At 46.8% G+C, this 56163-nt stretch carries 63 protein-coding genes, 3 tRNA genes and 1 riboswitch (2 of these 67 cut by a window edge); of the genes, 18 read left to right on the top strand and 48 right to left on the bottom strand.

What is annotated here, in order from left to right; translation table 11 throughout:
• The 11 genes from ACFO8Q_RS12330 to ACFO8Q_RS12280 form a co-directional block, all read right to left on the bottom strand.
• On the bottom strand, positions 1-299 hold the start of the coding sequence (locus ACFO8Q_RS12330) for an efflux RND transporter permease subunit (protein ID WP_380026081.1). The gene continues 2710 nt to the left of window position 1, outside the view; only the first 299 of its 3009 coding nucleotides appear in the window; the start codon lies at positions 297-299; the stop codon falls past the left edge of the window.
• Positions 300-483: 184 nt separating this feature from the next.
• Entirely contained in the window at positions 484-1065 is a 582-nt protein-coding gene (locus ACFO8Q_RS12325; protein ID WP_380026080.1) for a DUF1802 family protein, read from the bottom strand.
• Between the two features lie 607 nt (positions 1066-1672).
• On the bottom strand, positions 1673-1852 hold the full coding sequence (locus ACFO8Q_RS12320) for a sporulation protein Cse60 (RefSeq protein ID WP_380026079.1): 180 nt from the start codon (positions 1850-1852) through the stop codon (positions 1673-1675).
• A 556-nt stretch (positions 1853-2408) separates the two neighbouring features.
• A complete protein-coding gene (locus ACFO8Q_RS12315; protein ID WP_380026078.1) occupies positions 2409-4682 on the bottom strand; it encodes a molybdopterin-dependent oxidoreductase in 2274 nt (757 codons plus the stop codon).
• Between the two features lie 780 nt (positions 4683-5462).
• Positions 5463-5993, bottom strand: coding sequence for a 1,2-dihydroxy-3-keto-5-methylthiopentene dioxygenase (locus ACFO8Q_RS12310; RefSeq protein ID WP_380026077.1), 531 nt, complete (start codon positions 5991-5993; stop codon positions 5463-5465).
• 14 nt (positions 5994-6007) lie between these two features.
• A complete protein-coding gene (locus ACFO8Q_RS12305) occupies positions 6008-6688 on the bottom strand; it encodes a methylthioribulose 1-phosphate dehydratase (RefSeq protein ID WP_380026076.1) in 681 nt (226 codons plus the stop codon).
• Positions 6685-7356: a 2-hydroxy-3-keto-5-methylthiopentenyl-1-phosphate phosphatase gene (locus tag ACFO8Q_RS12300; RefSeq protein WP_380026075.1), complete on the bottom strand. Its 672-nt coding sequence runs from the start codon at positions 7354-7356 to the stop codon at positions 6685-6687. The genes ACFO8Q_RS12305 and ACFO8Q_RS12300 overlap by 4 nt, the downstream gene beginning before the upstream one ends.
• Positions 7357-7358: 2 nt before the next feature.
• Entirely contained in the window at positions 7359-8588 is a 1230-nt protein-coding gene (locus ACFO8Q_RS12295) for a 2,3-diketo-5-methylthiopentyl-1-phosphate enolase (RefSeq protein ID WP_380026074.1), read from the bottom strand.
• A gap of 76 nt (positions 8589-8664) precedes the next feature.
• A riboswitch (SAM riboswitch) is annotated at positions 8665-8810 on the bottom strand.
• Positions 8811-8878: 68 nt separating this feature from the next.
• Complete coding sequence (locus ACFO8Q_RS12290) at positions 8879-10048, bottom strand: pyridoxal phosphate-dependent aminotransferase (protein WP_380026073.1); 1170 nt, start codon at positions 10046-10048, stop codon at positions 8879-8881.
• A gap of 92 nt (positions 10049-10140) precedes the next feature.
• Entirely contained in the window at positions 10141-10323 is a 183-nt protein-coding gene (locus tag ACFO8Q_RS12285) for a hypothetical protein (RefSeq protein ID WP_380026072.1), read from the bottom strand.
• An 83-nt stretch (positions 10324-10406) separates the two neighbouring features.
• A complete protein-coding gene (locus tag ACFO8Q_RS12280) occupies positions 10407-11570 on the bottom strand; it encodes an FtsW/RodA/SpoVE family cell cycle protein (RefSeq protein WP_380026071.1) in 1164 nt (387 codons plus the stop codon).
• A 103-nt stretch (positions 11571-11673) separates the two neighbouring features.
• Here ACFO8Q_RS12280 and ACFO8Q_RS12275 point away from each other — a divergent pair, with 103 nt between their 5' ends.
• From ACFO8Q_RS12275 to ACFO8Q_RS12260, 4 genes are read left to right on the top strand one after another with little or no spacing between them, the layout of a single operon-like run.
• The gene (locus ACFO8Q_RS12275; RefSeq protein WP_380026070.1) at positions 11674-12906 is read left to right on the top strand and encodes an MDR family MFS transporter; all 1233 of its coding nucleotides are present in this window, start codon (positions 11674-11676) and stop codon (positions 12904-12906) included.
• Between the two features lie 41 nt (positions 12907-12947).
• The gene (gene ftsW / locus ACFO8Q_RS12270) at positions 12948-14105 is read left to right on the top strand and encodes a putative lipid II flippase FtsW (protein ID WP_380026069.1); all 1158 of its coding nucleotides are present in this window, start codon (positions 12948-12950) and stop codon (positions 14103-14105) included.
• A gap of 17 nt (positions 14106-14122) precedes the next feature.
• The gene (locus ACFO8Q_RS12265; RefSeq protein ID WP_380026068.1) at positions 14123-15082 is read left to right on the top strand and encodes an MBL fold metallo-hydrolase; all 960 of its coding nucleotides are present in this window, start codon (positions 14123-14125) and stop codon (positions 15080-15082) included.
• Positions 15083-15132: 50 nt separating this feature from the next.
• A complete protein-coding gene (locus ACFO8Q_RS12260) occupies positions 15133-15300 on the top strand; it encodes a hypothetical protein (RefSeq protein ID WP_380026067.1) in 168 nt (55 codons plus the stop codon).
• Positions 15301-15364: 64 nt separating this feature from the next.
• Here ACFO8Q_RS12260 and thpR read toward each other — a convergent pair whose 3' ends face one another.
• Both thpR and ACFO8Q_RS12250 read right to left on the bottom strand, forming a co-directional pair.
• Entirely contained in the window at positions 15365-15916 is a 552-nt protein-coding gene (gene thpR, locus ACFO8Q_RS12255) for an RNA 2',3'-cyclic phosphodiesterase (RefSeq protein WP_380026066.1), read from the bottom strand.
• Positions 15917-15923: 7 nt separating this feature from the next.
• On the bottom strand, positions 15924-16154 hold the full coding sequence (locus ACFO8Q_RS12250; protein ID WP_380026065.1) for a hypothetical protein: 231 nt from the start codon (positions 16152-16154) through the stop codon (positions 15924-15926).
• A gap of 321 nt (positions 16155-16475) precedes the next feature.
• Between ACFO8Q_RS12250 and ACFO8Q_RS12245 the strand changes: the two genes are divergently transcribed.
• Positions 16476-17231 carry a tRNA threonylcarbamoyladenosine dehydratase gene (locus ACFO8Q_RS12245; RefSeq protein ID WP_380026064.1) on the top strand — a complete coding sequence of 252 codons (756 nt, stop codon included), beginning with the start codon at positions 16476-16478 and terminating at the stop codon, positions 17229-17231.
• 74 nt (positions 17232-17305) lie between these two features.
• On the opposite strand, the gene ACFO8Q_RS12240 is transcribed toward ACFO8Q_RS12245, so the two are convergent.
• Complete coding sequence (locus ACFO8Q_RS12240) at positions 17306-17908, bottom strand: Alp7A family actin-like protein (RefSeq protein WP_380026063.1); 603 nt, start codon at positions 17906-17908, stop codon at positions 17306-17308.
• A gap of 188 nt (positions 17909-18096) precedes the next feature.
• Between ACFO8Q_RS12240 and ACFO8Q_RS12235 the strand changes: the two genes are divergently transcribed.
• From ACFO8Q_RS12235 to queC, 5 genes are all read left to right on the top strand, one after another.
• Positions 18097-19032, top strand: a complete 936-nt coding sequence (locus tag ACFO8Q_RS12235) for a peptidoglycan DD-metalloendopeptidase family protein (RefSeq protein ID WP_380026062.1) — start codon at positions 18097-18099, stop codon at positions 19030-19032.
• A gap of 24 nt (positions 19033-19056) precedes the next feature.
• Positions 19057-19515: a bactofilin family protein gene (locus tag ACFO8Q_RS12230; protein WP_380026061.1), complete on the top strand. Its 459-nt coding sequence runs from the start codon at positions 19057-19059 to the stop codon at positions 19513-19515.
• A gap of 139 nt (positions 19516-19654) precedes the next feature.
• Entirely contained in the window at positions 19655-20080 is a 426-nt protein-coding gene (gene queD, locus ACFO8Q_RS12225) for a 6-carboxytetrahydropterin synthase QueD (protein WP_380026060.1), read from the top strand.
• A complete protein-coding gene (locus tag ACFO8Q_RS12220; protein WP_380026059.1) occupies positions 20067-20723 on the top strand; it encodes a radical SAM protein in 657 nt (218 codons plus the stop codon). The genes queD and ACFO8Q_RS12220 overlap by 14 nt, the downstream gene beginning before the upstream one ends.
• Before the next feature lie 2 nt (positions 20724-20725).
• A complete protein-coding gene (gene queC, locus ACFO8Q_RS12215) occupies positions 20726-21430 on the top strand; it encodes a 7-cyano-7-deazaguanine synthase QueC (RefSeq protein WP_380026058.1) in 705 nt (234 codons plus the stop codon).
• A 160-nt stretch (positions 21431-21590) separates the two neighbouring features.
• Here queC and ACFO8Q_RS12210 read toward each other — a convergent pair whose 3' ends face one another.
• From ACFO8Q_RS12210 to ACFO8Q_RS12165, 10 genes are all read right to left on the bottom strand, one after another.
• Positions 21591-22073 (bottom strand): PCYCGC motif-containing (lipo)protein, encoded by a 483-nt coding sequence (locus ACFO8Q_RS12210; protein ID WP_380026057.1) that lies wholly within the window; start codon positions 22071-22073, stop codon positions 21591-21593.
• 21 nt (positions 22074-22094) lie between these two features.
• Positions 22095-22430, bottom strand: coding sequence for a hypothetical protein (locus tag ACFO8Q_RS12205; RefSeq protein ID WP_380026056.1), 336 nt, complete (start codon positions 22428-22430; stop codon positions 22095-22097).
• 71 nt (positions 22431-22501) lie between these two features.
• A complete protein-coding gene (locus tag ACFO8Q_RS12200; protein WP_380026055.1) occupies positions 22502-22873 on the bottom strand; it encodes a hypothetical protein in 372 nt (123 codons plus the stop codon).
• Between the two features lie 54 nt (positions 22874-22927).
• Positions 22928-23314, bottom strand: coding sequence for a hypothetical protein (locus ACFO8Q_RS12195; RefSeq protein WP_380026054.1), 387 nt, complete (start codon positions 23312-23314; stop codon positions 22928-22930).
• Positions 23315-23721: 407 nt separating this feature from the next.
• Positions 23722-24636, bottom strand: coding sequence for a glycerophosphodiester phosphodiesterase (locus ACFO8Q_RS12190; RefSeq protein ID WP_380026053.1), 915 nt, complete (start codon positions 24634-24636; stop codon positions 23722-23724).
• A gap of 70 nt (positions 24637-24706) precedes the next feature.
• Positions 24707-26050: a UDP-N-acetylmuramate--L-alanine ligase gene (murC, locus tag ACFO8Q_RS12185; RefSeq protein WP_380026052.1), complete on the bottom strand. Its 1344-nt coding sequence runs from the start codon at positions 26048-26050 to the stop codon at positions 24707-24709.
• 193 nt (positions 26051-26243) lie between these two features.
• Positions 26244-27530 carry an EF-P 5-aminopentanol modification-associated protein YfmH gene (gene yfmH / locus ACFO8Q_RS12180; protein WP_380026051.1) on the bottom strand — a complete coding sequence of 429 codons (1287 nt, stop codon included), beginning with the start codon at positions 27528-27530 and terminating at the stop codon, positions 26244-26246.
• On the bottom strand, positions 27523-28809 hold the full coding sequence (gene yfmF, locus ACFO8Q_RS12175) for an EF-P 5-aminopentanol modification-associated protein YfmF (RefSeq protein WP_380026050.1): 1287 nt from the start codon (positions 28807-28809) through the stop codon (positions 27523-27525). The genes yfmH and yfmF overlap by 8 nt, the downstream gene beginning before the upstream one ends.
• Positions 28810-28965: 156 nt before the next feature.
• Positions 28966-29199: a hypothetical protein gene (locus ACFO8Q_RS12170; protein WP_380026049.1), complete on the bottom strand. Its 234-nt coding sequence runs from the start codon at positions 29197-29199 to the stop codon at positions 28966-28968.
• Between the two features lie 351 nt (positions 29200-29550).
• A complete protein-coding gene (locus tag ACFO8Q_RS12165; RefSeq protein ID WP_380026048.1) occupies positions 29551-29838 on the bottom strand; it encodes a hypothetical protein in 288 nt (95 codons plus the stop codon).
• Between the two features lie 134 nt (positions 29839-29972).
• Here ACFO8Q_RS12165 and ACFO8Q_RS12160 point away from each other — a divergent pair, with 134 nt between their 5' ends.
• Positions 29973-31496 carry a LuxR C-terminal-related transcriptional regulator gene (locus ACFO8Q_RS12160; RefSeq protein ID WP_380026047.1) on the top strand — a complete coding sequence of 508 codons (1524 nt, stop codon included), beginning with the start codon at positions 29973-29975 and terminating at the stop codon, positions 31494-31496.
• Between the two features lie 40 nt (positions 31497-31536).
• Here the strand turns inward: ACFO8Q_RS12160 and ACFO8Q_RS12155 are convergent, their stop codons facing one another.
• Together ACFO8Q_RS12155 and ACFO8Q_RS12150 are read right to left on the bottom strand one after the other, a co-directional pair.
• Entirely contained in the window at positions 31537-32871 is a 1335-nt protein-coding gene (locus ACFO8Q_RS12155) for an S-layer homology domain-containing protein (protein WP_380026101.1), read from the bottom strand.
• 188 nt (positions 32872-33059) lie between these two features.
• The gene (locus ACFO8Q_RS12150; protein ID WP_380026046.1) at positions 33060-33680 is read right to left on the bottom strand and encodes a CAP domain-containing protein; all 621 of its coding nucleotides are present in this window, start codon (positions 33678-33680) and stop codon (positions 33060-33062) included.
• Between the two features lie 112 nt (positions 33681-33792).
• Here ACFO8Q_RS12150 and ACFO8Q_RS12145 point away from each other — a divergent pair, with 112 nt between their 5' ends.
• Positions 33793-34701, top strand: coding sequence for a selenium metabolism-associated LysR family transcriptional regulator (locus ACFO8Q_RS12145; RefSeq protein WP_380026045.1), 909 nt, complete (start codon positions 33793-33795; stop codon positions 34699-34701).
• Between the two features lie 126 nt (positions 34702-34827).
• Here the strand turns inward: ACFO8Q_RS12145 and ACFO8Q_RS12140 are convergent.
• The 3 genes from ACFO8Q_RS12140 to ACFO8Q_RS12130 all read right to left on the bottom strand — a co-directional run bounded on the left by ACFO8Q_RS12140 (position 34828) and on the right by ACFO8Q_RS12130 (position 35241).
• Positions 34828-34918: transfer RNA gene (locus tag ACFO8Q_RS12140), tRNA-Ser, on the bottom strand.
• Positions 34919-35002: 84 nt separating this feature from the next.
• Positions 35003-35077: transfer RNA gene (locus tag ACFO8Q_RS12135), tRNA-Val, on the bottom strand.
• Between the two features lie 77 nt (positions 35078-35154).
• A tRNA-Leu gene (locus ACFO8Q_RS12130) sits at positions 35155-35241 on the bottom strand.
• A gap of 329 nt (positions 35242-35570) precedes the next feature.
• On the opposite strand from ACFO8Q_RS12130, the gene ACFO8Q_RS12125 reads away from it, so the two are divergent.
• On the top strand, positions 35571-35765 hold the full coding sequence (locus ACFO8Q_RS12125; RefSeq protein WP_380026044.1) for a hypothetical protein: 195 nt from the start codon (positions 35571-35573) through the stop codon (positions 35763-35765).
• A 64-nt stretch (positions 35766-35829) separates the two neighbouring features.
• On the opposite strand, the gene ACFO8Q_RS12120 is transcribed toward ACFO8Q_RS12125, so the two are convergent.
• The 4 genes from ACFO8Q_RS12120 to ACFO8Q_RS12105 form a co-directional block, all read right to left on the bottom strand.
• Entirely contained in the window at positions 35830-37206 is a 1377-nt protein-coding gene (locus ACFO8Q_RS12120) for an amino acid permease (protein ID WP_380026043.1), read from the bottom strand.
• 107 nt (positions 37207-37313) lie between these two features.
• Positions 37314-38297, bottom strand: a complete 984-nt coding sequence (locus tag ACFO8Q_RS12115; protein ID WP_380026042.1) for a 2-hydroxyacid dehydrogenase — start codon at positions 38295-38297, stop codon at positions 37314-37316.
• Positions 38298-38385: 88 nt separating this feature from the next.
• Positions 38386-38553, bottom strand: coding sequence for a hypothetical protein (locus tag ACFO8Q_RS12110; RefSeq protein ID WP_380026041.1), 168 nt, complete (start codon positions 38551-38553; stop codon positions 38386-38388).
• 50 nt (positions 38554-38603) lie between these two features.
• Complete coding sequence (locus tag ACFO8Q_RS12105) at positions 38604-39689, bottom strand: HD-GYP domain-containing protein (RefSeq protein ID WP_380026040.1); 1086 nt, start codon at positions 39687-39689, stop codon at positions 38604-38606.
• 148 nt (positions 39690-39837) lie between these two features.
• Between ACFO8Q_RS12105 and ACFO8Q_RS12100 the strand changes: the two genes are divergently transcribed.
• Together ACFO8Q_RS12100 and ACFO8Q_RS12095 are read left to right on the top strand one after the other, a co-directional pair.
• The gene (locus tag ACFO8Q_RS12100; protein ID WP_380026039.1) at positions 39838-40056 is read left to right on the top strand and encodes a hypothetical protein; all 219 of its coding nucleotides are present in this window, start codon (positions 39838-39840) and stop codon (positions 40054-40056) included.
• 39 nt (positions 40057-40095) lie between these two features.
• On the top strand, positions 40096-40746 hold the full coding sequence (locus ACFO8Q_RS12095; protein WP_380026038.1) for a hypothetical protein: 651 nt from the start codon (positions 40096-40098) through the stop codon (positions 40744-40746).
• 2 nt (positions 40747-40748) lie between these two features.
• Here the strand turns inward: ACFO8Q_RS12095 and nfsA are convergent, their stop codons facing one another.
• From nfsA to ACFO8Q_RS12060, 7 genes are all read right to left on the bottom strand, one after another.
• Entirely contained in the window at positions 40749-41486 is a 738-nt protein-coding gene (gene nfsA / locus ACFO8Q_RS12090) for an oxygen-insensitive NADPH nitroreductase (RefSeq protein WP_380026037.1), read from the bottom strand.
• On the bottom strand, positions 41470-41823 hold the full coding sequence (locus tag ACFO8Q_RS12085; RefSeq protein WP_380026036.1) for a hypothetical protein: 354 nt from the start codon (positions 41821-41823) through the stop codon (positions 41470-41472). The genes nfsA and ACFO8Q_RS12085 overlap by 17 nt, the downstream gene beginning before the upstream one ends.
• The gene (locus ACFO8Q_RS12080) at positions 41820-42065 is read right to left on the bottom strand and encodes a TetR family transcriptional regulator (RefSeq protein ID WP_380026035.1); all 246 of its coding nucleotides are present in this window, start codon (positions 42063-42065) and stop codon (positions 41820-41822) included. Before ACFO8Q_RS12080 ends, ACFO8Q_RS12085 begins: the two co-directional genes overlap by 4 nt.
• A 23-nt stretch (positions 42066-42088) precedes the next feature.
• Positions 42089-42241 carry a hypothetical protein gene (locus ACFO8Q_RS12075; RefSeq protein ID WP_380026034.1) on the bottom strand — a complete coding sequence of 51 codons (153 nt, stop codon included), beginning with the start codon at positions 42239-42241 and terminating at the stop codon, positions 42089-42091.
• 38 nt (positions 42242-42279) lie between these two features.
• Complete coding sequence (locus ACFO8Q_RS12070) at positions 42280-42726, bottom strand: YhgE/Pip domain-containing protein (protein WP_380026033.1); 447 nt, start codon at positions 42724-42726, stop codon at positions 42280-42282.
• Between the two features lie 71 nt (positions 42727-42797).
• On the bottom strand, positions 42798-46097 hold the full coding sequence (gene icmF, locus ACFO8Q_RS12065) for a fused isobutyryl-CoA mutase/GTPase IcmF (RefSeq protein ID WP_380026031.1): 3300 nt from the start codon (positions 46095-46097) through the stop codon (positions 42798-42800).
• A gap of 86 nt (positions 46098-46183) precedes the next feature.
• Entirely contained in the window at positions 46184-46831 is a 648-nt protein-coding gene (locus ACFO8Q_RS12060) for a TetR/AcrR family transcriptional regulator (protein ID WP_380026029.1), read from the bottom strand.
• A gap of 192 nt (positions 46832-47023) precedes the next feature.
• Between ACFO8Q_RS12060 and ACFO8Q_RS12055 the strand changes: the two genes are divergently transcribed.
• Complete coding sequence (locus tag ACFO8Q_RS12055; protein WP_380026028.1) at positions 47024-47230, top strand: CDGSH iron-sulfur domain-containing protein; 207 nt, start codon at positions 47024-47026, stop codon at positions 47228-47230.
• Positions 47231-47511: 281 nt separating this feature from the next.
• Complete coding sequence (locus tag ACFO8Q_RS12050; RefSeq protein WP_380026027.1) at positions 47512-48174, top strand: FMN-dependent NADH-azoreductase; 663 nt, start codon at positions 47512-47514, stop codon at positions 48172-48174.
• Between the two features lie 137 nt (positions 48175-48311).
• On the opposite strand, the gene ACFO8Q_RS12045 is transcribed toward ACFO8Q_RS12050, so the two are convergent.
• The 8 genes from ACFO8Q_RS12045 to ACFO8Q_RS12010 form a co-directional block, all read right to left on the bottom strand.
• A complete protein-coding gene (locus ACFO8Q_RS12045) occupies positions 48312-48503 on the bottom strand; it encodes a YqgQ family protein (RefSeq protein ID WP_380026026.1) in 192 nt (63 codons plus the stop codon).
• Between the two features lie 124 nt (positions 48504-48627).
• Positions 48628-49827 (bottom strand): ABC transporter substrate-binding protein, encoded by a 1200-nt coding sequence (locus tag ACFO8Q_RS12040; protein ID WP_380026025.1) that lies wholly within the window; start codon positions 49825-49827, stop codon positions 48628-48630.
• Between the two features lie 291 nt (positions 49828-50118).
• Positions 50119-50820, bottom strand: a complete 702-nt coding sequence (locus ACFO8Q_RS12035) for an ABC transporter ATP-binding protein (RefSeq protein ID WP_380026024.1) — start codon at positions 50818-50820, stop codon at positions 50119-50121.
• A gap of 5 nt (positions 50821-50825) precedes the next feature.
• Positions 50826-51602 carry an ABC transporter ATP-binding protein gene (locus tag ACFO8Q_RS12030; RefSeq protein ID WP_380026023.1) on the bottom strand — a complete coding sequence of 259 codons (777 nt, stop codon included), beginning with the start codon at positions 51600-51602 and terminating at the stop codon, positions 50826-50828.
• Positions 51577-52536 carry a branched-chain amino acid ABC transporter permease gene (locus ACFO8Q_RS12025; protein ID WP_380026022.1) on the bottom strand — a complete coding sequence of 320 codons (960 nt, stop codon included), beginning with the start codon at positions 52534-52536 and terminating at the stop codon, positions 51577-51579. The genes ACFO8Q_RS12030 and ACFO8Q_RS12025 overlap by 26 nt, the downstream gene beginning before the upstream one ends.
• 10 nt (positions 52537-52546) lie before the next feature.
• The gene (locus tag ACFO8Q_RS12020; RefSeq protein WP_380026021.1) at positions 52547-53449 is read right to left on the bottom strand and encodes a branched-chain amino acid ABC transporter permease; all 903 of its coding nucleotides are present in this window, start codon (positions 53447-53449) and stop codon (positions 52547-52549) included.
• Positions 53450-53508: 59 nt separating this feature from the next.
• The gene (locus ACFO8Q_RS12015) at positions 53509-54699 is read right to left on the bottom strand and encodes an ABC transporter substrate-binding protein (RefSeq protein WP_380026020.1); all 1191 of its coding nucleotides are present in this window, start codon (positions 54697-54699) and stop codon (positions 53509-53511) included.
• 231 nt (positions 54700-54930) lie between these two features.
• A complete protein-coding gene (locus ACFO8Q_RS12010; RefSeq protein ID WP_380026018.1) occupies positions 54931-55356 on the bottom strand; it encodes an EamA family transporter in 426 nt (141 codons plus the stop codon).
• A gap of 197 nt (positions 55357-55553) precedes the next feature.
• On the opposite strand from ACFO8Q_RS12010, the gene menA reads away from it, so the two are divergent.
• A protein-coding gene (menA, locus tag ACFO8Q_RS12005) for a 1,4-dihydroxy-2-naphthoate octaprenyltransferase (RefSeq protein ID WP_380026016.1) crosses the window boundary here: on the top strand, positions 55554-56163 show its 5' portion. It continues 305 nt past the right edge of the window; the window shows 610 of its 915 coding nt (coding positions 1-610); the start codon lies at positions 55554-55556; its stop codon lies beyond the right edge, outside the window.

Raw genomic sequence — 56163 nt, 5'->3', positions numbered from 1 at the left:
ACGTTTGAGTCAAACCCGATATCGATCTTTGAATACCCGTCACCTGTGACCGAAAACACGTTTTTCTTACCTTTTGCGGAATTGACCGCTTTTTCGATAGGTTCCGTTACCTGCTGCAGCATCGAATCAGCATCAAACCCTGGACCTGTCACTGTTACGGTCACCATTGGATTGTCAGCAGCCGGCAGGAACTCCTTGGGAAGAATAAAGTAACTCATCAACCCAAGCCCCAACGTCAGTATCACCATCAGAATAACAGAAGCTTTGTTTTTAAATGCCCATTTTGTAAACCAAGTCATGGATTTTTCACTCCAATCGGTTTATGTATTGGAACTTCCTTGTATCCAGATATTACATACGAATCATATGGCAGAAGGTTTCAGTTTTTCACAATTTGAAATGAAAATTTTTCCTGTACACGACAAAAAGAAATCCCCTCACAACTGGTGTAAAATTGTGAGGGGAATTTCCGAACCAGTTTTTTCAAACCTCCTTCAAGATCAATTTTACCTGTTGCAGCTTCTGCCCGAATTCATCATCAGACAGAACAGGTACAGCATCGACATCCGGGAGCATGTCCTCAAGGGGAATCCAAGAAAAGCAGCCCAGATATTGCTCTTTAACCGGAATCGACACTGGGTTGGTAAGCCGATAGGCCCGAACCGGCAGCACATGAAGCGGTTTGGTTTTCTTCCAGTGCAGCCGTTCTGCCGCATAGCTGGTGGTATAAATATAGTGGGGTGCCAATTCTGACAAGGTCTCTTCGTCGTAAAGTTCGATATCCTCGACAACTTTGGCGTAATGAGTGATTGTGACCGTCTCCTGTTTTGTTGGATCGAAGTCCGTTAAGGTCTCCTCCAAATCGCTCTGAAATTCCTGTTTGATCAGATTCGCCTTCTGATGCTCGTAGGTGGGGTAGAGGAAAAAAGTGTTTTCCTGCAACCGGAAATCCCTGGTCTCTTCCCGAATGCCACCTTTGCGGATCAATAAAATCTGTTTCCCTTCGTCCAGAGCTTTGATTGCTACCGCCCACTCTTTAAGGGCAACAGGTGGTATGTGTGACATAAACTGCCTCCTTTCCTTCGCGTAGGCATCCGGTGCATGAACGAAACTGTTTACACCAGAATCCTGTAATAAAAGTAGTATAGACAGATCAGATCTGTAAACATGTTACCATTTGGGGGCTATCCGGGACACCATTATGTTTGAAATCCTATCAAATTTGTTATCGTCATCAGCACCGGATAAGCGTGTACACTAATCTTTCCTGACTGCAACACCAAACGGTCCCGCCAGCACACCAGCGCCAATTAGCCAGAAATCTTTGGTCCTTTCGATTCAAATGGGAAAATTAAAAAAGTCGCCGAAGGCGGAATTCTATACGACACCAGTTACTGGGTTTGACCCAGTTCTGGAGTCTCGGTCTGTTGTGATGATGGGTTCGGTGTGCAGTGATTGACTCCTCCTTGGGAAAATGACTCGCCCGTGGGAAATAGCGGACTTTCAGGTACTTATTTTGATATTTTGGGTAGCGTTTTTTGAAATAACGGATTGAAAATCCGTTATTCTTCAAAAGGGGAGGCAGCACCACAACGTCGAATGAAATCAAAGTTTTAGGCCCCCAAAAAAGATGTCATGAAGTCATGACATCTCACTGTGTCGCAAGCCTTGTTCATTCCGTCTTATAAATCACCAAGATCCCCGTTTTATCAAGATGATTGTCTCCCCTGTTGATCAAAGCATATTTTACTTCGACGATCTGTTCATCCCTTAAAGTGGCGAGAAACTGGTTTGCTTGTTTTTCTGCGGATCCGGTATAACTGCCATCAACAAATTCTTTCACTTGCACCACTTGCGGATCACCCTCTCCTTTTTGGTCTTACTTCTTTATATGGTCAAAAGCCCGGATCTAGTACGCTTAGGCCCTCGTCTGTTCGGGATGTATAGTCATATATTTTTTGGAAACTCCTTTGGAAAAACTAACGCAAAAGGAGTGTAGGGAAGATGCCGACATTGATCACAATCATATTGACCATCGTTTTACTTGCTGTTCTGATTTTCAGTTTAAGATTGGTAGTAAACTACCGTCGCAGAAGACTGTAAAGTAATATGAGACAAAAAGACCGCCGTGATCGTCCGGGACGAATACGGCGGTTTTGTATTTCCGATGTGCAAAAGGGAAATATTGCCTGATGAAATTCTTGTCGAATCAGCAGGAAAATTCAATTTTATTTCGTATATAGTAATGGTTGGAGAGGTGGTGAGGAACCATGATGTTAAGCACAAATACAAAGATTTTGATCGGAGTCGGAATCGCAGCTGTTTATGCAGCGGCCATCCTTTATAAAATGTTTGTTGTGTGACCGCTCGGAATTGAGCGGTTATTTTTTCATGAAAGGTACTCCCCCTCATTTTATTAAGGGGGATACGCTCTCTACCATTTCTGGTTGATATTTCTCGACTTTGACAGGAATACCATTCAACACCGCATTCCCGGATATTTCGTCTACGGCCAGTTCATCCGATATTATGTTTGAGTTGACGCCGGCATATTGTTTAGCAGTTTCAAGACGGATACCGGGAAGATTATGGCCCCAGCCATGTGGAATGCTTATGACGCCTGGCATGATCTCATTGGTGATCTGAACGGGAACCTCGATCTTCCCTGTTCGCGAAGCAACTGTCGCGTGTTCTCCGTTTGAGAGTCCGAAACGGGCTGCATCGTCGGGATGAATCCAAAGTGTGCATCGATTGTCTCCCTTCACCAATGGCTCTAGGTTATGAAGCCATGAGTTGTTGGAACGCAGATTGCGTCTCCCAACCAAAACCATATGATTTTGAGGTGAATTCTGAAGCATTGCCCGAAGCCTCTCTACATCCTCCACCAGCGGATCAGGGGCTAATTCAATTTTGCCTGAGGGAGTACCCAAAATTTCCGGAATTCGAGGTTCCAATGGCCCAAGGTCAATGCCGTGCGGATTTGCTTTCAGGACATCCAGATTCAGGCCATCCGGCTTGGATCCGAAGTGGTCACCATACGGCCCCACCCGAAGTAAAAAGTCAAGCATCCTTTCAGGGCCCCGTTCAGCCTTCAGTTGAGCCAAAATTCCCATTGGTTCCCGACCCTCTATCGGTGAGTTTGGATTTTTGACCTCTTTTTCGATCATCTGCATAACAGCGAAATCGTCAAGAGCCTTTACCGGATCACTGCCAAGATCTTTTTCATTCAAAGCAGTCGCCAGATTCAGGAGGATCTCCCACTCATCAAGTTGATCGGACGCTAATTCAAAAACAGGTTGGGAATAGTGACCAATATTTCGTACAGATAGATGGTAAAATGCTAGATCGTAATGAGAGTGTTCTAACGGTGAAGGTGCGGGAAGGAACACGTTCGCATGTCTGGTTGTTTCATTCAGGTAACAATCCACACTGACCATGAACTCCAGCTTCTCTAAAGCTTTCTGCAGCCGATTCCCGTTCGGAGTAGAAAGAGCCGGATTTCCCGCAATTGTAAGGAACGCTTTGATTTGTCCGGGGCCGGGCACTTCCATCTCTTCGGCCATACATACAACTGGCAACTCCCCTAAAACTTCCGGCATCTTGCGAACCCGACTGCGAAACCTTCCGTAGCGGATTCTGCGTTTGCTGCCTGGCTGGCCACTCGAATTTCCTCCTGCAGCAGGCTTTGTAAACATAACTCCACCTGCGCGATCCAAGTTTCCGGTTAAAATATTCACTACATCGACCAGCCAGCTGTTCATTGTTCCAAAAGCCTGTGTACATGTCCCCATTCTGCCATACACAGCGGCTGTCGGCGCAGAAGCAATCTCACGAGCCATTCGCCGGATGGTTTCGGCAGGGATTCCACAGGAAGCAGACACTGCTTCGGGAGAGAAGTCTTGGGCTAATGCTCGAACTTCATCTAAACCGACCACGTGTTCTTCCAACCTTCCCGGATTCACCCATCCATGTTCGAAAAGGGAGTGAATGAGCGCAAAGAGAAATAAAGCATCAGTTCCAGGACGGATAAAGTGGTGTTCATTCGCCTCTTTTGCAGTCAGAGTGCGCACAGGATCGATTACCACCAACCTGCCGCCCCGATTTTTTAACGCCTTGATTCTCGATCTCATATTCGGTGCGGTCATGAGCGAGCCGTTGGATACCAACGGATTTGCACCGATCATCAGCAGATAATCCGTACGATCCACATCAGGTATCGGGATACTGAAATCTCCTCCAAACATCATCTCGGCTGCCAATTGTTTAGGAATTTGATCCACAGTACTTGCGGAAAATCTGTTTCGGGTCCCTATTGCACGTATGAGCATAGGATTGTAAAGTTGGCCGGACAAGTTATGAACGTTGGGATTCCCAAGATAGATCCCTACAGAATCGGCTCCGTACTTTTCTATAATAGGTCTCATTTGGTTGCGAATCTCTGCAAATGCCTCTTTCCATGTTGCCACGTGCCATTCCGTTCCCCGACGGATCATCGGTTGTTTAACACGGTCAGGATCTGCATGGAACTCTTTTAAACTATATCCCTTTGGACACAAATAGCCCCGACTGAATGGATCTTCAGAGTCTCCGCGAATTGTCAGCACTTCTTCATTCTGAGTATGAATTTCCAAGCCGCAAGTAGCTTCACAAAGAGGACAGGTTCTGTAATGGACTTTCTTCATAACTTCCCTCCTGCCTTTTAACAAGGTACACCGAAAATGAGATCGACCGACTGTACTAACCGGTCGGTATTTCTTCCTTCTACTATACTCCTTTTAGAATATTCTTTCAACTAAGAAATTGACTGCTATTTCGATGAATTCGTCCCAAGTTTATTCACCTGTCGTTCTATGATTCTTCTCTGCGACTTTCAATGGGTTGTCTATTCGTCCACTCCTTCCATCTCATCTCCTCATACATTATAAGTAAAAACAACCGATGAATAATAGGAAGTGATGCAATGTCAGATCCAAAAATGAAAGATTTATTAAAGGAACTTTGGAAGGTACTAACAACTCCCCCTTCCATACTTACTCCCCCCCAACAGCAAAATCAAAACACGAACCAAAATCAAAACCCCAAAAAGTAATTACCCTCCATTTGACAATATCCTCACCTTTAAGTGAGGTTTTCTTTTGACTCCAAAAATAAAAAAACGCCGGATTGGCGTCTTACAATGTATACATAAATTCGAGGCATTGAATTTCTGTCTCAAATATGGCTATCACAATTTCCCCACTTTTTACAACCCATTCGTTAGTGTTTTTGTCATGGGAATAATACATGTTTCAACATAACCTCCCTGGTCAAGTTTCATATTCAGCCTTTCCAAAGACTAGTATAAAGAGGGATTGTTACAACCACGTAACAACAAGGTAAACGTTATTTGAAGAATTGGAAGAATTGGAAGAATTTTGTCGAAACTTATGTTCCTCCATAAAGACTCGGGTGGTGTCCGCCTATCAATACCCCGGCTGATCGTAAATGGCAGCCCAGCCTTCAGTAGATTCAAATATACGGATCGCTTTCACCTTGCGGTCTTCCATTAATGTAAACCAGTGGCGTGTGCCGTTCGGAACGGAGATCAGGTCGCCCGCTTCCAGTTCCACGTCGAAGTACACGCCGTCCTTCGGACCTTTGAGGGCGAAGATTCCGTGTCCGTCTACGATGAAGCGGACTTCGTCCTCACTGTGATGATGCTCCTTTTTGAACATATCAAGCAGTTGGTCCAAATTCGGGGTCTTATCCGAGAGCACCACGATGTCGGCTGACTTATAGCCCCTTTTTGCGGAAAGAGCATCGATTTCCGGCTTGAACAGGTTGAGAATCTCCTGCTTTTGCTCATCGCTTAATGCATACTCTTCCTTTAAGTTTCCTTGCAGACGGGAAATATCCCACCGCTCGTAAATTACACCTTGAGTTTCCAGATATTTCGCCACTTCTTCCGGATTTTCAATTCGCTCATTGGTCACATGAAAACGGATTTGTGCCATTTGCTTCTCCTCCTCTAAATTGCCGCCGATGCTGCAGGCGTACTCTGCGGCAAAACACCGCTTTTTTGAATCGACAGCCACATGAATTGATAATGGAACATAAACTCAAGCGCTTCAACATGCCGCTTGGCTTCAAAAGGTGTTCTCCCCCAAGCGTAGATTCCGTGTTTTCGGATCAGCACACCTGGCACCCGAGGATCCAGCCGTCCGCCGATCTCCTCCGCCAATTTTGGGATGTCCGCATAGTTTTCGATTACCGGTACTTCGATACTGGCGCCTTCCTCCCAGATATCCAGCCCTTTAATCAATTCCATATGCGACAGCGTAACTTTCCCCTCGCGGAAATACAGTTCAGATAACAAGTTGTTATACACCGTGTGAACGTGCAGGACAGAACCCGCATCCGTCTCTTGGTAGATTCTCGAATGAATAATCGTTTCAGCGGATGGACGCAAACGGGTCGGTTCAATCGGTTTGCAGTCTTTATCAACCGCCAGAATATCCTCCAGCTGCAGATTCTCTTTATCCTTGCCGCTTGCAGTCACTCCAAACACCAACGGTTCATCGCTCAACTTGATCGACAGGTTCCCCGCCGTTGCAGGCAGCCACCCCTTCTGAGTGAAGTTGTCTGCAATCTCCTTTAATTCCTGTGCGATGCGAATCCGGTCTTCCTGAAAAAAAGTGTATTGGCTCATACGGACACCCCCTTTGTTTGCAATCGTTTGATAGAATCCATCACATCATAAAAATCTTGAAACGCTTCGTGCGGCAGCCCTTCTTCCCTGCATTTCTCAAGCAGCAGGGATCTTGCCAACACCACGTCGGCCAGTCGCGATGCTTTGAGATCGGTGATGCTGTCACCGATTACAACTCTTGTATATTGATCCGCCGGATAGTGCCTGAGAATCGACGGCTTGCACATTCCACAGCCCCCGTCGCATCGCTCATCACAACCATGCGGCCATAGAATTCGGATCGTCTCGCCTGAGAAGTCAGAACCGTTGCAGTAAATCTTGTTGATGTCCCCATAAGGAGCCAGGATCGGCCCGACAAAAAAGTCGATTCCCCCGCTCGTAACAAGAAACTGAATCCCATTCTCCCTGCAATAAGTTACAAATTCGGAAAAGCCTGCGCGAATTTTGACTGCGTCTTCCGCATACTTCACAAGCTCTTCGCGCTTGGCCGACGGAATCAGAGAGAACAGTTTCCCGACTCCTTCCTGCACAGGAATTCGCTGCGACAGAATGTCATCCTTAATCGTTTCCCATCCTTCAGGTGCAAACTTCTCCATCAGAGTCATGATCATGTCGCGCTCGGTAATGGTCCCGTCAAAATCGCAGAAAATCACAATCGGCTTCGCCACGATCATTTGCCTCCCCAAAGTTCAAGTGCTTTCGCCAATTCTGCACTGTCTTTGGCTGCATCCTCGAGAGTTCGTCCCTGAATCACCGCATCGATCGCCGCGACAAAAGCCCGACCGCCAGCAGCAGATCCTCCCGGATGGCCATGAATGCCGCCGCCCGCATTGATCACCTGGTCATTCCCCAGATCATTGTAAAGTTGTGGAACCAATCCCGGATGAATACCGGCAGACGGAACCGGGAACGCCGGTTTGAGTACTTCCTTCGGCTTTCTGAGTTCCTCTGCGATCGCAAGAGTTTCCGCACGTTCCATGGCTACCGATCCATACGGGGACGGATACAGGACCAAATCGGCACCGGCAAGCCGCATCAATTTTCCCAATACAACCGGTGCACTGATCCCATATTGAGGAGACGGATAGAGAGCTCCCGCCAACGCCGGATGGGCCATGATCGGAACATTTACTTCCGGATCTGCCGCCAGTCGGTGCAGGACATCGTAACCGTATGCCAGAACGTTCAACAGGAGAGCATTTGCGCCCGCTTGAACCGCCCGCTTCGCCTTATCGACAATTTCCGTTACCGGTGCCGTCAGGTTCGCCGCATAGAGCACCTTTTTTCCTGTTTCTGCCGAGGCACGATCAGCCGCTTTCAAGCACGCTTCAATCCGCTTTTCAAACGGAGCATACGTATCATCAAAGAAAATTTCATCATCCTTCACCAGATCGACTCCGCCCAGTGCCTGCTGGTAAAACAGTTCGGCCAATGTGTCCGTGTCGTATCCGATGCACGATTTGAAAATCGACATCAGGAGCGGACGGTTCTGTACTCCCAACCGATTCCGAACCCCTTCAATGCCAAACTTCGGCCCCGGGAAGTTCTTCGTGAACTCTGCCGGAAAATCCAAATCGATTAATTTGATCGCCCCGTCCATCGACAGCTTTCCGAAAACGGAAGTAAGAACCGCAGGAAGATCCGGTGTGAAATTGATTGTCGGATAGGCAATTTTAAGCAGCGCTTTGACAGTCCCCTGTTCATCGGAACCCAATTCTTGTACTGAAACTACATGCCCCAGGTGCTTCTTCATCCGCTCCTGCCGTTCTGCGGGCAAATCGGTCCAGGAGCCAACCGTCAGTCCCACTGCTATACCTTGGGCTTTTTTATGAAAATCGCCCCCGCGTCCATGAACCAGATACGTGGCAACAATATAATCTTCTAGTTGCAGGTTACTCAAAATTGCTACCCCCTTTAAAACACAAACGCCTCTTTTCCTTTAAGAAAAAGAGGCGTACTCGAGAACAATTCCTCGCCTCTCATCTCTCAGAATCCATGATTCTGCAGGAGTTAGCACCATTGATACATCAAGTTGCGAATAGAACAGGAAAGCGTTCCATCACGGATGTATCCGGTTGCCGGGCATCATCGGGCCAGTCCCTCAGCCTGCTCTGGATAAGAGTCACATTTGTTGTGAAAATTTCAGTTAATTTTAAACTAGAGAAATCATACGACAGGTAATTCAAGATGTCAATAGACTTTTATTTGTTTCAGCCGTTCGACCGCTTCCCGCAATCGTTCTTCCGGTGCTAAAAGACCAACTCGCACGTACCCTTCTCCGCTTTTTCCAAATCCAATTCCGGGAGCCATTACAACATGGGCTTGATCCAGTACATAGTCTGCGAATTCAACAGCCCCCATGCCGTTCGGAATCGGTACCCATGTGAAGAAGGAGCCCTTTGGCGCCGGGCAATCCCAGCCAAGTTGCCGTAAGCCTCCCACAAACACATCGCGGCGGCTTTCATAGGTCGACACAAGTTGTCTAACGCAATCCTGCGAAGATCTCAAGGCGGTGATCGACGCCCGCTGGATCGCCGGGAAGAGGCTTACATAATAATGGTCTTGAATTAAATTAATCAATGATATCACATCTTTGTTTCCGAGCGCGAATCCAACCCGCCAGCCCGCCATATTATAGGTTTTGGACATGGTATAGAACTCTACCCCGACCTCTTTGGCACCGGGCACTTGCAGGAATGATACCGGCTTTTGTCCGTCAAAACCGATCGCACCATATGCAAAATCATGCGCTGCCACAATCCCGTTTTTTGCAGCAAATTCGACCGTATCCCGGAAAAATGATTCGCTTGCCGTAGCGGCAGTCGGGTTGTTCGGGTAATTTAGGAACATCAGCTTTGCCCGCTGCAGCGTTTCCTGGGACAACAAAGAATAATCCGGCAGAAACCCGTTTTCCCGCAAAAGCGGCATCATCACCATTTCGGCCCCGCTCATGGCAACACCCGACCAGTAGTCGGGATATCCCGGGTCGGGCACCAGGCACACATCGCCTTTATTTAAGAGACATTGGCTGATTTCGACCAGTCCGACTTTTCCTCCGAACAGAATGGCCACTTCCGAAGCCGGATCCAGATCCACATTATACTCCGCCTTATACCAGTCTGCGATTGCTTCCTTCAGTTCCGGGAGGCCCGAGAACGGAGAATAGCGATGAGTGAGCGGATCAAGAACCGCTTCCCGCATCGACTCGACAATATGTTGAGGTGTCGGTAAATCCGGGTTGCCCTGTCCCAAATTGATAACATCGTACCCTTTTGCTATATAGGAATTCGCTTTTCGCACAAGCGCCGAGAAAAATTGTTCCGGAAGCCGCCGCATCCGATCTGCCGGTTGCAAAATCATGAGGAGACCACCCTTCCTTAAAAACCCTTGCAAATAAAAAAATCATAAATCGATTCGACAAAAAAAACAAGCGGATATTTAACCCCGCTTGTTCAAGGTGCAAATCCAATTTTTGATATTTTTCTTTCCGCAGCCTCGGAAGACTCGGTGAAGGTGACAGCTTGTGGATCCGGTGTTTGCGGATGAGGGGTAGTTTCCCCTATCTCCGGCATATCGACCTGGGTAACTTCATCCGGCAGGTCGACCTGCGGTATTTCGGGAGTCTGCCTGTCCAATGCTTTTCCTCCTCCTGTCTGAATCTCCAACATGAGGATAGGATTCCCAAATGGCTGTGAATCTATAAACGGCCCCCAAAACTTTAGAACCGCAGCTTCCGCCGTCGAATCGCAACCGACTGTACAATCCCCATAATAATAAAGTTGGTCAACAAGGACGTACCTCCATAGGAAACGAATGGGAGCGTAATGCCTGTGGCGGGCATCACCGCAAGGTTCATCCCAATGTTTTCAAAGATCTGGAATCCAAACATCCCAATCGCGCCAGTTATAAAAAACGTACCAAACGCGTCAGGCGTGGAGGTTGCAATCTTGACCATCCGCTGCAGCATTATAAAGAAAAGGATAATCAACAGGGAGGTTCCAATAAACCCAAAGTCCTCTCCGATTGCGGAGAATATCATATCGGTTTGCTGTTCGGGAACGAATGCCCCCTGTGTTTGGGATCCACCGGTTAAACCTCGTCCCGGCAGACCTCCGTTTCCGATCGCTATGATCGCCTGATGCACCTGGTATCCCCATTCACCGGCTTTTTCCGGATCAATTACAACTTGAAAGCGAGCCTTTTGGTATTCCTTAAGCGGCAGCAAATCCACCACTTTTAGATACGTTTGCGGAAAAGCGTAGATCGCCACGAAATACAGAACAACAAATATACCGGCCAAGCTCCCGAACCAAATGAGCAGCTTCCGTTTCAAGAACAGTACCATCATTGCACTGAACAATCCGACCATGACCATTCCCTGGCCCAGATCGGGCTCCAGCATGATAAGAAACAGCGGGGCGAACCAGATGGCCGACACTCTCCAAAAATGCTTCAGCCGGAACTCTTCTTCCTTATCTTTCACCTTTGCCATATAAGCAGACATCCCCAAAATGGAAAACAGTTTTCCCAATTCGGAGGGCTGCAATTGGAATCCCGGAAACGGAATCCAACTTTTCTGTCCGTTAATTTCCGGCATAAACAGCACGATCACAAGCAGCAGCATGGTAATTCCATAACCGATCATCAACAGCCTGGTATTGGTAAACATGCGAAAATCAGTCAGTACCAGACCGAAAAAAACGGCAAAACCCAAGGTCTGCCAGATGATTTGCTTCTGGTAGTAGTCTCCCAACCCCGGACGTGTGATGGTTGAAGAGTATACCGCAAGGAAACTTATAACGGAAATGGCAACCAAAACAAAAAGCAGCACAAAATCAAAATCTCTGGCATGGCGCTTGAGCCAGTCGAGACTGACCAACATCTCCACCCGCTTTCTTTATCTTTAACGACATTATTATATACGATACGACATGTAAATTGTTGATTTTCTTGCTAGAATAGTAGTAACAGGATGGTGGAACGATATGAGACTTTCTTTGCCCGACTGGTCTGCCGGACTCTGGTGTCTGCAATTGAGTGCCTTTTTGACGAATTTCGGTTTTTTTATGCTGATTCCTCTGCTGGCTGTCCATTTCACAGATCGCCTGGGGTTGTCTCTTGCGATGGCAGGGACGTTGTATGCGGTTCGCTTATTCTCTCAACAAGGGTTGATGCTTTTTGGCGGAGTGATGGCGGATCGGATCGGCTACAGAGAATCCATGCTGATCGGATCTGTGATTCGCTCCGCTGGTTTCGCGATGTTCGGTTTTATTCAAACCCTTCCGCTGCTCTTCCTGGCGTGCGTACTGGCGGGAGCAGGCGGGGCTTTATTCTCTCCGGCATGGCAAGCTGCCACCACGGAATTGTCCACTCCCGACAACCGGGAACAAATTTTTTCCTGGCGCAATGTTTTCGGAAATGCCGGCCTTACATTGGGACCGGTGGCTGGCGCCTGGATGTCCGGCATGAATATATTTGAATGGATCTGTTATGTTTCTGCCTCCATCTACATAGTGTTTGGAATTCTCGTTTGGATTTTGCTGCCGAAGATACAAGTTGTCAAACGTGATCACCCAAGTTTGATAAACGACATTAAACATATCGCCGAGAATCGTCGTTTTGTTTGGTTAACCGTTTGGTTAATGGGATTTTATATTCTGTATCAACAAATGTACATGGTGATTCCCGTGCTGGCCAAGGAACAGGCAGGACAAGATATTTCCGGTTATCTGTTTACCGGTATGTCAATCCTCATTATCTTCTTTCAACAGCCGATTACACGTCTGATTGAACGTTTTCATCTCCAGCAATTTCCTGTGATGACGATCGGAATGTTTTTATTGGGCATCTCCTTCCTGCCTGCTGCCTTTGACCTTTCCCTGATCACCGTCACCCTGCCTGTGATGGGAATCGCGTTCGCTTCGATGTTGATTCAGCCAACCTCCCAAGCTTGGATTGCCGAAATTGCCGAAAAAGAACTCGTTGCCTCCTACTTCGGTTTTGCCTCACTGTCGGTAGCAATCGGGGGAACGATTGGAAGTTCAGGCGGCGGCTGGATTGTGGACCAGGCTTTTGCAGCTGGCTATACTCGACTTCCGTTCCTCCTTTTTGCCTTGATCCCAATCGGTTGCGGAATCGGGATTTGGCTGTTATGTCGGAGAAAACTTGCCTCTGATCTGAAGATGGAGAAAAGGGGTTCTGCCCTTCGCGTCGAATAAATTTTAGCATGGTTATGATTCGAAAAAGGAGGAACTATGGAATGAAACTCACACGTCATCGCCCCGATTTCATCATGCTCATCGTTATCCTCCTGCTCGTGAGCATAGGACTCCTTACCATTTACAGCGCAAGTATTATATGGGCGTATCAACAACTCAAATTTTCACCTCATCACTTCTTCGTCAGACAATGTATCTTTACTGTACTGGGACTGATTGTGCTGTTTGTGACAATGAACCTGAATTTTTTGAATTGGCGGAAGTTGCTGCTCTTGCTGCTGCCTGCATCATTGATTACGTTGATACTCGTGTTCGCGTTTCCACCGGTAAATAATGTGCATAGATGGATCCCGCTGGGCAGCTTTTCTTTTCAGCCATCTGAATTGGCAACCTTTACCATAACCATCTACGTCGCTCACCTTCTGGCCAAGAAACATGACAAGATTCACGATTTTAAAAAAGGGACGGTTCCCCCTCTGGTCGTTACAGGTCTATTCGCCGGCCTTGTTATGATGCAGCCGGATATGGACGCAGCAGCGTTGATTGTGGCGATCACGCTGGCGATTATGTTTGGTGCAGGTATTCCTGTTGCCCATATCCTAAAAGTAGTTTTGCCTGCTGCCGTATTCGCAATCATAGCCGTGTTTGCATCGGAGTGGCGGAGAGAAAGAATCTTCGCTTTCCTTGACCCGTTTTCCCAGGAAAATCTGCAAAATTTCGGGTTTCAGCAAGCTCACTCTCTCTACGCAATTGCTTCTGGCGGTTGGTGGGGAAAAGGATTAGGGCGCAGTATTGAAAAGTTCCTTTATCTGCCGGAACCCCATACCGATTTTGTATTTGCCATTTTTATTGAAGAATGGGGAATTATAGGCGGAATCGTTCTGATTGGTTTATTCGGAGTTTTCATTTGGCGGTCCATCCGTGTGGCTTATCTGATCCCCGACCGTTTTGGAGCTCTGCTTGCAATCGGCATTACTTCCATGATTGGAATTGCAGTGGTAGTGAATATAGGAATGGTCACAGGAACGCTGCCGGTTATGGGGATTCCTCTGCCGTTTATTACTTACGGCGGCAGCGCCCTCGTACTGAAAATGGCCGCTATGGGTATACTTCTAAACCTTTCGCGATATACAGTAGAGAAAGAAAACCTTCATTCGCCTGGTCTTCGTCGGCAGGTGAATGCCCAGTACAATGCCTAATATAAGGAGATGAGAAAATGCAAACGGTTGAACCAATTTTGCACCCGCTGGGTCACGAAGTTACGATTATTGATCTGATGGAAGGCGGCATGCAGGGACGAACCGGCTGTTATGTCATCAAGGGAGAAAAAATTGCGATCATCGAAACCGGTTCTTCCCATGCAGCCCCCTACATACTGGCAGGACTCAAAGAGCTGGAAATCGCTCCCGAACAGGTGGACTACATTATCGTCACCCACATTCATCTGGATCATTCCGGCGGAGTCGGCTACATCCTGCCGAATTTCCCAAACGCAACAGTGATAGTTCATCCGCGCGGGGCAAAACATCTGATTGATCCGAGCCGCCTGATCGTCGGAGCACGTGCGGTTTACGGCGACATGTTGGAGCAGGCATTCGGTCAGATTCTGCCTGTTCCGGAGGATCGGGTTCTAATCCGGGAGGACGGCGAGACAATCGACTTGGGTGCGGGACGGGTTCTCACGTTTTATGATACACCCGGACATGCACGACATCATTTTTCCATTCACGACCCGGTTTCGGAGGGGATTTTTTCCGGAGATACGGTTGGCATCCGGTACGTGAAGCAATATACGGGCTGGGATTTTGAACCGATTTACCCGTCGACTTCCCCGTCTGAATTTGACCGGGAAGCCGCTTTTGCATCGATTGACAAATTGGAAAAACTGGGAGCCAAACGCATCTATCATGGTCATTTCGGCATGACCGAACCCGCTTCGCTTGCGTTTGAAAGAACAAGAAAAACGGTTGCCGCATTTGACGATATCGCCCGCAGCTGCTATGCCCCGGGGATTGACTTGTCCGTGATTGCCGAAAAACTGGGAGAATATATGAAACAAGACTTGGCGGATCAAGGACATCCAATAACAGACCTCACCTGTTTTGAATTGGATTTGGCAGTCAACTCAATGGGACTCTTATTCACACTGGAGAAAGAATCTCAAAACAAGAAATAATGTGTAGAATTCCACTGTCTGGATATCGTAAGTTCAGGAGGGATCCGTTTATGGACATTCACAAAGAGACTACAGAAGACCTGAAAAATAAACTTCCCAGTGGAGACGCCATTGACAGCATCGATCGCAAGGAGTTTGACAAGTTCCAGAACAACCGGAACCAGCAAGCAACTGTTCCATTACCCCATCTGCCCATGGAAAAAACAATAAAGGAATGAGAAAAAACCACTCGAACCAGGAACACCGCATGATGCAGTTGTTCCACCAGCTTCGAGTGGTTTTTTAGTCTTTGAGCGGTACCTGGTGAACAATAGGATAGCGAGCTCCGGCCGGGTCCATTACGGATTCAAACAAGCAAACCTGTTCCACCCGCCACGTGGAATCATCCAAAATTGATCCCACGGGAATGCTTTCGGCATCAAACGTGGAAATATCCCCTGTACGGGCAAGCGTAATATGCGGAGTAAACTTCGCATAGGCAAACTTCTCAGCGCCTAAAGGACGAAATGCTTGTCGAAGTTCATACTGCAAAGCGAACAATTTTTCTGTCTCTCCACCTGCCCCAATCCAAATCACCCGAGCTCGCGGAAACGATCCCGCACCTTGTAACGACAATTGAAAGCACTGATGGCGAGGGACCACTTCTTCCAAAGAACCGATCGCCTGAGTCAGCCCTCCCTCATCCAATTCACCCAAGAAATTCGTTGTAATATGAAAATGTTCGACTCCATACCAGCGCTTCGCGGGAACCTGCGGGGCAAGAAGAGTTCCAACCTCCATCAATTTTTCTCCCAAATGTTCCGGTATCTTGATCCCGGCAAAAAATCGTCTCACCCTAAGATCACTCCGTTTTTTCCGTACCAGCTTTCCCGAATTCTCCAGACAGCTCGGTGGCCGACTCTCCTTCAAGAATCTCATCCGAGTTTTCACTTGCTTGATACTCTCCATCCCCTTGATATTGTTCTGCAATCGCCTCACGCAGCTTTTCAAGCTCCCGTCCTTCCTCACGATCAAACTGTTCCTGCAGTTCATAAGTATTGATTCCTGCTATTTCAATCCGTTTCTTATCCACCTTTACACCCCATTGATCTTTGATTGTCCGGTCCCTACGAATACAGTATACATTCAAATTGATGATTCTATAGGCATTCATCGGAGGATTTGGAAAAGGACGGTTTTTGGGCATATAGCGCGGTTCACCTCAGCTTTTCCATGAATAGAGTATACATAAACATTAAGAATCATTGGGATACAGTCACCTTAGCCCTCCCGCCCTAACCACAGGGTGAGGAGGGCACTTTTTTGTCCGCATGCCAAATTTTCTACCTTGTACCTGTTTTGTGTTATTATGAAACTTGCAAAGAAATACTGGACAATAAAGGAGTACGGCGAGATGTTGCATAGGTTTTCTCGAACTGAGCTTGTGATTGGTCCGGAAGGGCTCGAAAAAATGAAAAATTCTACCGTCTGCATACTCGGAATGGGCGGTGTCGGTTCCTACGCCGTGGAAGCATTGGCTCGCACGGGTATTGGGAAGTTGGTTCTCGTTGATAAAGACGTGGTGGATATCACAAATATAAACCGGCAAATCCCGGCTCTTACACATACGATCGGACTTTCCAAAACCCAGGTCATGGCGGAAAGGGTAAAGCAAATTAACCCGGAGTGTGAAGTCGTGGCACTTGACATGTTTTTTAACGAGGAAACGAAAGAAGAGATTTTCGGTCTGAACCCGGACTACGTGGTAGATGCAATCGATACCATAACCGCAAAAATTTTGCTCATCGTGGAATGTAAACGGCGGGGCATCCCGATTGTTTCTTCAATGGGAGCCGCCAACAAGATTGATCCTACCCGTTTCCGGGTCGTTGATATATCCAAAACCCAAGTGGATCCGATCGCCAAAGTGATCCGCCGCAAATTGAAAGACTATGGGATTAAAAAAGGGGTCAACGTCGTCTGTTCGACCGAACAGCCAACCAAACCCCGCGAGGATGTCCGGCAGCAGATAGTAAAACCGGAAGTGGAAGCAGGGCCCGGACCTCGCAAAGCAAAACAACCTCCTGCCTCCATCGCGTTTGTACCTCCAGTTGCCGGGATGATTCTCGCTTCCGTTGTGGTGCGGGATATGCTAGGGTTTAAATTGTAAATATGCCATCGTTAAAAGACCACCGGGCCCTCGGCCTGGTGGTTGTCATTTCGCCTGCAGTTTTGCTGATTTTTTTACCATGAACCTCCACTGTTTGGTTGGTTGAGATCCTGTGTCACTCCTTGATTCTTCAGCATCTTTAAATAGCCTGCTGCATTTTGCCACTCACTGTCATTTACAAAACGAAGCGGTAGTTTGCCGTGAGTGATTTCCTCTATGTAAGGACGCAAAGCACTGGCCCCGCCCCCTAACACGTAAAACGCCTGTGCATCCGGGTATTTGGCCCAGCGTTTGTGGATCAGGTCCACCACTCGGACTGCCGCCCGCCAAAAATGTTCATCCACGATCGGCTTAATGTCACTGCGGCGTTCCCCGACCAGGTTAATAAGGTAACTCGATTCGCGAATTCTCTTCACGAGTTTCGCCCGGCTTTGAAAGTTATAGCCGAATTTTTCGTACACGTCTTGACGGATTGCATCCAAATAGGAAGCGATACCGAAATATTCACCATGGCTGAATCGATTATCCGGCTGCAGCTTCTTCATGATCGGGAAGTCGGTAGTCAACGAGCCGATCTCGCATACTCCGACCGTTCCGTAATAAGCCATCTCATCCTTCACGCTCAGGTCATCGTTTGTGGCGATATTAAGAATGGCTACGGCCCCTTCAATACCCACCGTTACTTTTTTGACATGCCATTCTTCAACAATATTCGACCGTAAAATCTGAAATCCTACCGAATTCGACAGAAAGATTGTAGAACTTAGGTACTGATTTTTAAAATTTCCGGCAGGAAAAAGTCATTACTTGTCGAATCAAACTTTTGTGGCTTTTTAGCAAATTTTTCTTCATTAAGGGGGCAGACATGCGCAAAAAACAAATATGGAAGCCGTTTACCATCATGCTTGTTCCCCATTCCGGAGAACAAGTGCGTTCGATGTCCGTTTCGAAAGCTGTCATCGCTTCCTTTGCAGCAGTCATTTTCGCATTGGGTGCCGGTGGCGGTTATTTCCTCTATAAGTTTTCTGAATACAGACAGTCCACAAATGAATTCAATTCCTATAAACAACAAACGGAGCAAATCCGTAACGAATACAATTCTTTGGCCGGCACAGCAGAAGCAGTCAAGCAAAAACTGGATACGCTGCAGCAACTGGAAAATGATCTGCGGTCGAAGAACGGACTTCCTCCTGTCAACCCCGCCCAAAACAACACGGACGGACAGGGCGGCGTCTTACAAAGCCGCGGCGGTCTCATCCGTCAACACATGATTTTGAATAAGGATGCCGTTTTCACCCTGGAACAGGAAGCGGATCAACGGATTCATAGCGCCCAGGAAACGATTGCGACCGTCAATGAAAAAGATGCGCAAAAACAAGCGGAAGAACGCCGAAAGCAGGAACAGGCAGCCCATACGCCGAGTATTTGGCCGACAGGCTCCCGCAATATCACGTCTGATTTTGGCTACAGAAAGGATCCGTTCGGAGGGTTTTACACCCTCCATACCGGCCTCGATATTTCCGGAAGTCATGGCTCGACGATTGTATCTACGGCAGACGGCATTGTTACCGTTGCAGGGTGGGACGGAGGATATGGAATCAGCGTGGTGATCGACCACCGAAACGGTATTCTCACCCGTTACGGCCATTTGTCTGCTGTTAGTGTGAAAGCAGGACAAGCTGTAAAAAAAGGCGACTCGATTGGACAAATGGGCAGTACCGGCCGCAGCACAGGAACCCATCTGCATTATGAAGTGTTGGAGAACGGCGTACCGGTCAGCCCGCTCAAATATCTCCCATGAGCACTCAAAGATGGAGGAGTCTAAATGTTTAAAAAGGAAGCACCTTTAAACAGCGGAAAAGTGGATACTCTAATCGGGGCAGGTACGACAATCGAAGGCAAAGTCCAAGCAAGCGGAATCCTCCGGGTAGAGGGCCGCATTGGCGGAGAAGTGATATCCGAAGGTGATGTCATCGTTGGGGAAAAAGGGGAAATTCGCGCCAACATCAAAGCCCGTCACGTGACCATTGCCGGAAAAGTTGCAGGCAACATTACAGCATCGGGTCGCATGCATCTTGTGAGCTCCGGTTCGCTGGAAGGGGACATCGATGCAGCGACCATTGCGATTGAAGAAGGGGCCCATTTTAAAGGCGCTTGTCGCATGAGTGCGCCTTCAAATGGGAAAGGACGCTCTTCGGTATCAGGTAAGCCCGCAGACCCCCAACCAGTCGAACCGGCTACCTCAGGCACAAACGCCTATTTTCAAAACTCCAATCCTGCTTAGAAAAACTTAAATTCCTTGACTTTGGATGAACATGCGCCACAATGCAAAAGCTCTCCGAAAGAGAGCTTTTTCTGTTCCAGTCGACAGAACATCCGTTTTTGTTTATGATGAACTATGGACCATGAAAGGAGGTTCCGGAATGAATCAAGTACAACCATTTCACACCAGGAAGGTTGCTGTAACCAAGATCTTCACGTTTGATTCCGCCCACCGGCTGGATGACTATATCGGAAAATGTGCCAATCTGCACGGGCACACTTATAAATTGGAAGTGGAGGTAAAAGGTCGGACTGATCATCGCGGGATCGTGGTTGATTTCACGGATCTCAAGAAGATCGTAAACGAACAGATCATCTCGAAATATGATCACCAGTTTCTGAATGATCATATGCCTTTTAACACGACCGCCGAGAATATGGTCGTCTTTTTCTTTGAAATCGTGGATGCGTATTTGAAAAAGCTGGACTCTGCCCAAGACATTCACCTTCAGCGCGTACGGCTTTGGGAAACTCCCACTTGTTATGCAGAAATCACACGGGAGGACTTTGACCGTGAAGGTGAATGAGATCTTTTTCTCGATTCAGGGGGAATCCAGCTCCATTGGTCTCCCGACCATTTTTGTCAGGTTTACGGGCTGCAACTTGCGCTGCACTTACTGTGACACCAAATACTCCTACTATGAAGGTGAACCTGACACACCGGAAGGCATAATGGACAAAATCCGTTCCTACGGTATCAAAAGAGTCTGTCTGACAGGCGGCGAGCCGTTGATTCAGCCGCGGGGGGAAATGCAGCAATTGCTTGATCTTCTTGCAAAAGAAGACTACGAAGTTTCAATCGAAACAGACGGTTCCATAGATATCTCGAAGTTCCACATGCACGATCGTCAGCGCTTCATTCTCGATATGAAAGTCCCATCCTCTTCCATGTCGGACAAAATGGATTTCGAGAATCTCAGAAGGATTGTGCCGGGACGCGATGAAGTGAAGTTCGTGATGGGAAACCGGGAAGACTACGAGTGGTCAAAGAGTTTGATCCGGAATTATGATCTGGATCCTGCCAAGGGATATCAGCTCATCTTCTCTCCGATCTTCGGTGATCTTACCTATGAACAACTCGTCAACTGGCTGCTGGAAGACCGGATCGATGCCCGTTTCCAGGTACAGCTTCACAAAATCGTCTGGGATCCTAATTTGCGGGGTGTGTAATTATGTCGGACACGAAAAAGGCGGTTGTCATTCTTTCCGGCGGGCTTGATTCCACAACCTGTATGGCGGTTGCACGGGATGCAGGATATGATGTTTGGCCGTTGACCTTTTTTTACGGACAGAAACATTCGATTGAACTGGAATCTGCAAAGCGTGTGGCTGCTCATTACGGATATGAAACCCGTCATTTCATTGCGGACTTAAACGGAATCATCCGTGGATCTGCTTTAACGGATGCAGATAAAGAGATTCCTACAGGCAGAAGCGAGGAGGAAATGACTTCTGAGATTCCGGTGACCTACGTACCGGCCCGAAATATCGTCTTCCTTTCAATCGCGCTTTCCTATGCGGAATCCATCGGGGCTGAAGCGCTCTACATCGGGGTGAATGCCCTGGATTACTCAGGCTATCCTGATTGCCGCCCGGAATTCATCCAAGCGTTTCAAGAAGTGATCAATAAAGGCACAGTAGCAGGAGCACACGGAAACGGAATTCAAATTGAGGCGCCGCTCCAAAACCTGACGAAAGCTGAAATCGTCAAGCTTGGAACCCGTGTTGGTGCCCCTTTGGAATTCACTCATTCCTGCTATCTGGGAACCGATCCGTCCTGTGGAGTGTGCGATTCGTGTCAGCTTCGGATAAAAGGCTTCAAGGAAGCGGGTGTGGAAGATCCGATTCGTTACGCAATCGACATTGATTGGAGATAATTTTTCAATCTTAAATAAACTGACGCCTGTTGAATACAGAACCCAGCTCGCCGCTTGGGTTTTTTCTTAATATCTACAAATTCGAGGCTTTTCTATTTGACAGCTTCAACAGTCCCAATTAAAAAGACTAGGAATAAGCTGCCGGTCAAATCATCGTTCTCTAATTCGGTATTGGAGTATGTGTTGGTTTTTTACCGTGCTCTTTATACCTTTCATCTATTTTCGTTCTTATTTCTTTAATTGACTTTCCTTCCTTTTGTAGTTCGACAGAGTATGCAACAATGTTTAAACAAACGCCGCAATTTGAACCGTGGGAATCCCAGGTAACAACACTGTTTTGCCTGACGTCTTTAACAAAGCAATCGGATACGCTTTTATGACCATCCAATTGTCCGCATCCGCAGTAACAAGGAATATGATGTAATAGATCATAATTTTTAGCAGCTAGGGAATATACTTCCCTAATCTTTTGAGAACTGTTGGATAGAAAACTTGGGAGGGTATCCACTCCATTGGTTGCCTCTGTTTTTTTATCTTTTGAAACTTTAATTTCATGACTGTGCACATCTGTGCTTTTCGAGCTAGAGGAGCAACCAGAAAGTACTAAAACCAAACCCAGGATCGTTATTCGAAATGATTTCATTGTAACTCTCCTATACTTTTTTTATTGTAAAGGGCCTGTATAATCTGAAGGAAAAACAGAAATGAGATTCGGCGTCCCGTCTTTTCCGATTTCATAGGTTATGGTATATCTTTCATTTACCTTTAAAAGGCTCCATATTGAGATATTGTTTACTAAAACCTTTTTCCGACCATTATTTTGGTCCTCAGTTTCTATCCAATACTCAACTTGATTATTATTGACCTCAAGTTTTTGTTTTTGAATTAATTTTACATTTTCAGTGACCGTGACCATATTCGACTTATAGTTAAACATGTAAAAGAGGAAAGAGCCTAATATTATGATGACGAAAAGTACATACAATTTATATTTTTTCATATCCATTGCTCCTTTTTGTAAAAAACAGACATTAGGATGTTCCTAATGTCTGTTTACACAATTTGAAAAGATCAATAGTTAGTCCATGATGTTTGTGTAGCAGCATCATCAAATGTACCAGAATAACTGATTGAAACGTACCCAATAGAAACCCCAAGACCATAACCACCCGAAGACTTGTCATGGCCATATTTACCAAGAGCGATTGCAGTTTTGCCCCATGTGTCTGCATCCTTTTGCTTGGTCTTTACCTTAAGTTGAGCCCATCCTTTGTCAAATTCACCATGATGTTTATCAATATACCATGCAGCACCGCCGAACGATATATCCGAGGTACGCCCATAACAATTGTTACCAGTATCCGTCCAAGGACCATTGAGACTTCCACTAGTATATTCTTTGCAAGCATAACCACCATTGGTATAAGTATCCGACTCAAACAAATCATTATAAGAAATTGCTACCTTATCTTGCCAATTAAAAAATGGGAATGTTTTCTATTTCCAGTTTAATTGTATAAGGTAACGGTCATAACCATCTTGGTTTGAAAGACTAGCTGTGGTGATAGAGATATCTAAATCACTAGTACTGATTGTACCTTCTGGGGTTATTTCGCCCGGTTTCACTTCTTCAAGCTCACCAGTAGATTCGTTGTAACGAAAAGACTTTTTCTCTACTGAGTTACACGTTGCTCCCGCATCTACAATCGCTTGTTTTTGCTCCTTAGGAAACTCAGCCAGTAGCTCTTGGCTATACCCTCTTTTAGATAATATACGGTCGAGTGTTTTTTCATCTTGTTGTTTGGCTGCTATTGAAGAGTTACCCATGGTTGTCAAAACTACGGCGGTTGCCAGACAAACGGTAAATAATTGTTTTAACTTCACTTCAAACAGCCTCCTTTTTCATACAACTGAAAAAACCCAAATTAGACCTTACTTTCACCCTATTTCCAACTATTCAAAGTTCTTACATTATTTAATATACCACATCATATGCACAACTTCCGCCTTCATGAATAAAAATTTCCCTCCACTATTTTAACCATAATTTAAACACTAAATTTGTTTAATATTCGTCTTAAAATTCAGTACAATTCATATAATGGGCCGTACCAGCTTCAGGCAGCTAAGACCGTGTCTCGTGAAGAAATGAAGTTTGTCATTGGACTCTTCCTACCGATAGTACTGTTTTATCCGCTTAGTAAACACATCGGGCGATGAAAAAGATATACTTTCTATTACAAAAAAGCCGCCCGGCCCAAAAATTGCCGGCGGCTATTGCGTCTATTGCCCTATTTTTTGTAATTCTTCAATACTTCACGGAATACATCCGGGTAATCGGTAAACAGACCGGTAACTCCCCAATCCAGGAGCATTTTCATATCTTCCGGCTTATTCACCGTATAAGGGTGGATCAACAATCCGGATTCCCGTACTTTTTGCACGTACGCTTGGTCAATTTTTTTGTAATTCGGACCCACAGCAATCGCATATTGTTTCATGTCATTCAATTCTGCATCCGTAATTTCTCCATGGCCTGGGGTATTCGGGTCATACCATAAGAGTTGGACAAGCGGAATGTTCGGATTTAATGCATGCGTTTTCTTCAAGCTTTCCGGGCTGAATGATTGGATGATCACTTTGGAGGAACGGCCATTTTGTCCGAAAAGGTTGTACTTGTCCAATACGAGCAGCAATTCTTCTTCCATTCCCGGATAAATTGAAGGTTCTTTCGTCTCGATGTAGTAGTTGGTATCCGTACCGAATTTCTGAAGCACTTCTTCTAACGTGGGAACCGTAAGTCCTACGTAAGAAGGGTTTGCCTTTTCGGGATATTTCTCATTAAACCAAGATCCGGCATCCAGTTTTTTGATTTCCGCCAGAGTGTGGTCTTTGACAAGACCCGTCCCATTCGTCGTACGGTCCAAAGTTTCATCATGGAGTGCGACTAGGATTCCGTCTTTCGTCATTTGCAAGTCGATTTCGATATAGTCGGCTTTCATCTTTTGTGCCATCTCATATGAGACGAGAGTGTGTTCAGGAGCATGTCCGGAAGCGCCTCGGTGTCCTATATTCAGGATTTTCTCAGGCGGTGCAGGAAGTAATGGATTAATTTGTGGGGCCGCCAGTGAAGCAGGCATAGAGATTGCCAAACCAAGTCCGAGTGCTGTAAATGAAAGCGACATCCGTTTCCGTAAATGCTTCATGTTCTCATCCCCTTGTCTGATGATTGAAAAAAGGAAAACCCCGATCCAGAGGATCGAGGTTGGTTACATTTTAGGAAGACAACTTTAACTTCTGCAACGCCTTTTCGCCTTCTTTGTAAATATCACCGGCTCCCATCGTCAGGAACACATGATCGTCGTTGACTCGGCTCATCTCCTCAAGCCAAGCAATCAAGTCCGCTTTCGGGATGTAGGTGACCCGGGGATGGTGTTTTTTCGTTTCCTCCACCAGGTCCAATATGTCAACCAGCTTTTCTTTTTCCCGTTCAGAAGCAAAAATGTCGGTTAATACAACCCAATCGGCCGCTTGAAAAGATTGTGCAAATTCACTTAACAACCTTTTGGTTCTCGAGTAGGTATGCGGTTGGAAAATGGACACCACATTGGCGTTCGGATAGTTTTCCTTCACCGCATGGAGAGTCACCCGAATTTCTGTCGGGTGATGGGCGTAATCATCATAAACAAGATGTTGATTTAAGTGCCCCTTCAATTCCAGACGTCGTTTTACCCCGACATACCCGCACAATGTTTCCTGCATGACTGAAAACGGGATATTGTAATATAAACCAACCGATACCATCGCCAGGGCGTTTTGAATGTTGTGCTCGCCTAAAAGCGGGGTTGTCATGTCACCCAAGTACTCTCCCTGAACGAACACTTTAAACTGACCAGGCCCCTTCTTTTGAGCATATACGTCGTTGTCCTCAGACAGTCCGTAAGTAATTACCCGGCAGGTCCCTTGCAGATTTCTGGCCAGATTGTCACCGCAGACAATCAGGACCCCGTCTTCAGGAAGTCGGGAAGCGCATTCCTGGAATGCGTCGAACGTGTCCTGAATGTCTTGAAAATAATCCGGGTGGTCAAAATCGATGTTCGTAACAACCATGACCTTTCCCTCATAATGCAGGAAATGCCGTTTGTATTCACATGCTTCAACCACCAAATGACGTCCGCTTCCAAAGCGGGCATTGTTCTTTATTGTTTCAATGTAAGAGCCGACCACAATGGTAGGGTCGAAGTCGGCATTCATTAAAAGAGAGCCGATCAAACCGGTTGTAGTCGTCTTTCCGTGAGTCCCGGCAACAAGGATGGATTCGTGCTCTTTTGTCAATTGTCCCAACAGCATCGGATAAGTAAGTATCGGCAGTCCCCGCTCGGCAGCTTCTTTTAATTCCACGTGGTTACTCCCATATGCGGCCGATGCACAAACAATGTCAACGTCTTTTACATTATCTGCATGAAAGGGTAACGCTTCGATTCCCGCTTGGGCCAACAGCTTATCCGTGAAAAAAGATTCCTCCACATCACTGCCCGTAACCGTATGGCCCTTCAGTTTAAAAATTTGAGCAAGGGAGCTCATGCCCGAACCTTTCACACCTGTAAAATGGATCCGCATTCCGTAGTCCTCCACCAATAGTTAATCGTCTGTACTTAGTTTGCCCTGCTTAAACTTAATTTACAAGGGTCTTTTTTCCCGGCAATTTTTACCCGTTTTTAACCCGACTCTATACTGTTCGCTCGCCACTTTCGCTTTTCGTAGGTCGGATGGGCGGCTGTACTATACTATACGCAAAATTCGCCCAGTGCTCCTATGAATTCGGCAGAACCAGAGAAACTGTCTGTGCTTTTGGTTCGAAATGCTCTGCCATTCTCTGATTTACTTGTTCATGTGTTAACTCCTCCAACACCTTTATGGAGTCGAAGAAATCGGCATCTTTAAATCGGTAAGAAGTGAAGTTTCGGGCAATATACCGTGGAGAATCCATGCCCTCAAGAAACTTTCCGATCAGCTTCTTGCGGCTCGTCTCGAAAGATTCTTTCGCTACCCCATTTTGGCGGACTTTTGCCAGTTCCTCATTAATAATCGTCATAAGCCGATCCGGGTCTTTTGTGTTTCCGCCAATCACAGAAAAGCCATAGGCTTCCGACACTTCATATTCCCATGAAAATCCTTTGTCAATTAACCCTTCATTAAACAAACGGTTAAACAGATCGGCGCTTCTTGAGAACAACGTATCAAAACCAACGGCTGTCGCTAACTCCCGTAAAAGCAAATCCCTGCCCGATACACCAGGATTGACTTCTTTAAACCCGAATAAACAGCGAGGAATGGAAACTGACAGCTTTACTTCCATTCGCGGATGAGCAGCTTCCGTTGGTTCCTCCGGGAATATGCGCTTGATCTCTCCTTGTGGAGAGATCTTCTTCCGGGCTTGATTGTCGGCAACCAATTTGACTGTCTCTTCCGGTTCGAACGGTCCGACCAGGAACAACAGCATGTTGCTCGGGTGATAGAAAGTTTTGTAACAATCCATCAATGTTTCTTTTGTAATCTTCGCGATGCTTTCGATAGTGCCCGCGATATCGATTCGAATCGGATGGTTCTTGAACAGCCCCTGCAGTACCCCGAAATAAGAACGCCAATCCGGATTGTCATCGTACATTTGAATCTCCTGACCGATGATTCCCTTCTCTTTTTCCACATTTTCATCAGTCAAATAAGGACGCTGAACAAAATCCAGCAGTGTTTCCAAATTCTCTTTTAAATGATCGGTGGCCGAAAAAAGGTAGGTGGTCATGTCAAAGGATGTGAAAGCATTAGCCGACGCACCGTATTTTGCAAAATCCTGAAACACATCCCCTTCTTCTTCTTCAAACATCTTGTGTTCGAGAAAATGGGCGATCCCGTCCGGCACAATAACAGGTTCATTCTGACCCGGCACTACAAACTCCCTGTCAATCGACCCGTATTTTGTCGAGAAGGTGGCAAACGCTTGGTTAAACTCCGGCTTCGGCATGATATAAATCTGAAGCCCGTTCTCCAGCTTCTCATAATATAACTTCTCCTGCAGCTGATCGTATTGAGTCTCACGCACCTGCGGCCACTCCTTTCCTATCCCGCAAAAAGTAGACCGTATCCAGACAAATCTGATTGGCAATTTGGATAACTTCCTCTTTTGTCACTTTCAGAACCGCTTCAATTAATTCTTCCATCGTACGCTGACGCCCCGATACGAGACCGCCGGTGTGGAGATCCGCCAGACCTTCCGGTGAATCCTGTACGGTTCGGAATGAATTGATGAGCCCATTTTTCGTGAAAGAGAGTTCGTCATCGGAGAGATTCCCCTGTTTCATCTCTTCCAGCTGCTGCTTGATGATCTGCAGAGCTTTGTCGTATTGTTCAATCTGAATTCCGGATTGGATATAAAGTATGCCTTTGTATGACTCCAGACGGCTCGAGGCATAGTAAGCAAGCGATGCTTTTTCACGCACATTCACGAATAATTTTGAGTGGGGGAAGCCGCCAAGAATCCCGTTATAAACAACCAAAGCGGGGTAACTCTCATCCGAATGGGTAACCTTTGTCCGCAATCCGATATTGAGTTTGCCCTGATTGACATCAAGCTGATCGACAACTTCCTTCACCTGCCGGGGCACAACGTCCGTTTGAGCCGGGAGAAGATTGGTCTTTGGAGTACGATCCTGCGGAAAATATTTTTGCACCAGAGACATCACCCGCTCAGGTTCAACATTCCCCACAACATAGACATGCATTGGCGCAGTTTTCATCAATTCTTGGTATGTATCGAACAAATTGCGTGCGTCAATCGTATCAAGATCCGATTTCCGGCCCAATTTCGGGATCGAAAAACGCTCCCCTTTTGTCATTTCCTCCAAGCAGCGTTCAGCCGCATAGACGATTTTGTCGTCAAGCAGCGAGTCAATTCGTTTGGCATGCTGTTCTTTCTCTTTTTCCACAAAGTCCGCCTTAAATCCGCCCGCTTCCTGAACCGGATGGAACAGCACTTCAGATAATAGCTGAATCCCTTTTTCCAATAATTGTTCCGAATTGTTCAGATACTTTTCATTCACCACTTTACAGAGAAATTCAACCAGCTGACGTTCTCCCTTTTTGGAGACCCCACCAGTCAATGTTGCCCCGTACATATCGGACAAGGCCAGTTGAATCGATTCGGAGGTGGGATGATTCTCCGTTCCCCGCATCAATACATGCGGAATCATGGCATGCATGGCAGCCTTCCCTTCTTCCAAATCGGTATGAAACGTCACTACAATTGTGTTCAACTTGTATTTGGTTGTCGGCAGAACGTGGAAATTAACCCCATTCTTATATGTCGAAAGAAAAGTTTGCAACTGCTTCGCACCTGCCCCTTCAAAATGATGACTTGCTGCGCAATACTACTAGTATCGTGTCTAATGTTAACACTAATACACTGTATATGCACGCAGTCCCAAAAATAAGCGAAAAACCCTGTCGTTTACGGTTCGACAGGGTTACAATCAGGTATTTTATCCGCGGCGCATCTGGCTTCTTGCAGCTGCTTGGGCAATATCGAAATCCACTCTGGTAATGATCGTTGATTCACGGATCCAATTCTGCACTTCACGACTCATCGTTGGAGATACGTATTTGGGAGCCCCATACTGTTCCACAAGCTGTTTCTTCGTCATAGCATGCTTTTGCGAGCAATGATAGTTTGTAAGGATCTCCATAAGTTCGCCACATATTGGACACTGAAACATTGTCATTCCTCCTAAATGGCCTCAGTTAAAATCAACCGGCCGAATCAAGGTAGTGATGATCCCGGTGTTGCAAGTGGTACGTTCTCGACGATGAGAAAAAATTCAGTATTTAATTGTTATTTCACAGTGTACTTTAAAACAACCGGGTGCACAAGGGACTCTAGGCTAAAACTTACAGCATATACAAGTTTCACCTCTCCTGGAATTAGGTCTTCCGACACACACCCTAAGTCCCGAACCCTGTTGTTAGTACGCTATGAAGCTAATGCCCGTCTCATTCCCAAAACTCCGTACAAGCTGGAGAAGAAAAACAAAAAAAGACGGACAAGGAGTCCGTCCTGCTTTAAGGAATCACTTCTTGATCTTGCCGAACGCATCCATAATGTAATTGATAAATACTCCGGCCGCTCCGGCATAGTAGGCAATTTGCAAGAGCCAGCCAGTCGGATCCATGGGCATCACATGAGCAACCACCAACAATGGTAAAACACCAAACATAATACCGGTTTTAAGGAACATTGTGAACTTGCCGACACTGAAGCTGGAAGACATTACTGCTCGGATGACGCCCAAAAGAACATTCAGACCGATTGCACCGAGCACCAACCAGAGTGCATACAGCATGTACCCAGAAATCATCTTTTGTTCCTCCCTTTTTCTGCAAACATCTCTTTTAGTAACAAGTTATGTAGTTAGGGCGGAATGTTCGATAGGCAGATGCGGATTTTTTAAAATCGTGTAATATAGAAATATAGGCAAGGGAGTGTGAAGGAATGATGAACACCCAAACTTCATTGCAACAGTTTCATGAATTCGGCAATGAACTCATTCTTCTTCAGGACTCGATACTTGCAAAATGGGGGCAGCGAACCGAAGCGGAAGAATCAGAAGCGCAATGGGTGTTTGCTTATTTTTTTCAATCCCTCCCCCTGATTCAACAGGGCAAATTGGAAACCTTTTTTGAGCGCTTCTATATGGAATGGGTCAGGCAGTTTCTGACTCCGCCAGATCCGGCATTTCTTGCCAAATGCTTAACCGTGATCGAACAGATTTGCTTTTCCGTTTTGCAAAATGTCAAAGAAAACGGCACGGATTTGACAGCTACCCTACGCCACTTGTTTACAAAATGGAAGAGTGCCTTGTGGAGGCAATCAAATTGGCAGGACTCTCCGATTGACGAAGACGAGATTGTGTCGCAAATCTTTTCTTATAAAAGCGGCCAGTTCCTGCCTTGGATTGCACTCATAAGCGAGCATTCAGGTACATTCTGCATTAAACAATGGGTAGCCAATCCCTTGTACGGGAACAAATGGCTCCCTTTGTCGTCCATCATCCGCACTCTGCATGCCCAATCTACCGAACAGTTGGCAGGTCAGCTTGTTGACTTGTTGCATGAAGGGACTTTCCGCGACAAGATTTTGCTCTTTCCGATTATTTGGAACAATCAAACCCTTTACGTGTGTTCGGTTGAAGCAGTTCCGGTATCCGATCTCCAGAGCATCTGTCAGTTTATCGTTCGTCAATTGCGCATTCAGCAGTTTCTGGAGACAAAAGTGCAGGAAACAAACAAATACTTATCAATTGCCCAATTTGGGAGAAAACTGATTGAAAGCCGAGATTTCCATGAATTGATGGACAATATCGCAACAGGTGTGGTTCGCCATTTGCCATTTCGACGCTGCGGAATTTTCAGCTATGCTTCAGACCCAAAATACGGTCGGGGGTTATGGGGAATTAATGTCGATATTCGACAGATTCAATCAATTACTGAAAAAACGGAGCGGGTTCCGGCCATCCACAAAGCGATCTTGACCAAGCACCCCTATTATGTCTCAAATGCCCTTTCCGAGTTTCCTCCGCAATACGTAACTCAGTTCGGTTTACTCTCACCTGTGGTGATACCGTTATTGAACGAGTCGAAAGTTGTGGGAATCATTTTAGCGGATCAGGGAGAAAATGTCCGTTTTGAAGTCAGTTTCGATACGCTCACTACAGCGATGGTCTTCGCTGCGGATGCCGGAAAAATGCTGAAGAACTTCTTGTCCCAATCCAACAGTGCGGCATTCGTTCCGCCGCCAAGACCGGAGGTCACCCCAACCGGATCACATCTGACAGACCGGGAACTGGAAGTCTTGCATTTGGTTGCCGAAGGACTGACGATGAAAGAAATTGCACGGCAGCTTTACATCAGTGAATTTACTGTAAGGGATCATATCACATCGATCACGAAAAAATTGAGAGCCAAAAACAAATCGCAAGCGGTTGCTCTTGCGATTCGAAAGGGTGTTATTCGGTAGTTTGAAAAGGCCTTGACTCTGATCGAGTCAAGGCTTTTGTCTAGTTCGTATAACGGACCAAACGCTCTCCGTCTGTGCTGTGGACACCCAGATGCCCTTTTTTCGCCGCTTCTTCAATCCAACCGAATCCCCAAAAGGTGCGCGGAACATCCGTAAAATGCTGTTCCACTTTTTCATCCCCGTCAACCAAAGGCCCCCGGCCCAAAGAGCGATTCATCATGACCACCGCTTCGACACGTTTCACCTCATTGTCCGGTCGGAAACTTCCGTCTGCATAACCGGAAACGAAACTCAGCTGAGCGGCTGTTTGAATTGCGTCACGAGCCCAATGAGAAGGTCCAACGTCCTTGAAGACTTTTGCAATATGGCTGTCATCAGTTGAGAAATGAGGCGGGTTGAGTCCGTTCATTCTCAACACCACCATGGTCAATTCCGCCCGAGAAATAGGACGATCCGGATAAAACTTTCCATCCGGATACCCGGAAAAGATTCCTGCCTCTGCTGCGGCCTGTATATAGGAGTACGCCCAATGTGTCCGATCCAGATCCTGAAAGGATCTTTCCTTTTGATATGTTTTTAAGCCCTTAATTCTGGCCACAATGGTCGCCATTTCAGCTCTTGTTGTCCAATTTTCAGGACGGAAAGTTTGATCCTGATACCCATCAATAAAAGCCATGTGCTCAGCAGGTCCAATAATCACCTTGTTTGGCGGTGATGTAATTTCACGATCTCCTATTTTTACCGTTGCACGATTTTCAATCAGTGTCCCCGCCGGAGCACTTTCATTCACCTTCACATGCAATTCTTGGATGCTTCCTCCCTTTGCTGCCAATTCCCCAATATTCCAAATCACCGTGTTGGACACAGAGCTGTAAGAAGCGCCAGGAGCTGAAACGAAAGCAACTTGTTGAGGCAGTTTGTCCAACAGTTGAACAGACTCGATCGCTGTGTCTTTATTATTACGAACCAGGATCCGGTACGTAATCAAACCTCCGGGAACCGCTGAATCGGCACCTGATATTTTGCTTACGCTGATATTTACTTCGGTACCGGTTTGAGAGCCGGGAATCAAATTGTCGATCGGCTGATCGGGCAGTTGGTTCGGCACTTCGTTAGGCAACTCACTAGGAAGCTGATTGGAACCCGGCAGCGGAGTCAAGGGTTGAGAGATAGTGCCGCTGTTTAGTCCTCCGCCTGACAAAATGGAATCCGCAGTTTGAGTAAGATCTGCTCCAGTCGATCCGGTGCTCGAACCCAGTGTTTGATCTAACAATGTGGTCGCTGGATCCGTGCCGCTCAATGCAGAAACGGGAAATACAGTAAACAAATTCACGATAACTGCCAAAATCAAACATCTTTGAAGTCTAGCTCCCATGGATCTCACCCTTTCTTCCCCCCGCCTGAAACTTTTATTTTGATTTTGTTTTTTAATTATAATTTTTTTCTGAAAACACTAAATCGTAAAAAAATACGGCTTAAATTGTCGTAATTTATCGAAAATATTCTCGAAAATAAATGCCCCCTATAAAATTAGGGGGCAAACAGTAACCGGACAAGTCGGAATCATCTTGTTAAAAATACTTGAGTCCAATAGATTCTCATGTTTCCGCCAAACGCCACGCCACACCCGAGATCCGTAAAAGCCGGATTCATGATATTGCGTCGGTGACCCGGTGAATTGAGCCAGCTTTTGACCACTTCCTCCGGAGTCGGTTGACCGGCTGCAATGTTTTCCCCGGCTCCTCTGAACGGGATCTGGTACATGTTCAGCATGTCAAAGGGTGAACCGTAAGTTGGACTTTGATGGGCAAAATAGGAGCGATCCCGCATATCTTCCGATTTGTGTCGGGCCATTCTGGTCACTTCCCAATTATATTTGAGCGGGCGGAGTCCCTGTGCCGTACGTGCTTGATTGGTCAACTGCAGAACGCGCTGCTCAAAACTTCTCACTTTTGGATCCACTCTCGGAATCAACAGACGCTGTCCCGGATAGATCAAATTCGGATTTTTCAAGCGGTTTTGCCCTATGATTTCATCGATTCCAACTTGGAAACGCTGGGCGATTTTCCATACGCTGTCGCCCCATTTGACCGTATAAGGTGTGGGAGGCAGCTCTGCAAAGGCCGATTTCCCGAATACAATCAAAGATAGAAATAATACCGCCGCAACCGTCAATCGTTTCACGCAAACGCCTCCTTGATGGGAAGATACAAATATAATTTGCACGGCTCACTGTTCTTTCATCCCCAATGTTGTACAATGAAAACAAATACCTTCTGCAAATCGGGGTGATCCCTTGCATTTTCAACTACAAGTATTTGTTACCGTTGTGGAGAAGAAAAATTTCTCCCGAGCCGCGGAGGCTCTGAACCTCACCCAGCCTGCCGTTTCGCAGCAGATTCACTCGCTGGAAGATCATTATGGGGTGAAATTGTTTGAACGAAACAGCAAACGGGTGGAGATGACCCGAGCAGGGGAAATTTTGTATCAGTATGCTGCACAAATTCTGAATTTGCATCAGGAAGCGCATCAAGCAATTAACGATTTGATGGGACTTGTAACAGGAAAACTGAGTATCGGTGCATCTTTAACCATAGGGGAATATGTGCTTCCAAAGCTGCTGTCGGTCTTCACGAAACAATTTCCGGACGTGGAGGCTTCGGTCTCGATTGGAAACACGGAGGTCATTGCAGACAATACACTGAACAACCGGATTGATGTGGGGCTGGTGGAAGGACCCGTGAACCCGGCCAATCTGATCATTACTCCTTTTTTGGAAGACGAGATGGTATTGATTGTACCCTCCGGTCATAATCTGGCACTGTTAAATGAAGTACACACAACCGACCTGACGGAAGAAACTTTCATCGTGCGGGAAGCGGGTTCAGGCACCCGATTTGTCGTAGAAGAACTGTTCAGAACGTTGGAGTTTCATCCAAAGCGGGAAATCCAATTTGGCTCTACACAGGCTATCAAGAACGCGGTGGAAGCCGGTTTGGGAGTTGCCTTCATATCCAAATGGAGCATCCAGAAGGAGTTAAAGCTCGGCACATTAGCCTACGTTCGGATGAAGGGCCACTCGTTTCCACGTCCCTTCTCGATCATCTGGAAGAAGGGGCAGTTTCAATCCCGAGCCATGAAGGAATTTGTAAATCTTACCGTGTCTTCGGATTTTCTTTCGGCGTTGGAAGCTCCCATGACCTGATCAAACGCCCGGCTGGGGGGCCACCTGAAAAAAAGAGAATAAGGGCCTGTAAGTCCTTTATGGAGGTACTCACCTGCCAGCGATGGCAAAAAGAAAGCGCCTTGCTCACGCAAGGCGCTTTCTTTTTGGCGGAGAGGGTGGGATTCGAACCCACGAGACGGTTCCCCGCCTACACGATTTCGAGTCGTGCTCCTTCGACCAGCTCGGACACCTCTCCAGAACCACCCCAGAAAGTGACGTTGATGCTGCCGGAGTTCACTCCGAGTACTTTCTGGGGCCCCCCAAAAAATGGAGGCCTATTTGGTGCGGCTAATAGGAATCGAACCTATGGCCCCCACCGTGTCAAGGTGGTGCTCTCCCTCTGAGCTATAGCCGCAAAACACCCCATAAAGTTCAACTTGGCGGTTTACCGCTTAGTTGCAACGATAAAAAACCATATTCGGGGTAATTTTTTGGTGCGGTCGAGAGGACTTGAACCTCCACGAGCTTGCGCCCACAAGAACCTGAATCTTGCGCGTCTGCCAATTCCGCCACGACCGCACAATCTCATGACGACGTATGTTATAATACTACGACGAACTTCCTTTTTCAAGATCGTCAAGTGAACAAATCGAAACAAATGAAATCGTTTTTTCCTGTTTCCTTCGGCTTTTTATGTTTCTCTTCAGTTTTTATCTATCCGGATAGAAGGAATAAAATATCGTTGACATGTATAAATATTCACACTACAATAATACTAACCTGAGAGCACTCAGGTAACCCACCTTCGTTTGGTTCTATGAAAAAGAGACGCTTCCCCATAGCGTCTCTTTTTCATTTCATGATTTATTTCCCCACGGGTACAATAACGGAAGACAGGAGGGACACAAATGGATATCATCGCTATGGAACGGAATGTCCAAGAATTCGTAAAACAAAGACTGGCTGCCGGTGAGAGTTTTCCAACAGCGTTTGACGTTGCGTCTCGTCTTCAAATCCCCGTTTCAATGGCCGATCGTGCATTGCGCAATCTAAATCAAGAGGGGACCATTTCTTTCCCTTATACGCAAAGCACCGAATACTAAGCAGCAAGAACCCCAGGGGGTGCATTTCAGCCACTCCCCAGGGGTTTTTCATGATCTTACCGTGCTATCTGAAATTCAGCTTGCTGTTTCGATAGCCGTAAACCAGGTATACGGTGAGTCCGATCACCAACCAGATTAAGAACGCCACCCACGTTTCCACTGGCAGTTGGGCCATCAAGAAAATACAAAAACCGATCGCCAACAACGGGATCACTGGCACAAATGGAACCTTGAACGGGCGCGGGAGATTCGGCTGAGTAGAGCGAAGAATGATTACGCCAACTGAAATCAAGGTAAACGCAGCGAGTGTCCCCATATTCACCAATGCAGCCAGTTTTTCCAAGGGGAAGATTCCTCCCAAACCGGCGGCAACCGTACCGATTAACCAAGTACTTGTAAACGGGGTTAGATATTTTGGGTGGACATTCGAGAACATCTCGGGCAATAGTCCATCTCGTGACATTGCGAAGAAAACACGAGTCTGCCCATACAACATCACTAACAGAACAGTGGTAAGTCCTAAGATTCCCCCAAGTGAAACCAATCCTGCAAGCCAATCCTGACCGGCTGCTTGCAGTACCAGAGAAATTGGTGCCGGATCATTTAATTTTGGATACGGAACAATACCGGTCATCAAGGCCGAAACGACAATATACAACACCGTACAGATCGCCAGTGACAAGATGATCCCCAACGGCAGATCCCGCTTAGGATTACGGACTTCTTCAGCTGCTGTTGCCACTGAATCAAATCCAATGTAAGCAAAGAATATGGAGGCAGCGCCAGCAAATACTCCATCCCAGCCAAAAGGCATAAACGGTGACCAGTTTGCAGGTTTTACATACCAAACACCGACAGCAATAAACAGCAGAACCACAGCTACTTTTATCACAACCATAATATTGTTGATTCTCGCCGATTCCTTAATCCCACGGCTAAGCAGCCAAGTAACCAGAATCACTATCAGAAACGCCGGTAAGTTAAACATTCCCGTTTCTGCGGAAGCGAAAGCGGGGGGAATATGGAATCCGAATCCATTGATCAGCTTTTGAAAATAACCTGACCACCCTACGGAAACCGTACTGACCGCCAATAAATATTCGAGAATCAAGTCCCATCCAATCACCCAGGCGACAATTTCACCCAATGTAGCATAAGTGTACGTATACACGCTTCCTGCCACGGGAACTGCAGCAGCAAATTCCGCATAACAAAGGGCCGCGAAAGCACAAGCCAAACCGGCGACAACAAACGAAAGAATCAAAGCAGGTCCAGAATGTTTTGCCGCAGTAACTCCTGTGATAACAAAGATCCCTGCCCCTATTATAGCTCCGATCCCGATCATGGTGAGGTCAAATGCACCAAGCGCTTTTTTCAGCTGATGCCCTTTTTCTTTCTCGGCAAGCAATTGTGTTATGTCTTTTGTCCGAAATAAACTCATTGTCGAATCCCACTCCACCTTCTGTATTTGCTTCTAGTATTGTGGGTTTTTACAAGTATTATCCAATCACCAACCGATAAAAAAACGGCTGGGCAGCCGTTGTGAGATCAGGTAGCGAAATAAACCTCCGGGTTTGCGGTGTGTTTCAGCTTTTCCCCCATAATTCCCGCAACCAGATTTTCTGCTGCAAGCACTGCCATTTTTGTTCGTGTGGCAATGCTCGCACTTGCAATATGGGGGAGAGCGACTACATTCGGTAAGGAGAGAAGCGGGTGATCAGGATCAATCGGCTCCTTGTCAAAAACGTCCAACCCAGCCGCCCAAATTTTCCCTTCCTTGAGTGCATTGTATAATGCAGTTTCATCCACGTTCTTTCCTCTTGATGTGTTGATAAAAATGGCGTTTGGCTGCATCAAGTTAAACTGTTCTTCCCCCATCATCCGATAAGTTTCGGGGGTGGAAGGAGTAAGCAGCACCACGAAGTCAGATTCACGCAGGAGCTCTTCAAGCGGGCGATATTGTGCATTGAGTTGTTTCTCAACATCCGGGCGGCGACTTCGATTATGATACAGGATGTTCATATCGAATCCGGCTGCCCGTTTTGCAACCGCTTCTCCGATTCTCCCCATTCCTATAATGCCGATTGTGGCCCCGTAGATTTCCTGCCCCGTTAATAACATGGGACTCCAACTCTTCCATTTCCCATCCTTTATAAATTGGACAGCGTCTACAAGTCGGCGAGCCGTTGCCATCAGCAGCGCAAATGTCAAATCGGCTGTGGTCTCCGTTAGTATTCCGGGGGTGTGTCCGACAGGAATTCCTCTTCGCGTGGCTTCGGCCAGATCGATGTTGTCAACACCCACTGCCATATTACTCACCACTTTGAGCATCGGGGCTTGTTCAAATACTTCTGTATCAATCCGTTCCGTCAAAATCGAAAAGATCCCGGCGGCATCCTCCACTTCCTGCAAAAGGATGTGCCTTGGAATCGGTTGTTCTTCCGAATCCCAGACATAAACCTCCGCATGTTTCTCTAGAATGTCCAGCGCTTTTTGCGGAATTCTTCTTGTGACAACGACCTTTTGTTTCATTTCATTTGCCCCTCCCAGCGAACGAACACTTTGTTTACTGGTAGCATAGCCCAAAAACAAGAGACCCAGCAACTGCTGAGTCCCGATCTTATTCTTTGATTCGTTGAGCGATATAACATTCTGCTTCCGGGTAGACCTGTCGTACGCGAGTTCGCTCCTGTTCAACCACCTCATCTTCGCAAGTGTCGTCCGTTACAACCAGCTCCCGTTCATTGATGATCCGATTTTGAACAATACTGCGCACCACGTATCGCATGAAATGCCTCCCCCTGCCCTTTACCATAAGTGTATTCGGGGAAAAGAATCTTATAACGGGTCTTCACATTCCGAGATCATGATGGACAAATGGGAAGAAAGATCGATCTCGTAAGGAATCACGTTCTCGCCCTTTGGGTTTTTCAGGACACGAACGATGGGACGATGGGGATGCTTGGAATTGATGTCCACCACGACCCCTTTTTCGCCTGTGCTGAGTGCTACCATCATTCCAACGGGGTAAATTACAATATGATCCCGGAATTTGGTCATTAACTCCAAATCGAATTTGTCGGAGGAAGCGAATATGATGTCCAACGCTTCATGCGGCAAAAAGGCTTTCCGATAAGAACGGGCCGAAATTAAAGCATCATAAATATCGGCAAGACCTACGATCTTCCCGTATTGATGAATTTCATGTCCCTTCAATCCGCGGGGATATCCGCTGCCGTCAATTCTCTCGTGGTGCTGTAATGCACAATGGGCGGACAACAGTGGAATATCCGGTTGATCTCGCAAAATATCAAACCCGAGAGTGGTATGCTTCTTGATTTCTTCATATTCTGCCGGTGTGAGTTTGCCCGGTTTTTCGAGGATCTCCTGTGCGATAAAAGTCTTCCCGATATCGTGCAGCATGGCACCGATTCCCAGTTCGAGAATCCGGTTGCGGTTGAATCCGATCGCCATTCCCAGGGCGGCTGAATAGATCCCCACATTCACCGAATGGGTATACAGATAATTGCTGGAGGAATAAATTCCGGAAAGGTGAATCATTAATTCTTTCTTGCTGTGCAAATCGTACAAAATATCCTCGAATGCCTTACGGAATTCAGTTCCCAACTTGGACACGGAAATGGCCCGATTCCATCGTTTTGCCTCTATCATACTCGAAAACGTGTTGTATACGATCCGGGTAGCCCGTTGCCGGGTCTCATCAGAAACTGAATCTTCTGCGACCAAATCATCTGTCCGCGGATCCGATACATAGATGGCATCCACACCCAATTCTTGCAAACGCTTGATCATTCCCGATGTTAATTCCACATTGGCGGCAACAAGAATTTGACCCGTATCCGAGTAAACGGGCTTAGCCAGCTTGTCTCCCGGCTGTAAATGTGCTGTCTGTGTAATGCGCATGTTTCCCGTCCACCTTTTATTTATCAAATCACACGATGCCATTTTATGTATTCGTCAACTGTTCCCCTTTGACCTGCAAGAAGTACACGCACACGTCGGTCTCCTGCCACATATGAATAATTGAATTCCAAAGAAAGAGGGGACAGACATGGCCGGCAAACCGCAACCAAAATCCGGTTCAAAGGGTGGTTCGAAAAAGAAGAAAAAGCATTCCGATGCTCAACTTCAACCGCAAATGAAGATCGTAACGGTAGACACATGTATCGCGTGCCCCAGCCAGTGTCAGCGAGGCATCCGGTATATGGAAAAGATGAGCCAACCGGGCGCGATCGGGTTTGGTGTGCCCTGTATTCTCACGTTGAAATAAAGGTTGGCTTCACGTATGATGGGGTGGGGAGGGTCATTCATGCAGCAAACCATTCTCGACCTGTTTACATACCCGAGCAGAACGATTGATCGCCTGTTGGCAGAGAAAAACTACGTACAAGCCAATCGAATCTTTTTCCTGACCATGGTCGTCGTCAGCTTGTCTTTGGTGCTCTCTCTTTACCTGCAGCAATATAAAATCGCCCCTATTAGCCCTTGGCTTATTACATTGGTAGCTATTGGCCCGATCGGCGGTCTTCTCTTTACACGCTTTTTATTTCGCCAGCTCGTTAAGCTTGGGCTGTTGATGGTCGCAAATCAGACCTATCCGAGCGACCCGACCGAAAGAAGAGAGCGGTCACAGGAATTGTATCTGCTTTATCCGTATCATGTGGTTTCTTTAATTATACCCGCTGTCGTGCTGCCTTTCGTGGTTGCTCCGACAAGCGGCGATTCGCTGCATCTGCTGGCAAAGCTGGTTTTGATGATTGGGTATCTGCTTTTAAGCTGGGGAACGTTAGTTTTTCAAATTGCCGTTATGGTCATGATCGTTAAACGGGTCTACAACGTAACCGCCGCACAGGCTTTTTGGGGGCCAATGCTTGCTTACTTTCTGTTTGCGGTGGCAGCCGGATTTATCTCGGTGGCTCTCGCCCTCATCATCACTTTAGCGGTTCGGTTCTTGTCCTGACCCTAGTCAAAACGGAATCCCTGCTCTTCCAGAAAAGCTCTCATATGTTCACGAATTGGCTGGCGATATTTGTCGGCCATTTCCTTTGACCAGACAGTATCCCGTTTTCCTTTGGTTCTTTCCAGATAATAGGCCCGCATCACCTGATCATAGTTCTCAATTTCACCTCTGACCCCCGCAGTGTCATATGTATTATGATGAAAAACAGCTTTGCTCCCAAGACGAGGTTTGATCTCCGGAGTATGATCGGGATAGCCCACACACATTCCAAAAACCGGATATACCAGCTCCGGCAGCTGCAGCAGCTTCGTTACTTCTCTCGGATTGTTCCGGATTCCTCCGATATAAACAATACCCAGGCCCATGGACTCCGCGGCAATCGCCGCATTTTGGGCAGCCAAAGCGGTGTCAACGGTCGCTACTATAAAATTCTCCATCGTTCCATGCACCATCTCTGTGCCCTGCATCTCGCAAGCTTCCCGCAGCCGGTACATATCCGCACACCATACCAGAAAAAGAGGACATTGTTCCACGTACGCCTGATTGCCGGTGAGCACCGCCAACTCTTTTTTCATAGCAGGATCGGTTACCGCGATTACACTATAGGCTTGTACATTACTTGAACTGGAAGCCATCTGAGCCGAATGGAGGATTGCTATAATCTGTTCCGAATCGAGCGGTATGGACTTGTATTTGCGAATCGACCGGTGACGCTGCAAAAGCTCAATTGTTGGATTCATATCCTAATCCCCCCAACACAAAGTGAATGGTATCTTCTACCCGTTCCTCAAAGGAACGTTGTTCGTTCAAGGTGATTTTTTCGTGGATCGGAACACTATTGGGAAAAATCATGGAGCCGAGAATCAACAATACCGTGAAGTTGACTGATCCCATATGAAAAATCCCCTGCCGCTGCCCCTCCTGCAATAACTCCCTCAATTGCCCCCAGACCGGGACAAGAAAGGACAAAATCACCCCGCTTCTTGGGCTGTTCAGAAACATTTCTTGCTGTATGATTCGGGCCATTTCGGGATCTTCCATACGAAATCGAATCACTTCCCGAATAATTAATTTCACTCCTTCCACCGGATCTTGAAAGACCTCTTCATACTCGGACAGTTTGTACCCGGGAAAAAAGTGTCAAACAACGCGTGAAATACATTTTCTTTTCCGCCAAAGTGATAGGAAACGAGAGCCACATTGGCCCCCGCTTCTTCACATATCTGTCTGACGGATGTCCCGTCAAATCCTTGTTTTGCAAACAGCTTCTTGGCGGCAAGCAAAATTCTCATCTTCACATCTTGTTGCTGATCCTGCATAGCCTGCCTCCTTCTCTTCTCTATTATGATACTTTTTCCATTTGCGGCGCAAATTCCTTCCGGGTTTCCTTTCGACCCGCGACGACCAGTCCTCCGATGGCTATTGAGGTCATCATGATCCGGAACAAGGCCAAAGAGCTGTCACCTGTTCTTGGGCCACCAAACAACAGGTTCATGTTCCCCTCCACTGCGTAGGTCGCCGGAAGATAGTAACTCACAGCCTGATAAAAATCGGACAGAAGTTCAGCCCCATAATCATCGCCCCCACGTAGGAAGCAAGAATCAGCATCATCGGAATCATCTGAATTGCGAAACTGGAAACCGGATGGATGCTTTTTACATCGGCGGTTACACGCTCCGAGATCCCTTTCGCCATTGCCTGCCCTTGGGGGGTAGGCATTCCGGCTTGTTTTAAGGCCACTTCCACTCCGTTTGCGACCGCTTCCCGATTCACTTGAGCGGTTATAGTAGCCAATACTCCTTGCATAACATTTTTGACCATCGCAGGATTGGACTCATTGATCGTATAGTGAAGAGTCCCTTTTTGCCCCGGGGATTGCAACTGTTTCGAAAAATCGGCCGGAATCTGAAGCACCATCTGCACATCCCGCTGCTCCAGACGGTCCATGGCAGCTTCCACAGTCATCGTGTCAAGACACAAAAAATGTGCCCTTTCGAGCACATTCGTCATAAGAGTATTTAATTTGGAGTTTGAAACGGGGGTTTTTTATCTTACATATTCCTTCTGTACTGACCACCGACTTCGTACAGTGCTTGAGTGATCTGCCCAAGAGAACAGTATTTTACCGTTTCCATCAATTCTCCGAAAATATTGCCGCCGTCTTGAGCCACTTTCTGCAGGCGCTTCAACATTTCCGGCGCCTTGTCTTGGTTTCTTGCTTGGAATTCCCGCAGATTCGCAATCTGCAATTCCTTCTCTTCCTTCGAAGCTCGAGCAAGTTCAATCTTCGGCGGTTCATAATCTTCCGCCAAGGTGGCCGGATTTTCAAATGTGTTGACTCCGATAATCGGAAGCTCGCCACTGTGTTTCAACTGCTCGTAGTACATGGATTCTTCCTGAATCTTGCCGCGCTGATATTGGGTCTCCATGGCTCCCAATACTCCGCCGCGGTCATTGATGCGCTGGAACTCCGCCAATACAGCTTCTTCCACAAGATCGGTCAGTTCCTCAATGATAAACGAACCCTGCAGCGGATTCTCATTTTTCGTTAATCCGAATTCCTTCGTAATGATCATCTGAATCGCCATTGCACGGCGGACGGACTCTTCGGTAGGAGTCGTAATCGCCTCATCGTATGCATTGGTATGCAGACTGTTGCAGTTGTCATAAATCGCTATCAACGCCTGCAGCGTAGTCCGGATGTCATTGAAATCGATCTCCTGCGCATGCAGCGAACGCCCCGATGTTTGGATATGATACTTCAGCTTCTGCGAACGCTCATTGCCGCCGTATTTATGCTTGATGACAGTCGCCCAAATCCGTCGTGCCACACGCCCCATCACGTTATATTCAGGGTCCATTCCATTCGAGAAGAAGAACGACAGGTTCGGGGCAAAATCGTCAATGTGCATTCCCCGGCTCAGGTAATATTCCACATACGTAAACGCATTCGACAGTGTAAAGGCTAACTGTGAAATTGGGTTGGCACCGGCTTCCGCGATATGATATCCGGAAATGGAGACGGAATAATAGTTTCGCACCTTGTTGTCGATAAAGTATTGTTGAATATCCCCCATCATTCGCAGCGCGAATTCAGTCGAGAAGATGCAGGTATTTTGCCCCTGATCCTCTTTCAAGATATCCGCCTGTACCGTTCCCCGCACGTTCGCCAGAGTGTAGGATTTGATCTTTGCATATTCTTCCTCATTCGGCTGACGGCCGTTCTCCTGTACAAACTTCTCCACCTGCTGGTGAATCGCTGTATTCATATACATCGCCAAAATAATCGGAGCCGGTCCGTTTATGGTCATCGATACTGACGTCGACGGATGGCAAAGATCAAATCCGTTATACAGCTTTTTCATATCATCCAGCGAACAGACTGACACGCCGGATTCGCCAATTTTTCCATAGATGTCCGGACGGTAATCCGGATCGTTCCCATACAGCGTTACGGAGTCAAACGCAGTAGACAACCGCTTTGCATCATCGTTTTTCGCCAAGAAATGGAAACGACGGTTGGTACGCTCCGGTGTTCCTTCTCCCGCGAACTGGCGCTTGGGATCCTCGCCTTCCCGTTTAAACGGAAACACTCCCGCGGTGTATGGAAACTCTCCCGGAACGTTCTCCTTCAAGCTCCACTTCAGAATCTCACCCCAATCTTCAAAATCAGGCAGAGAAATCTTCGGAATCCGCAATCCGGATAACGAGGTTGTATACAGCTTGGTACGAATTTCTTTATCCCGTACCTTGGCTACCAATTCATCCCGGCGGTATGCTTCCTTCATGGCAGGCCAATTTTCCAGGATTCGCTTGCATTCAGGATGCAGCAGCCCCTCAAAATGGGCAATCTGCTGATCCAAAGACTTGAGCAAAGCCGTCTCCGCCCCTGCATGCACAAGGGTTTCTTTTGCACCGTTCAACTGGAACAGTTTTCGGGCAATTGCCACCTGTTCATCGGTAAATTTCTTATAATTTCGCACCGTATTTACGATGTCGGCCAGATACATCGTTCGCTCCGGCGGTACGATATAGTTCTTGCGGCTTTTTGTTTCGTTGATTTCAAGCGACGATTTCCAGTCCGTTCCGCACTTGCGGTTGATCGTGTCAATCAATGCACGGTACAGCACATTGGTTCCCGGATCGTTAAACTGGCTTGCAATCGTTCCGTAGACCGGAAGTTGCTCATCTCTCACATGGAACAGATTATGGTTCCGCTGGTACTGCTTCTTTACATCACGCAGTGCATCTTCGGAACCTTTGCGCTCGAACTTGTTAATCGCAATCAAGTCGGCATAATCGAGCATGTCAATTTTCTCAAGCTGAGACGGTGCACCAAATTCCGAAGTCATCACATACATGGCCACATCCGAAATCTCGGTAATCCCTGCATCACCTTGTCCAATGCCGGATGTTTCCACAATGACCAAATCGAAACCGGCCGCTTTCACAACATCAATTGCATCCACAATAGCGGACGATAATTCGGTCTTCGATTGCCGTGTTGCCAGAGAGCGCATAAAGACACGGGGATTGTGAATCGCATTCATGCGAATACGGTCACCTAACAGTGCCCCGCCAGTCTTCTGCTTCGATGGATCAATCGACAAGATCGCCACTGTTTTATCGGCAAAATCATTCAGGAACCGCCGCACCAATTCGTCTGTTAAGGAAGACTTCCCGGCGCCGCCGGTTCCTGTAATCCCGATAACCGGAACATTTTGAGCTTTTTCCTTTACCGCGCTAAGAACCGCTTCTGCCGCAGGTGCGGATTCAGCCACTCCTTCGGTATGATATTGACTGTTCCCAGCTTCTTTTTGTTTCACGGCTTCTTCCGCCAGTGTAATCAATCTGGCTATGGCAAGCGTATTTTTCTCCTGCAGCTGCTTCAACTCGTCGTTAAGATCGCGAACTGTCGGAAAATCGGTTTCCTGCAGCATATGATTGATGATCCCCTGCAGCCCCATTTTCCGTCCATCGTCCGGAGAATAAATTTTCGTAATGCCGTAAGCCTCCAGTTCACGAATTTCGTCAGGAACAATTACTCCTCCGCCCCCGCCAAAAATCTTGATATGGTCGGCCCCCTTTTCCTGGAGGAGATCATACATATACTTAAAATACTCCATATGTCCGCCTTGATAGGAACTTACTGCAATCCCCTGAACATCCTCCTGGATAGCAGCATTTACCACTTCTTCGACAGAACGATTATGCCCGAGATGAATAACCTCAGCTCCCGAAGCCTGCAAAATGCGTCTCATGATATTAATCGAAGCATCATGTCCGTCAAAAAGGCTTGAGGCTGTCACAAAACGAACTTTGTTCTTTGGGCGATACACCGTGGTTTCCATGAAACTCCCTCCAATACCTATTCCTTTAGTCGAACAAACACCCGGTTGAAATTATCCCCAAAAAGTGATGGGGCCACCTCTGCACATCACTTTTTTGAGACCTCGTCCACTGCAGTCATTCCTTGAAGGATTAAAGAGGTTTGATGCTCAATGTACTCTTCCAATGTATAGTGACGGCTCAGAATCCAGCGGCGAAACGTCCACATCTGACCTAAGACCACAATATTGTGAGCCATCAGCTTCACCGAACCCGGTTCAAGCTTGAGTGAACCATCCTGGATTCCACGCTCCAAGATTCGCTCGAAACGGCTTGTAATCTCTTCTTCCTTGGCAAGGACGTATCGCAGCATATCACTGGGGAGTGACTTCATTTCCTGATAGATCAACAACACATGATCCTGCGCGTCGTCCATGACCCGAAACAAATCCCTGATTGCACTGATCAGCGTTTCACGTCCCGTGTGCCCATGGGTCATAAGTTCATCCAGCTTCTGTTCTACGTCGGAGTGGATAAAGTCACACACCAGATAAAGAACGTCTTCTTTTGACTGTATATATTCATAGAGAGTCCCGATTCCAAGCCCGCTTTCACGTGCAATTTCCCGGGTTGTCGTCTTGTGGAAGCCTTTTTCCACAAACAGATCGACCGCCGCTCGGATAATCTGGCCTCTGCGAATCTTGACAAGTTCCGGATCCTTCACCAACGAAGGGATCGGTTTGCTTTTATTTGCCACTCTACCTTCCTCTCCTCATCTTGCGCTCTTTGATTGCGGCGCTCTCCGATATGAAGCCAGGCTTCGTTTCGACCGAGCGCTCGTTCAGGTTTCTATTTTAATAGTACTCTCTTTCGTAAAGATCCGTCAATATCGGCGAATGAAAATTTGAAAATTGACGATACTGTATTTCGAACAGGAGGAGGGTAATTCATGTCACGTATTATCAGACGGGAAGCGAAAGTTCCAAAAGTCATCACGCAGGAAAATGCTGAGTTTCCAATGAAAATTTGTGCATGCGGATTAACACAGCAGTTCCCCTATTGTGACAAGACCCACTTAACAATCCAGGAAGAAGAGGGTAAGCTATACGAGTATTACGACGGGGAACCAAAGGAAGTTCGGGTGGAAGGTGTATAGAACTCCTGGAGTAAGAAAGCACCTTTGCTGTGAAATCGAGCAAAGGTGCTTTAAAATTTTATTCGTGCCTTCATTACTTGAATCTTCCTGCCATGTCTTGTCTCAGATCCCCGGCGAGTGGCCAATCACAACTTGCCAAATTCTCATCCTTCTCCTATACATCCATAAATTGCAGCTCTTACTAGACCATAATTGATGTCCTGATTTGAAATTCTATAGAAGAAAGCACACCTTGAAAGTGAACTCGATTCGTTTATAAATCCGTATCCAGGAAAGAGAGGATGAAAACGGAAAAAATCTTGTATATCATGGCGAACCCGAAGCCTGCAGAACAATCTTTCAGCCTGTCTGTGGCCAAAGAATTCTTAAATGCGTACCGACAAGCCAACCCCAATGATGAGATCGTCGAACTGGATCTTTACAAAATCGACATTCCGTACATCGATCCTGATGTATTTAGCGGATGGGGAAAACTCCAGCAAGGCACCGCCTTTGACCAATTAACGGCTGATGAAAAGGCCAAAGTGAGTCGAATTAATCAATTGACAGATCAGTTTGTTGCGGCGGATAAGTATGTGTTTGTCACTCCGATGTGGAACTTTAGTATACCTCCCAAAATGAAAGCTTATATCGACACCATCTGTATTGCTGGAAAAACGTTCAAATATACAGCAGAGGGTCCTGTAGGACTGTTAACCGAGAAAAGGGCCGTCCATATCCAAGCTCGAGGAGGGGTTTATTCAGAAGGTCCTGCCAAAGATTTCGAATTCGGTGACCGCTATATTCGAGCAGTGTTAAATTTCCTTGGTATTACGGATATTGATTCGGTAATCGCTGAAGGTATGGCCCAAATGCCAAATGAAGCTGAGAACATTAAAGCGAAAGCGATAGACCGGGCTCGGGAAGCTGCGAAAAAGTTTGCCGGAGAGAAAGTGCCGGTATAACATTTTCCCGTATCCCGCTGCGTTTCGGGTGAGATTCGATTTAAAAACCTCCCCGTTCGTAATTTTGAACAGGGAGGTTTTATCATTTGTAACACGCAATAACACCGGGAAGCTGAGCAAAAGGATCAATCTTAAGATCAATGTCTCGACTTCACTTGTTTAATAATCATCCGTGCCTTAAGGTATTCCTCATCCTCGATCAGCTTCATTTCATACAAATCTTCCAGTTCCAATTCCATAAGAACTGCATCGTTTAGATCATTACCCGTATAGATAAAAATATGGAACCGTTTCAGCAATTCCCGAACCTCATACAGTGACTTTTGCATCAAATTTCCGCCACCCCGGATACGTACTTCTCTTTCATTATAGTCGAATTGAAGGCGGTCTTGTAACGAAACTTTCGTCTCAACAAAAGAAAAGCGAGAGGCTTACGCCTCTCGCCGTCTTCTGTTACGGATTTACTTTTGCTTTAAATTTCTGCTTGCCGTCTACGTACTCCAGAACCACAGCCGCTTTCACAGGGTCATGGTTTTCGTTGAGTGTAATGTTACCAGTAACGGCCTTGAAGTCTTTGGTGGCAGCCAGTGCAGTCTTGAGTTTTTCCGGATCGGTGCTGCCCGCACGCTTGATCGCGTCAGCAAGCATCTTCATTGCATCGTATCCGAGAACTGCCATCGCATCCGGAGTTTCGCCGTTATATTCCTTCTTGAAGGCATCAATAAATGCCTTAACTTCCGGCGTGGTGTCATCCGCAGCATAGTGGTTTGAAATGAACGTGTTGTTCAGATTTTCCTTGCCTGCGATGTCAATCAATTGGGAAGCTTCCCAACCGTCGCCACCCATCATCGGAACCTTGATGCCGAGTTCACGGGCTTGCTTTACAATCTTACCTACTTCTTCATAGTACCCAGGCACGTAGATTACGTCCGGGTTCTTATCTTTAATGCGGGTGAGAACCGCTTTGAAATCAGTGTCTTTTTGCTGATAGGACTCTTCAGCAATGATCTTTCCGCCGTTCTTTTCGAAAGTTTCTTTAAAGAACTTGGTCAGACCTTTCGAATAGTCACTCGATGTATCTGTATAGATCGCAGCTGTTTTTGCTTTCAAATCCTTCGTTGCAAAGTCAGCCATCACTTTCCCTTGGAAAGGATCGATGAAGCAAGCTCGGAAAACCCATTCGTTCACCTTCTTCGTTCTCTCATCAACCGTTACTTTCGGGTTGGTAGCCGAAGAGGAGATCATCGGGATTTTCTTCTCCATCGCAACCGGAACAGCACCCAATGTGTTGGTAGAGGTGGTTGCACCGATCAAAGCTACGACTTTGTCGTTTGTAATCAATTTCTGTGCGGCACGGTTCGATTCTTCCGGTTTGGATGCGTTGTCAGCTTCAACGATTTCAATTTGCTTGCCGAGAACACCACCCGCAGCGTTAATTTCTTTCACAGCAAGTTTTACAGCTTTCAGAGCGGATGATCCGAACGCTGCCTGGCCACCGGTCATCTCAAAGTTGGTTCCGATTTTGATTTTGTCTCCGGAACCGGAGCTGCTTCCGCCACCGTTAGTTGCTGCAGGCTTGTTGCCTCCGCACCCAGCAAGTGTGCCGATAGCCAATGTCATAATGGCTGTTACGGCGATGAGCTTTTTCTTCATCACATTAACCCCTTCCAGCATTTTCTCTTTCTTTCGATTACTGAAAAAACTCTGAATAATCCACGAACCCATATTACAATATCATGGCAAAACAAGCACCTTTTACATGTACTCTTTATCAGAAAATAGGTATGCCTATCACGTATTTTCTTTCTCTTTCTTACTCGATCTATATTTATTTAAAGAAGTTACACTTTTAAATATAAAAGTGCTAAAGAAATTGGGGCTGGAAAAAGCTCTGCAACGAAACAGAGCTTTGCCCGTCCCATTTTTAGCCGTTTGAGATGCTGATTATGCACCCAAATATGCCTTTTTTACCTCTTCCGAGGCAGCGAGTTCAGCGGCATTTCCGGAAAGCACAATTTTGCCCGTTTCCAGAACATATGCACGATGCGCAATCTTGAGCGCCTGATTTGCATTCTGCTCCACCAGCAAAACGGTTGTCCCTGTCCGGTTAATCTCTTGAATGATGTTGAAGATTTCCTGCACAAGCAGCGGTGCAAGACCCATCGAAGGTTCATCCAGCAGCAGCAGCTCTGGACTTGCCATTAAAGCGCGACCGATCGCCAACATTTGCTGTTCGCCCCCGGATAAAGTACCTGCTTGCTGCTTTCGTCTCTCCAACAAGCGCGGGAAGCGTTCGTACACGTTCTCCAGATCCGTCTTGATGTCCTTGTCATTTCGCAAGTAAGCACCCAATTCAAGGTTTTCTTCCACCGACATGTTGGCAAATACACGTCGTCCTTCCGGACAATGTATCAACCCTTGTTTCACAATCGATTGGGCTGCTTGACCCGCAATCGACTTGCCAAGAAATTCGATGCCCCCGTTCTTTGGCTTCAAAAGACCGGACAGTGTCTTCAGCAAAGTCGATTTACCGGCTCCGTTGGCTCCAATCAAAGAGACAATCTCGCCCTGATTGACAGTCAGGCTTACCCCTTTGAGAGCATGAATCGCACCATAGTAGACGTTAATGTTATCCACCTTTAACATTGGGGCTACACCTCCTGTCCCAAATATGCTTCGATAACTTTCGGATTGGACTTGATCTCGCTGGGTGTCCCGTGAGCGATTAACAGTCCGCGATCCAATACATAGATCCGCTCGCAAACGCCCATTACCAACGACATGTCATGCTCAATCAACAGGATCGTAAGATCGAACTCGTTCCGAATCCATTGAATCAAATTCATCAAATCGTGAGTTTCCTGCGGATTCATTCCCGCCGCAGGTTCGTCCAGCAGCAAGAGCTGTGGACGTGCCGCTAAAGCACGTGCAATCTCGAGACGACGTTGTTCTCCGTAAGGCAGGTTTTTGGCGAGTTCGTCTTTTTTCCCGTCGAGCTTAAAGATCTTCAAAAATTCGATCGCTTTTTCCGTCATCTCTTTCTCGCCTTTAAAATGGCTCGGCAGGCGGAAGATCGATGAAGCAACCGAATGTTTGGAATGCTGGTGGTAGGCAATTTTGACGTTGTCGAGCACTGACAGATCGCTGAACAGCCGGATGTTCTGGAAGGTTCGCGCTGCCCCTTTTTGGGTGATCTGGTAGGGTTTCAGTCCGCCGACCGACTCTCCGTTAAGGAGAATTTTTCCTTCTGAAGGTTCATAAACTCCGGTTAACAGGTTGAACAAAGTCGTTTTGCCGGCACCGTTTGGTCCGATCAAACCGACCAGTTCTCCTTTCCGAATCTGCATGGAAACATCGGATACAGCCTTTAACCCTCCGAAAGAGCGGCTAGCTTGCTGTACATCAAGCAGAAGTGTTTGTTGTGCCATGCTGCTCCCCCCTCTTGTTCAGGAAGTTAAACGAAAATTCACGTGTTCCCATCAGTCCCTTTGGACGGAAAATCATCATAATAATCAGAAGTGCGGAGTAGATAATCATTCGAAGATCCGGATAATCCTGCAGGAGGGTAAAGAGCATCGTCAGCACGATCGCCCCTACAATGGAACCGGATGTGCTGCCCAAACCGCCTAGAACCACAATTACAAGAATCTCGAATGACTTGATAAAGTTAAAGCTGTTCGGATTGATGATATAGAACATGTGGGCGGACAAGGCGCCGGCTACACCCGCGAAAAACGCACCGATAACAAACGCCATAACCTTATATTTGGTTGTGTTGATTCCCATTGCTTCCGCAGCAATCTCGTTCTCACGAACAGAGATACAAGCACGTCCATGCGTTGATTTTACAAAGTTGTTAATTACAACAACCGTGATTAAGGTCCAGATGAATACCCATGTCCAGCTTGTTTCCTTCGGAATCCCACTGAGACCGGAGGCACCTCCTACATAATCGGTGTTCAACCAGACGATCCGGATAATTTCACCAAAACCAAGTGTGGCAATTGCGAGATAGTCTCCCTTTAGACGAAGAGAAGGAATCCCGATGATCAGACCCGCTGCCGCAGCCACCAGACCGCCAACGATCACTGCCGCCACAAACGGGAAATCAAAATCCAGGGTCAGAATCGCGGACAGATAAGCGCCAATAGACATAAATCCCGCGTGTCCAATTGAGAATTGACCGGTAAAACCATTAATCAAGTTCAACGAAACGCCAAGAATGATGTTAATGCAAATCAGAATGAGTGTAGATTCAGCGAAGTCATTCAGGACACCAGTCTGAATCAACACCTGGCACAACGCATAAATTACGATACTTATAACGATCCCGGTCCAGAAACTCTTGTTTTGTACGCGCATCCGGTGTCACCTACACTTTCTCGCGAACGTTCTTGCCAAACAGGCCAGAAGGTTTGAAGATTAAAATCAGAATGAGAATGGCGAATGCAACTCCGTCACGCCACAGGGAATATCCGACCGATGATACCCCGGTCTCGATTACACCCAGCAACAGGCCGCCCACAAGCGCACCGGGGATAATCCCGATTCCGCCAAGAACCGCTGCAACAAACGCTTTTAGACCCGGAATAATTCCCATTAAGGGATCTACTGAGTTATACGTCATTCCAAAAATCACGCCGGCTGCCGCCGCTAGCGCGGAGCCGATCGCAAAGGTTGCGGAAATCGTTGTATCCACGTTGATTCCCATCAGACGAGCCGCTTCCATGTCGTAGGAAACCGCACGCATCGCTTTCCCGATTTTTGTTCGATGGACAATGTACTGCAGAACAACCATCAAGATAATTGTTACAAGCAGAATCATAATCTGATTGGAGTCAATCTGGACTTGTCCAAACAGGTTATACTGCTGTTTTTGAACGATTTCGGGAAAACCTTGGGCTTGGGGCCCCAGCAAAAATATTCCGCCATTTTCCAGTAAAAAGGAAACCCCGATGGCGGTGATCAGTACAGCAATGCGGGAAGCGTTGCGCAAAGGTTTATATGCTGTACGCTCGATTACTACCCCTAGTAAACCGCTGGCTACCATAGCAAGCAAAAGGGCGATTACGAAAACCCAGACAGGAGAAAATCCTTGGGCTGTAAGAGCTTTCGCAGTGAAAAGGCCGACAAATCCACCCACCATGAATACATCGCCGTGGGCAAAATTGATCAATTTGATGATCCCGTATACCATCGTATACCCCAATGCGATGAGTGCGTAGATGCTGCCAACCGATATACCGTTGATTACTTGTTGGATAATGTACTCCATGCGGAATTCAGCACCTCTCTCGTTAAGTTGAAAGGGGGACACAGGGCCCCCGTATTGCCTTAGGGATTAACCTTTGTTTTGAATGTTTGTTTTCCGTCTTTCAACTCGATTACTACAGCCGATTTCACCGGATCGTGCTTTTCGTTATAGGTAATGGTACCGGATGCAGCTTTGAAATCCTTGGTGGAAGCCAATGCTTCTTTAATCTTCACTGTATCCGTGCTGCCTGCACGCTTAATTGCCTGGGCAATCAAATTCACGCTGTCATAGCCCAGAATCGCAAATCCATCCGGGGTTTTTCCGTATTCTTTCTTAAAGGAGTCCACAAATGACTGGACTTCCGGAGATTTATCATCTGCGGCGTAATGGTTAGAGAAGAAGGTGTTGTTGAGGTTGTCTTTCCCGGCTATTTCCGCCAGCTGCGGAGCATCCCAACCGTCACCGCCCAAAAATGGAACTGTAATTCCAAGCTCACGGCCTTGCTTTACAATCTTTCCTACTTCTTCGTAGTAACCCGGAACGTATACCACATCAGGATTTTTCTGTTTGATGCGGGTAAGGACCGCTTTAAAGTCGGTATCTTTTTGCTGATAGGATTCAGAGGCGACAATTTGCCCCCCGTTTTTCTTGAACTGCTCCTCAAAAGACTTTGCAAGACCTTTTGAGTAATCACTGGACGTGTCAATATAAATAGCGGCTGTTTTTGCATTCAGGTCCTTTGTGGCAAAGTTCCCCATGACAGTCCCTTGGAAGGGGTCAATAAAGCAAGCTCGAAATACCCAATCATTTACCTTTCCGCTTCGCTCGTCAACCGTCACTTTTGCGGCGGTGCCAGAAGGCGTGATCATTGGAACTTTTTTCTCTGCTGCAACCGAGAGAGCTGCCAGTGTATTTCCTGAAGTGGCAGCACCGACGATCGCAACAACTTTGTCGGACGAAATTAATCTCTGCACCGCACGAGTGGATTCTTCACCTTTGGACGCATTGTCTGCCTGTACCAGTTCAAGCTTTTTCCCCAGGATGCCTCCTGCGTTGTTAATTTCTTTTACTGCCAGTTTTGCACCATCGAATGCAGACGCGCCAAAAGCAGCAACACCGCCCGTTAACTCCAGGTTCGCTCCGATTTTAATGGTCTCGGCAGAATTGCCGCCACCCGCTAAACCTCCGGCTTCCTTCTTTCCTCCACAACCGGCCAGCGTTCCGAGAGCTAGAGCCACAATCGTTGTTGCTGTCAACAGTTTCTTTTTCAATTTGACAAATCCCCTTCCAATCTCTCTTTTTCTTTTTAAGTACCGGGAAATATCTGAATTATCCCAGTACTCATACTACATGAACAGTGAAAAACAATCACGCGTTATTTGAAGCTATCAGGCGAATTTATTACCGCAAATGGCGGTATTTCTAGCTATTACTCTAAATTCTATATTTGTTTAAAGATTAGTAGTTTTCATATCAATTTAGATTTTGGAATATTTGTAAATTTATCGAATCAGAAAAATTCCTATTATGATCAGCACCGTTCCGATCACTTTCATGCTCCCGATCGCTTCCCCCCAGACGTAACAAGCACTGATGGAAGCAATCACAATCTGCAAAGAACTGATTAAAGGAATGATGCGACTGATCTCCCCACCCTGTAACGCTTTAAAGTAGAACATTTGAGCAAGAAAACCGCTTAGCAGACCTGCAATCCCCAAATATATCCATGATTTTTTATTTAATTGCATTACCTCCTGCAGCTCACCCGACTCGATCCCTAATACCAGTAAGGCAAACGATACAACCAAAGACTGTACCAATAAAAGAAAGTAGGGCGATGTATGAAGGACTCCCCATTTTTCAAACAAAGGTGCTATTCCCCATGACAATGCGGCCAAAAGTGCGAACCAATAGCTTGTTTCAGTCATTGACAACCCCCCTCATTGTTTCATATTCCAAGACAGGGAATTGTATGAGAGGGTTGTTCATAGTCAGAAACTGCCAAGATGAAGTATAATGAATTGGGGCGGCTGTATACTGCCCAAGCAAGTTTTCTGCAAGAATACGAATCTCTCCAGCTGCAAGGGGAGAGTTGTTGACGTGTCTTGGAAAGGATGTCTTGTATTTGGAGAAGAGACCAAGCAATCTGGTTCAAATATGGTTTCAAGCGATTCGTTTTCCTTCGTTAATCTCAAGTCTGATTCCGGCTATGCTGGGAGGGGCTTTTGCCGTTATCGACCGGGCCTTTATTACTCAAACTCTCCCATTTCTGTTGGCTATGCTGATATTTATGCTGATTCAAGCGGGAACCAATCTGTTCAACGAATACTATGACTATAAATACAGCGCGAGAACAACTGGGGTTTCCTTTAAAATGGGAGTCTTGCACGATGGTAGGTTGACCCCCAAGCAAGTCTATTATGGGGGCATCGTCTGTTACATAGCCGCTTCGATGCTGGGAATTTATCTGACCACTTGGATGGGAAGTGGCTTTCTGTGGTTCGTACTGGTTGGAGTTCTCCTGGGTTACTTATATACAGGTGGCCCCTATCCTTTAGCCTACAGGGGATTGGGAGAGTTGGCCGTTCTCTTCTCCATGGGGCCTGTGGTAGTTTTGGGAACTTATTACGGGCAGGTGGGATTTGTAAGAGGAACGGTATTTCTCGGAGCTATATCCATTGGCGTAATGGCAATGGCAACGGTGCATACCAACAATCTGCGAGATCGGGAGATGG

The organism is Effusibacillus consociatus (assembly GCF_042652925.1).
GTDB lineage: Bacteria > Bacillota > Bacilli > Tumebacillales > Effusibacillaceae > Effusibacillus > Effusibacillus consociatus.
The sequence above is the reverse complement of the archived record's forward strand: the minus strand, read 5'-3'. Positions and strand labels throughout refer to the sequence as shown.

What these genes read in the sequence shown, in the direction of transcription:
- ACFO8Q_RS12325 (WP_380026080.1), bottom strand. Translation starts at nt 1,065, where the DNA reads ATGTCACACATACCACCTGTTGCCCTTAAAGAGTGGGCGGTAGCAATC.
- ACFO8Q_RS12315 (WP_380026078.1), bottom strand. Translation starts at nt 4,682, where the DNA reads ATGAAGAAAGTCCATTACAGAACCTGTCCTCTTTGTGAAGCTACTTGC.
- ACFO8Q_RS12310 (WP_380026077.1), bottom strand. Translation starts at nt 5,993, where the DNA reads ATGGCACAAATCCGTTTTCATGTGACCAATGAGCGAATTGAAAATCCG.
- ACFO8Q_RS12305 (WP_380026076.1), bottom strand. Translation starts at nt 6,688, where the DNA reads ATGAGCCAATACACTTTTTTTCAGGAAGACCGGATTCGCATCGCACAG.
- ACFO8Q_RS12290 (WP_380026073.1), bottom strand. Translation starts at nt 10,048, where the DNA reads ATGATTTTGCAACCGGCAGATCGGATGCGGCGGCTTCCGGAACAATTT.
- ACFO8Q_RS12280 (WP_380026071.1), bottom strand. Translation starts at nt 11,570, where the DNA reads ATGTTGGTCAGTCTCGACTGGCTCAAGCGCCATGCCAGAGATTTTGAT.
- ACFO8Q_RS12275 (WP_380026070.1), top strand. Translation starts at nt 11,674, where the DNA reads ATGAGACTTTCTTTGCCCGACTGGTCTGCCGGACTCTGGTGTCTGCAA.
- ftsW (WP_380026069.1), top strand. Translation starts at nt 12,948, where the DNA reads ATGAAACTCACACGTCATCGCCCCGATTTCATCATGCTCATCGTTATC.
- ACFO8Q_RS12265 (WP_380026068.1), top strand. Translation starts at nt 14,123, where the DNA reads ATGCAAACGGTTGAACCAATTTTGCACCCGCTGGGTCACGAAGTTACG.
- ACFO8Q_RS12260 (WP_380026067.1), top strand. Translation starts at nt 15,133, where the DNA reads ATGGACATTCACAAAGAGACTACAGAAGACCTGAAAAATAAACTTCCC.
- ACFO8Q_RS12245 (WP_380026064.1), top strand. Translation starts at nt 16,476, where the DNA reads ATGTTGCATAGGTTTTCTCGAACTGAGCTTGTGATTGGTCCGGAAGGG.
- ACFO8Q_RS12235 (WP_380026062.1), top strand. Translation starts at nt 18,097, where the DNA reads ATGCGCAAAAAACAAATATGGAAGCCGTTTACCATCATGCTTGTTCCC.
- ACFO8Q_RS12230 (WP_380026061.1), top strand. Translation starts at nt 19,057, where the DNA reads ATGTTTAAAAAGGAAGCACCTTTAAACAGCGGAAAAGTGGATACTCTA.
- queD (WP_380026060.1), top strand. Translation starts at nt 19,655, where the DNA reads ATGAATCAAGTACAACCATTTCACACCAGGAAGGTTGCTGTAACCAAG.
- queC (WP_380026058.1), top strand. Translation starts at nt 20,726, where the DNA reads ATGTCGGACACGAAAAAGGCGGTTGTCATTCTTTCCGGCGGGCTTGAT.
- ACFO8Q_RS12210 (WP_380026057.1), bottom strand. Translation starts at nt 22,073, where the DNA reads ATGAAATCATTTCGAATAACGATCCTGGGTTTGGTTTTAGTACTTTCT.
- ACFO8Q_RS12205 (WP_380026056.1), bottom strand. Translation starts at nt 22,430, where the DNA reads ATGAAAAAATATAAATTGTATGTACTTTTCGTCATCATAATATTAGGC.
- ACFO8Q_RS12190 (WP_380026053.1), bottom strand. Translation starts at nt 24,636, where the DNA reads ATGAAGCATTTACGGAAACGGATGTCGCTTTCATTTACAGCACTCGGA.
- murC (WP_380026052.1), bottom strand. Translation starts at nt 26,050, where the DNA reads ATGCGGATCCATTTTACAGGTGTGAAAGGTTCGGGCATGAGCTCCCTT.
- ACFO8Q_RS12170 (WP_380026049.1), bottom strand. Translation starts at nt 29,199, where the DNA reads ATGTTTCAGTGTCCAATATGTGGCGAACTTATGGAGATCCTTACAAAC.
- ACFO8Q_RS12165 (WP_380026048.1), bottom strand. Translation starts at nt 29,838, where the DNA reads ATGATTTCTGGGTACATGCTGTATGCACTCTGGTTGGTGCTCGGTGCA.
- ACFO8Q_RS12160 (WP_380026047.1), top strand. Translation starts at nt 29,973, where the DNA reads ATGATGAACACCCAAACTTCATTGCAACAGTTTCATGAATTCGGCAAT.
- ACFO8Q_RS12155 (WP_380026101.1), bottom strand. Translation starts at nt 32,871, where the DNA reads ATGGGAGCTAGACTTCAAAGATGTTTGATTTTGGCAGTTATCGTGAAT.
- ACFO8Q_RS12125 (WP_380026044.1), top strand. Translation starts at nt 35,571, where the DNA reads ATGGATATCATCGCTATGGAACGGAATGTCCAAGAATTCGTAAAACAA.
- ACFO8Q_RS12120 (WP_380026043.1), bottom strand. Translation starts at nt 37,206, where the DNA reads ATGAGTTTATTTCGGACAAAAGACATAACACAATTGCTTGCCGAGAAA.
- ACFO8Q_RS12115 (WP_380026042.1), bottom strand. Translation starts at nt 38,297, where the DNA reads ATGAAACAAAAGGTCGTTGTCACAAGAAGAATTCCGCAAAAAGCGCTG.
- ACFO8Q_RS12110 (WP_380026041.1), bottom strand. Translation starts at nt 38,553, where the DNA reads ATGCGATACGTGGTGCGCAGTATTGTTCAAAATCGGATCATCAATGAA.
- ACFO8Q_RS12105 (WP_380026040.1), bottom strand. Translation starts at nt 39,689, where the DNA reads ATGCGCATTACACAGACAGCACATTTACAGCCGGGAGACAAGCTGGCT.
- ACFO8Q_RS12100 (WP_380026039.1), top strand. Translation starts at nt 39,838, where the DNA reads ATGGCCGGCAAACCGCAACCAAAATCCGGTTCAAAGGGTGGTTCGAAA.
- ACFO8Q_RS12095 (WP_380026038.1), top strand. Translation starts at nt 40,096, where the DNA reads ATGCAGCAAACCATTCTCGACCTGTTTACATACCCGAGCAGAACGATT.
- nfsA (WP_380026037.1), bottom strand. Translation starts at nt 41,486, where the DNA reads ATGAATCCAACAATTGAGCTTTTGCAGCGTCACCGGTCGATTCGCAAA.
- ACFO8Q_RS12080 (WP_380026035.1), bottom strand. Translation starts at nt 42,065, where the DNA reads ATGCAGGATCAGCAACAAGATGTGAAGATGAGAATTTTGCTTGCCGCC.
- ACFO8Q_RS12075 (WP_380026034.1), bottom strand. Translation starts at nt 42,241, where the DNA reads ATGAACCTGTTGTTTGGTGGCCCAAGAACAGGTGACAGCTCTTTGGCC.
- icmF (WP_380026031.1), bottom strand. Translation starts at nt 46,097, where the DNA reads ATGGAAACCACGGTGTATCGCCCAAAGAACAAAGTTCGTTTTGTGACA.
- ACFO8Q_RS12055 (WP_380026028.1), top strand. Translation starts at nt 47,024, where the DNA reads ATGTCACGTATTATCAGACGGGAAGCGAAAGTTCCAAAAGTCATCACG.
- ACFO8Q_RS12050 (WP_380026027.1), top strand. Translation starts at nt 47,512, where the DNA reads ATGAAAACGGAAAAAATCTTGTATATCATGGCGAACCCGAAGCCTGCA.
- ACFO8Q_RS12045 (WP_380026026.1), bottom strand. Translation starts at nt 48,503, where the DNA reads ATGCAAAAGTCACTGTATGAGGTTCGGGAATTGCTGAAACGGTTCCAT.
- ACFO8Q_RS12040 (WP_380026025.1), bottom strand. Translation starts at nt 49,827, where the DNA reads ATGAAGAAAAAGCTCATCGCCGTAACAGCCATTATGACATTGGCTATC.
- ACFO8Q_RS12035 (WP_380026024.1), bottom strand. Translation starts at nt 50,820, where the DNA reads ATGTTAAAGGTGGATAACATTAACGTCTACTATGGTGCGATTCATGCT.
- ACFO8Q_RS12030 (WP_380026023.1), bottom strand. Translation starts at nt 51,602, where the DNA reads ATGGCACAACAAACACTTCTGCTTGATGTACAGCAAGCTAGCCGCTCT.
- ACFO8Q_RS12025 (WP_380026022.1), bottom strand. Translation starts at nt 52,536, where the DNA reads ATGCGCGTACAAAACAAGAGTTTCTGGACCGGGATCGTTATAAGTATC.
- ACFO8Q_RS12020 (WP_380026021.1), bottom strand. Translation starts at nt 53,449, where the DNA reads ATGGAGTACATTATCCAACAAGTAATCAACGGTATATCGGTTGGCAGC.
- ACFO8Q_RS12010 (WP_380026018.1), bottom strand. Translation starts at nt 55,356, where the DNA reads ATGACTGAAACAAGCTATTGGTTCGCACTTTTGGCCGCATTGTCATGG.